This window comes from Gilliamella sp. B3783 (assembly GCF_026536125.1).
Classification (GTDB): Bacteria; Pseudomonadota; Gammaproteobacteria; order Enterobacterales; family Orbaceae; genus Gilliamella.
This window is the reverse complement of record NZ_JAFNOU010000002.1, coordinates 230687-280028: the sequence shown is the minus strand read 5'-3', so window position 1 is coordinate 280028 and position 49342 is coordinate 230687. Positions and strand designations below refer to the sequence as shown.

Annotated in this window: 38 protein-coding genes, 1 pseudogene and 1 CRISPR repeat array (1 of these 40 only partly in view); of the genes and pseudogenes, 22 read left to right on the top strand and 17 right to left on the bottom strand. The window is 36.0% G+C overall.

Going from position 1 to position 49342, the window contains the following annotated elements; all coding sequences use genetic code 11:
- Positions 1-1329: 1329 nt before the first annotated feature.
- On the bottom strand, positions 1330-2835 hold the full coding sequence (gene proP, locus J3U59_RS03610) for a glycine betaine/L-proline transporter ProP (protein WP_267333461.1): 1506 nt from the start codon (positions 2833-2835) through the stop codon (positions 1330-1332).
- Between the two features lie 849 nt (positions 2836-3684).
- Between proP and J3U59_RS03605 the strand changes: the two genes are divergently transcribed.
- Together J3U59_RS03605 and surE are read left to right on the top strand one after the other, a co-directional pair.
- The gene (locus J3U59_RS03605; RefSeq protein WP_267333460.1) at positions 3685-4542 is read left to right on the top strand and encodes a neutral zinc metallopeptidase; all 858 of its coding nucleotides are present in this window, start codon (positions 3685-3687) and stop codon (positions 4540-4542) included.
- 22 nt (positions 4543-4564) lie between these two features.
- On the top strand, positions 4565-5350 hold the full coding sequence (gene surE / locus J3U59_RS03600; RefSeq protein WP_267333459.1) for a 5'/3'-nucleotidase SurE: 786 nt from the start codon (positions 4565-4567) through the stop codon (positions 5348-5350).
- A gap of 63 nt (positions 5351-5413) precedes the next feature.
- Here the strand turns inward: surE and J3U59_RS03595 are convergent, their stop codons facing one another.
- Positions 5414-6607, bottom strand: a complete 1194-nt coding sequence (locus J3U59_RS03595) for an MFS transporter (RefSeq protein WP_267333458.1) — start codon at positions 6605-6607, stop codon at positions 5414-5416.
- A 256-nt stretch (positions 6608-6863) separates the two neighbouring features.
- Between J3U59_RS03595 and J3U59_RS03590 the strand changes: the two genes are divergently transcribed.
- Complete coding sequence (locus J3U59_RS03590; protein ID WP_267333457.1) at positions 6864-9182, top strand: zinc/cadmium/mercury/lead-transporting ATPase; 2319 nt, start codon at positions 6864-6866, stop codon at positions 9180-9182.
- Positions 9183-9255: 73 nt separating this feature from the next.
- Here J3U59_RS03590 and birA read toward each other — a convergent pair whose 3' ends face one another.
- Genes birA through murB form a run of 3 tightly spaced genes read right to left on the bottom strand, consistent with a single transcriptional unit; the run spans position 9256 to position 12350 of the window.
- A complete protein-coding gene (gene birA, locus J3U59_RS03585) occupies positions 9256-10212 on the bottom strand; it encodes a bifunctional biotin--[acetyl-CoA-carboxylase] ligase/biotin operon repressor BirA (protein ID WP_267333456.1) in 957 nt (318 codons plus the stop codon).
- Complete coding sequence (locus tag J3U59_RS03580; RefSeq protein WP_267333455.1) at positions 10205-11329, bottom strand: MFS transporter; 1125 nt, start codon at positions 11327-11329, stop codon at positions 10205-10207. The genes birA and J3U59_RS03580 overlap by 8 nt, the downstream gene beginning before the upstream one ends.
- A 10-nt stretch (positions 11330-11339) precedes the next feature.
- Positions 11340-12350, bottom strand: coding sequence for a UDP-N-acetylmuramate dehydrogenase (gene murB, locus J3U59_RS03575; protein ID WP_267333454.1), 1011 nt, complete (start codon positions 12348-12350; stop codon positions 11340-11342).
- 596 nt (positions 12351-12946) lie between these two features.
- Between murB and J3U59_RS03570 the strand changes: the two genes are divergently transcribed.
- The 10 genes from J3U59_RS03570 (at position 12947) to J3U59_RS03525 (ending at position 26096) form a co-directional block, all read left to right on the top strand.
- Entirely contained in the window at positions 12947-14176 is a 1230-nt protein-coding gene (locus J3U59_RS03570; RefSeq protein ID WP_267333453.1) for a phosphopentomutase, read from the top strand.
- 54 nt (positions 14177-14230) lie between these two features.
- Positions 14231-14947 carry a purine-nucleoside phosphorylase gene (deoD, locus tag J3U59_RS03565; protein ID WP_267333452.1) on the top strand — a complete coding sequence of 239 codons (717 nt, stop codon included), beginning with the start codon at positions 14231-14233 and terminating at the stop codon, positions 14945-14947.
- A gap of 224 nt (positions 14948-15171) precedes the next feature.
- Positions 15172-16425, top strand: a complete 1254-nt coding sequence (locus J3U59_RS03560) for a nucleoside permease (RefSeq protein WP_267333451.1) — start codon at positions 15172-15174, stop codon at positions 16423-16425.
- A gap of 360 nt (positions 16426-16785) precedes the next feature.
- Positions 16786-17949, top strand: coding sequence for an adenosine deaminase (gene add / locus J3U59_RS03555; RefSeq protein ID WP_267333450.1), 1164 nt, complete (start codon positions 16786-16788; stop codon positions 17947-17949).
- A gap of 33 nt (positions 17950-17982) precedes the next feature.
- Positions 17983-19983: a bifunctional 2',3'-cyclic-nucleotide 2'-phosphodiesterase/3'-nucleotidase gene (locus tag J3U59_RS03550; RefSeq protein ID WP_267333449.1), complete on the top strand. Its 2001-nt coding sequence runs from the start codon at positions 17983-17985 to the stop codon at positions 19981-19983.
- Between the two features lie 4 nt (positions 19984-19987).
- Complete coding sequence (locus tag J3U59_RS03545) at positions 19988-20383, top strand: cytidine deaminase (RefSeq protein ID WP_065568119.1); 396 nt, start codon at positions 19988-19990, stop codon at positions 20381-20383.
- 163 nt (positions 20384-20546) lie between these two features.
- Complete coding sequence (locus J3U59_RS03540) at positions 20547-21848, top strand: pyrimidine-nucleoside phosphorylase (RefSeq protein ID WP_267333448.1); 1302 nt, start codon at positions 20547-20549, stop codon at positions 21846-21848.
- A 29-nt stretch (positions 21849-21877) separates the two neighbouring features.
- The gene (ushA, locus tag J3U59_RS03535; protein ID WP_267333447.1) at positions 21878-23563 is read left to right on the top strand and encodes a bifunctional UDP-sugar hydrolase/5'-nucleotidase UshA; all 1686 of its coding nucleotides are present in this window, start codon (positions 21878-21880) and stop codon (positions 23561-23563) included.
- 144 nt (positions 23564-23707) lie between these two features.
- A complete protein-coding gene (locus J3U59_RS03530; RefSeq protein WP_416379570.1) occupies positions 23708-25255 on the top strand; it encodes a YjjI family glycine radical enzyme in 1548 nt (515 codons plus the stop codon).
- Positions 25230-26096 (top strand): YjjW family glycine radical enzyme activase, encoded by an 867-nt coding sequence (locus J3U59_RS03525; RefSeq protein WP_267333445.1) that lies wholly within the window; start codon positions 25230-25232, stop codon positions 26094-26096. The genes J3U59_RS03530 and J3U59_RS03525 overlap by 26 nt, the downstream gene beginning before the upstream one ends.
- Positions 26097-26502: 406 nt before the next feature.
- Here the strand turns inward: J3U59_RS03525 and J3U59_RS03520 are convergent, their stop codons facing one another.
- The 3 genes and pseudogenes from J3U59_RS03520 to J3U59_RS03510 all read right to left on the bottom strand — a co-directional run.
- Entirely contained in the window at positions 26503-26994 is a 492-nt protein-coding gene (locus tag J3U59_RS03520) for a hypothetical protein (protein ID WP_267333444.1), read from the bottom strand.
- Between the two features lie 62 nt (positions 26995-27056).
- Positions 27057-28502, bottom strand: a complete 1446-nt coding sequence (locus J3U59_RS03515) for a hypothetical protein (RefSeq protein WP_267333443.1) — start codon at positions 28500-28502, stop codon at positions 27057-27059.
- Positions 28503-29178: 676 nt separating this feature from the next.
- A pseudogene (locus tag J3U59_RS03510) lies at positions 29179-31344 on the bottom strand (Tex family protein); the annotation flags it as partial.
- 42 nt (positions 31345-31386) lie between these two features.
- Here J3U59_RS03510 and greB point away from each other — a divergent pair.
- Positions 31387-31872, top strand: a complete 486-nt coding sequence (greB, locus tag J3U59_RS03505) for a transcription elongation factor GreB (protein WP_267333441.1) — start codon at positions 31387-31389, stop codon at positions 31870-31872.
- 151 nt (positions 31873-32023) lie between these two features.
- Positions 32024-33127: a YcbX family protein gene (locus J3U59_RS03500; protein ID WP_267333440.1), complete on the top strand. Its 1104-nt coding sequence runs from the start codon at positions 32024-32026 to the stop codon at positions 33125-33127.
- Here the strand turns inward: J3U59_RS03500 and J3U59_RS03495 are convergent.
- Positions 33117-33689 (bottom strand): cell division protein ZapC, encoded by a 573-nt coding sequence (locus J3U59_RS03495; protein WP_267333439.1) that lies wholly within the window; start codon positions 33687-33689, stop codon positions 33117-33119. The two genes, J3U59_RS03500 and J3U59_RS03495, sit on opposite strands and share 11 nt — an antisense overlap.
- Before the next feature lie 385 nt (positions 33690-34074).
- A CRISPR array of direct repeats spans positions 34075-34642; the repeat unit is 28 nt; unit sequence TTTCTAAACTACCTACACGGCAGTGAAC.
- Positions 34643-35765: 1123 nt separating this feature from the next.
- The gene (gene ilvC, locus J3U59_RS03490) at positions 35766-37244 is read right to left on the bottom strand and encodes a ketol-acid reductoisomerase (protein WP_267333438.1); all 1479 of its coding nucleotides are present in this window, start codon (positions 37242-37244) and stop codon (positions 35766-35768) included.
- A 178-nt stretch (positions 37245-37422) separates the two neighbouring features.
- On the opposite strand from ilvC, the gene J3U59_RS03485 reads away from it, so the two are divergent.
- Genes J3U59_RS03485 through fis form a run of 5 tightly spaced genes read left to right on the top strand, consistent with a single transcriptional unit; the run spans position 37423 to position 41307 of the window.
- Entirely contained in the window at positions 37423-37659 is a 237-nt protein-coding gene (locus tag J3U59_RS03485; RefSeq protein WP_267333437.1) for a YhdT family protein, read from the top strand.
- Between the two features lie 8 nt (positions 37660-37667).
- A complete protein-coding gene (gene panF / locus J3U59_RS03480) occupies positions 37668-39119 on the top strand; it encodes a sodium/pantothenate symporter (RefSeq protein WP_416379578.1) in 1452 nt (483 codons plus the stop codon).
- The gene (gene prmA, locus J3U59_RS03475; protein WP_267333435.1) at positions 39094-39960 is read left to right on the top strand and encodes a 50S ribosomal protein L11 methyltransferase; all 867 of its coding nucleotides are present in this window, start codon (positions 39094-39096) and stop codon (positions 39958-39960) included. The genes panF and prmA overlap by 26 nt, the downstream gene beginning before the upstream one ends.
- 35 nt (positions 39961-39995) lie before the next feature.
- Complete coding sequence (dusB, locus tag J3U59_RS03470) at positions 39996-41003, top strand: tRNA dihydrouridine synthase DusB (protein ID WP_267333434.1); 1008 nt, start codon at positions 39996-39998, stop codon at positions 41001-41003.
- A 7-nt stretch (positions 41004-41010) separates the two neighbouring features.
- On the top strand, positions 41011-41307 hold the full coding sequence (gene fis / locus J3U59_RS03465) for a DNA-binding transcriptional regulator Fis (RefSeq protein ID WP_034883623.1): 297 nt from the start codon (positions 41011-41013) through the stop codon (positions 41305-41307).
- Positions 41308-41433: 126 nt separating this feature from the next.
- Here the strand turns inward: fis and rbsR are convergent, their stop codons facing one another.
- Genes rbsR through rbsD form a run of 6 tightly spaced genes read right to left on the bottom strand, consistent with a single transcriptional unit; the run spans position 41434 to position 47254 of the window.
- Positions 41434-42426, bottom strand: coding sequence for a ribose operon transcriptional repressor RbsR (gene rbsR, locus J3U59_RS03460; protein WP_416379569.1), 993 nt, complete (start codon positions 42424-42426; stop codon positions 41434-41436).
- 3 nt (positions 42427-42429) lie between these two features.
- Positions 42430-43371, bottom strand: coding sequence for a ribokinase (rbsK, locus tag J3U59_RS03455; RefSeq protein ID WP_267333432.1), 942 nt, complete (start codon positions 43369-43371; stop codon positions 42430-42432).
- A 55-nt stretch (positions 43372-43426) separates the two neighbouring features.
- Positions 43427-44314 (bottom strand): ribose ABC transporter substrate-binding protein RbsB, encoded by an 888-nt coding sequence (rbsB, locus tag J3U59_RS03450; RefSeq protein ID WP_267333431.1) that lies wholly within the window; start codon positions 44312-44314, stop codon positions 43427-43429.
- A gap of 36 nt (positions 44315-44350) precedes the next feature.
- Positions 44351-45301, bottom strand: coding sequence for a ribose ABC transporter permease (gene rbsC, locus J3U59_RS03445; RefSeq protein WP_267333430.1), 951 nt, complete (start codon positions 45299-45301; stop codon positions 44351-44353).
- Positions 45288-46802, bottom strand: a complete 1515-nt coding sequence (rbsA, locus tag J3U59_RS03440; RefSeq protein ID WP_267333429.1) for a ribose ABC transporter ATP-binding protein RbsA — start codon at positions 46800-46802, stop codon at positions 45288-45290. The genes rbsC and rbsA overlap by 14 nt, the downstream gene beginning before the upstream one ends.
- Positions 46803-46834: 32 nt before the next feature.
- Positions 46835-47254, bottom strand: coding sequence for a D-ribose pyranase (rbsD, locus tag J3U59_RS03435; RefSeq protein WP_267333428.1), 420 nt, complete (start codon positions 47252-47254; stop codon positions 46835-46837).
- Positions 47255-47595: 341 nt separating this feature from the next.
- On the opposite strand from rbsD, the gene J3U59_RS03430 reads away from it, so the two are divergent.
- Together J3U59_RS03430 and ruvC are read left to right on the top strand one after the other, a co-directional pair.
- On the top strand, positions 47596-48339 hold the full coding sequence (locus tag J3U59_RS03430; protein ID WP_267333427.1) for a YebC/PmpR family DNA-binding transcriptional regulator: 744 nt from the start codon (positions 47596-47598) through the stop codon (positions 48337-48339).
- On the top strand, positions 48339-48827 hold the full coding sequence (ruvC, locus tag J3U59_RS03425) for a crossover junction endodeoxyribonuclease RuvC (RefSeq protein WP_267333426.1): 489 nt from the start codon (positions 48339-48341) through the stop codon (positions 48825-48827). Before J3U59_RS03430 ends, ruvC begins: the two co-directional genes overlap by 1 nt.
- Positions 48828-49308: 481 nt before the next feature.
- Here the strand turns inward: ruvC and J3U59_RS03420 are convergent, their stop codons facing one another.
- A protein-coding gene (locus J3U59_RS03420) for an efflux RND transporter permease subunit (RefSeq protein ID WP_267333425.1) crosses the window boundary here: on the bottom strand, positions 49309-49342 show its end. The gene runs 3185 nt beyond the window's last position; the window shows 34 of its 3219 coding nt (coding positions 3186-3219); its start codon lies off the right edge, out of view; its stop codon occupies positions 49309-49311.

Here is a 49342-nt window from a genome sequence, read left to right as displayed (position 1 = left end):
TGCCCGATGCCCGATGCCCGATGCCCGATGCCCGATGCCCGATGCCCGATGCCCGATGCCCGATGCCCGATGCCCGATTAAGACCGTATTTTAACATATCTTTACCACTCCTTCCAGCTAATTTCATTAACTTTTTTCAGAAAATACAATATATTAGATTTTATATATAGATATCTAATGCAACTTTTTTGTGCGTGATAATGTCAATAATGCGGTTCAATCGTAAGATAGAATATAAAAATTGTAATGTGTATTTATGTTAATTTTTGTTAATAATCATCAATAGCAACGTTATAAATGCATCTTAAGCCTACAATTTAATGACGAATACCTACTAGTATTAACCATTAACTTAATCAATGAATCTTTTGCATAATTATCATAGTATTTTATGGTTACCGCGATGATTATCCACCAGTGAAAAGGTCATATGCTACCTTAATTTGTTGCGTAATATATTCTAATTAATTGATTATTTTTAAGTGGACGCGTAAGTTATAACTATTTTTGCAACAAAATTGATAAGTATCAGAAAAAGTACAATGTTGCCCACTATTTCTGCGTAAGAAACTCTCTTTATACTATGAATTGCTGATCATAGTATAAAGAAAGATAGACTAAATTATCTGACATTTATACAGCCTTAATCCAGACGTTAGCGTTTAGAGTTCGATGACAAATTTTATAAACCACCTATACGGCGTTAATCATTGTTGGCGCTGCGGCTTTGCTGGGTATTTTTTTATAAACCACCTATACGGCGTTAATCATGTTATGTTGCGCCCAATTCTAATGGTAATTTTTATAAACCACCTATACGGCGTTAATCTAGAACCAGACATACTATAACGCCTGTCTGATAAAAGACAAACTACATTTTTCTTGCTAAAAACCCTTTTTTTGAGCTTGCTTTTAATACATTGATTTTATTTAATTTAAATTTAAGGTAAAAAAAAGGGTTAAACATAACGATTTTTTTGCGTGTTAATTTAGTCAAAAAATACCAAGGATCGGTTCATTTTTATCGGTGATTTCAAGTTAGTTATTGAATTTGTGTATGAGCTTTTTAAAAAGAACAGATATGATCTCAAATCATCTGGATAATAGTTAAAACCGAGAGAGATCTTAATATAACAAAATTAAATATTACTCATATGTTACTGTGAAAATAGTTTTATCACTCTCTAAGTTTAGATAAGGGAATCATCGGATTCCCTTAATTAGACGGCTAACAGCATAATCAACATTACCGAATTAGCTACGTTTACGGTTCATTATAAAAATCAATTAATTAACAAATATTGGCTTTTTTATGATAAAGCCATAATATTAATCAAGTTTTGGATGTTGATCGACTAAATCTTGTCGTTGTTCTTGTAATGATTCAATTTGCTCATCAATATCTTCAACTTTTTGTTCAATTGAATCAAAATGTTCTGTTAGAATTTCGTTTGCTTCAGACTTGTCAGATGCCGCTGGGGTTGCACCTCTTAAAGGTTGGTTAGCAGTTTCATTCATTTTGAAACCAGTGATTAATCCTATTAATGCGACCACCATTAAATAGTAAGCTGGCATATATAAATTACCACTCTCTTCAACAAGCCAAGCGGCAGCAGTTGGTGTCGCACCAGCGATCAGTACCGAGATATTAAATGAAATAGCAAGGGCACTGTAGCGAATACTCGTTGGAAAAATAGCAGGTAAAATTGATGCCATAACACCCGTAAAACAATTAAGCAGTACGGCTAATATTAATAAACCTAAGAAGATAAGACCAATAACATCGCTATTGATCATCGCAAAAGCGGGGTAAGAAAGAACCAGTAATCCTAGACTACCACCAACAATAAAGGGTTTTCGACCAACTTTATCACTAATCAAACCAATCACAGGCTGCACAAATAACATGCCAATCATGATAGCAATAATAATTAAAACACCATGATCGGTAGGATAATTCAGATTATGTGATAAATAACTCGGCATATAAGTGAGTAACATGTAATAAGTGACATTGGTGACAATAACTAAGCCAACACAAACCAATAAGCTTTTCCAATATTTGCTGAAAATTTGTTTAAATGACAGAGTCGTTGAGGTATCACTATCGCTATTTTGCTGACTATTGGTTGAATCTGTATGCTGTTGAAATGCTGGGGTTTCTTCTAATGCATGCCGTAAATAAAGACCGATTATACCTAAGGGTAAAGCAAAGATGAATGGAATGCGCCATCCCCATTGATGAAATCTTGCTTCGCCAAGTAATGTAGAAAGAAGCACAACTAATCCAGCCCCAACTAAAAAGCCGGCAATCGAGCCAAAATCAAGCCAGCTTCCCATAAATCCACGTTTGCGGTCCGGTGAATACTCAGCAACAAAAATAGCAGCCCCTGAATACTCTCCCCCGATAGAAAATCCTTGGGCTAATTTGGCCACTAATAATAAAATGGGCGCAGCTATGCCGATAGAGGCATAAGAAGGAATTAATCCAATACAAAAGGTACTTAAAGACATGATAATAATGGTAACAGAAAGGATTTTTTGTCGACCCAATTTATCACCTAAAACACCAAATACTAATCCGCCTAATGGACGAACTAAAAACGGCACCGAAAAAGTTGCCAAAGCAGCAACAACTTGAATACTCGGTGATGCATCCGGAAAAAATACTTGACCTAAAACATAAGCCAAAAAGCCATAAACGCCAAAATCAAACCATTCCATCGCATTACCGAGTGCTGCTGCAATTATGGCTTTTTTTAACTTACTATCATCGATGATAGTAATATCGTTAATATTTAGAGGCTTACTTGTCGATTTTGATATTTGCTTCATAAAATACACCTATTGAATACTAATAAAATGATATTAAAAATGCAATTAAGCAAAGTGATTAATATCGATTTAATGACCAATTAAACTCAATTTCAAAATATGTATTGACTTAAATGTAGAACAAAATCTTGTAAAGACAAAAGAAGGTACTTGATAATAATTATAAAACGAATATTTTATTGATTACGCTAAAGCTAATTCACTGACAACAACATCCATCTATCTAGTGGAAATTGAAGACTAATTATAACAACATCATTAATTTTTGCAAAATCCACCATAAATCAAATTCGATTTTTAAGCAGTATATTCATCTTACACGCTAATTATTTATCCTGCAGATAATTAACAATTACTCAGCCAAATGATCTCGATCACTGCCATAAAATAAAAAGTGTGCCATGTTCAATGGTGAAATGATAATACTAAAACTGCTACATAAATCACTATTATGGCGTAATGATGTTGTGCTAAGCTAATTAACCAACTAATTATTCTAAATATTTTTAATGCTAACCCGTTGCGATAAATCACAGAATGAAATAATAAAATGGTAAATAATTCACTCATCGCTCTACCATCTTTTAATAAAACTGATGAGTGTTGTCAGTAATCTAAATAAAAGCTTGCTGAGAGAGTTGAGTGATGAATTGAGTTACCATGATCTAATATGCTCACAACGAAAAAGATGGGAAAAATATTAACTAGTGATTAAAGATAATAATAATCATTAGGTTATAATTAAGCAACGTTGAATTTTATCAATTTAAGATGATAATCATCACTGAACCTAGCATCCCAGTAAGTTATCCATTACAATAATCTAACTATAACTGATGAGGTACCCCTATGCGCTGGAGAGACCAAAGAGAGAGTGATAATATTGAAGATCGCCGCTCACAATCAGGAAGTGAATTGGGAACAAGGATCCCAATTAAAGGCAAAGGGAAAATTATTTTATTTTTAGTGGTATTAATTGCTGGCTATTATGGTGTGGATCTAACAAGTTTACTTAATAGTAATTTGATTGATTCAAGTAATACTGAGCAAACAATTACTCAATATAATGACGAAGATCCCGATGCAGCAAAATTTACCTCGGTTATTTTAGCCAGTACCGAGGATTACTGGAGCCAACAGTTTAAGGCTTTAGGTAAAACCTATATTCCCCCCAAATTGGTTCTTTATACCGGCTCAACTCAAACTTCATGCGGAACGGGTCAAACCTTTATGGGACCTTTTTACTGTAGCATAGATAAAACCGTCTATTTAGACACCTCCTTTTATCAAGAAATGAAGCAGCGCCTTGGTGGCGGCGGTGACTTTGCCCAAGGTTATGTCATTGCTCACGAAATAGGTCATCATGTACAAAATTTATTAGGTACGTTTAATAACATTGAGCAGCTCAAACAAACTCAACCAGATATTAGTAGCAACCAGTTATCGGTAAAATTAGAATTACAAGCAGATTGTTATGCCGGTTTATGGGGTAATGCTATGCAAAAACAAAATATTCTTGAAGTGGGTGATATCGAACAAGCCTTAAACACAACACAAGCCATAGGCGATGATCGCTTACAACGGCAAAGTAATGGTTATGTTATGCCTGATAGTTTTACCCACGGCACATCCAAACAACGTTATACTTGGTTTAAAAGAGGATTCGACAGTGGATCTATTAATCAATGTAATACCTTTGATCAATAAGTAAATAGCAAAAGGAAGTGATATGTTTGATAAATTAGTAAACCGCGTCTTATTAGTTAATGATGACGGCATCGATGCTCCCGGCATTAAAATATTAGAAAATGTTGCCCAAAAAATTGCACATGAAGTATGGGTCGTTGCACCAATTATCGATCAGAGTGGGGTTTCGTGTTCAGTTAGTTTAAAAACCCCTTTTCGCGTAACCCAGCGAGATGAAAAAAGATATGCTGTTTATGGCACCCCCGCTGATTGTATGTTATTTGCAATCAAACATTTAATGGTCGATAACTTACCTGATCTGGTTTTATCTGGAATAAATAGTGGTTCTAATGTGGGGTTTGAAACCATTTTGTCTGGAACCGTAGGTGCGGCAATAATGGCAATGACACTTGGTATACCAGCCATGGCTTTTAGTCAAGTGAACACAGAAGACATGCAGCCAACCAATTGGGATTGTGCAACTCATCATGCTCAAGAGGTTATAAAAAAACTCTATACATTAAATGTACCTGACAACATCTGCTTTAATATTAACTTTCCATGTTGCTCGGCCAAAGAAACTAAAGGAATGAGAGTAACCAAACAAGGAGAAAGTGATGCCAGCCAATTAGTCCTAACGCCAACTAAAGATCCTGAAGGACATGATTATTATTGGTTTAGAGCGAAACGTAATCAACAAATATTAGGAAAAGACAAAGAGCTTGATGCAGCTAACAACAATTACATAACCATTACACCTATGGGCTATGAAAGAACTCACTATGCAATTTATGAAAAATTAAAACAACAAATCAATACCGATGAATAAATAGCTATGTCTTCCTAATCTTAGGAAGACGCTCATTTTAATAAGCTATTATTAATGATTTTATTAGTCCTTTTTTACCAATGCACAAAACACTAATGAAATAAAAACCATCGCGAATGCAATCCAATAAATTATTTCGTGCCCATAAGATTCAGAAATGAAACCTTGAATCACGCCGGCTAAAATGATACTGCAAATAATGCCGTTATTAAATAAAGTTGATGCAACGCCCATTCTAGTCGGCAATAAATCTTGAAAATAGATAATACCAATATTAGCCACAATGCCAATAAAAAGGGCGTTAAACAACTGCAAAGCAAATAACGCAAATTGGCTGGTACACAAAATCATCCCAATATAAAATAGCAAACCACAAATTATAGCGATAAAAAATAAATTTCGTTTACCAATGGTAGGGACCAAAAATCCCGCTATCAACATAACTGGAATTTCGATGCCTGCCGCCAAGCCCATTAAATGACCGGGTAAAGATTCATATAAGTGTAATACAGAACTGACATACAATGGCATATCAATGATATACATCATATTGGCGGTCCACATGAATATCGTTGAAAGCAGTAAGAAAACCACATTTCGATTTTTATATATTGGTTGGTTAGCAGCCGCTAAATCAATAGTATTATCTGAATGTGAAATAGGATTTTTTTCCACAGAAGGTAAAAAGATTGCAACAAATAAGATCGCAACCATAAACATGCCTACTGCACATAAATACATCGAGGTAAAACCAAAACTAGTGGCTAAAGTAAAAGACAACGGTGGACCAATCACCCACGCTAAAGAGAGCTGGGCACGAATCAATGAATTAAATGCCACAACATTGCGCCCTGTCTTAACCGCATATTCCCGTGCTAAAGCAAAAATTTGTGGCATGGCTGCGGACGCTAACGCGGCGAAAAAAACACCCAATGTAATGAGAACATAATAGTGACGTGAAAAAGCGAAAATTAAACTATTGGCAACACCCATTAAACAACAAAATATGACAATATTACGTCTATCACCTTTTTTATCTGAATATTTAGCTAATAAAAAGCTACCAATAATACATCCAAATGCATTGATCGAGAAAAAAAGCCCAACTAAACTAGGTTCAACATTAACTTCTTTTGATAAAAATAGACTTAACGTTGGTGACTGTAAGGCTCCTGCAATACCAATAATAAAGGTATTGAATAAAAAAGCCGCAAAAATCACACTTGAACGTCGACGAAGCGAGTAAAAATTAGTCATATATGCTCTCAATCATTGAAATGAGCATGATTATATACTCAAAACTGTTGCTAATGTATAAAAAATCAAACTTTAATCTAGCTACCTAAAATAGATTCTTAGCGTTTTTTCTAATATTTAAGTTAGCTGGTAACACCACATTTTCAATATAATTTTATGAAAAACCTGATTAAGATCGGTCTGATTAAATAAAAAATGATTTATTTTTATTCAATTGAGAGTACAATCAGAATCATCAATAAAATGAGGTAACGTTATGTTATATAATAACAAATCTGAAAATAGTCACCCTATTCATCAAAATGATTGCCATGATGATTGTCAAAATATTGCGCACAACCATGATCATGATTCTCATCATTCACATGAAAATCATCAAGCTATTGACTGCTGCGAAAATCAAAATAGCTGCAAAACTCAAGCCAATGAATATGATGAACCGACAGACGATCCCGAGCGGCAAGGCGAACACATTAAGTTAACTTGGACAATTCAAGGAATGGACTGCGCACATTGTGCTCAAAAAATCGAAAATGGTGTTAAAACGTTACCTAATGTTAGTCAAACAAAAATTATCTTTTCCACAGAAAAACTTATTGTATTTGTACCTCAAAAAAATGAACAGATTGTAAAACTTATCGAAGATAAAGTGACTGAATTAGGCTATACACCCATTTTTGAATCCTCACCAGAACAATCAGTTCAACATCAACATTCAAGTATTTTGAATAAAAAAGAGTTAATCCCATTAGCACTATTAGGGACTTTAATTGTTGTCAGCTATATTTTACTGTTAGTAAATCATCAAGTCGGACAATATGCATTTATTATAACGGCCATTATTGGTTTACTACCGATTCTAAAAGAAGCCATCGTTTTAACACGTAGTGGAACACCATTTGCGATTGAGTCGTTAATGAGTATTTCGGCCATTGGCGCACTTTTTATCGGCGCAGCTGAAGAAGCAACCATGGTCATATTTCTGTTCATGATTGGTGAAATGCTTGAAGGCGTTGCAAGCAATAAAGCTAAAAAAGGCATTTCATCGCTAGTCCAACTTATGCCAGAAGAGACAATCATTATTATTGATGGAAAACGAAAAACAGTCGCAAGTCATACCCTAAAACCGAATGATATTATTGAAATATCATCGGGTGGAAGACTACCGGCTGATGTTATTTTGATTAGCGAACAAGCCAATATTGATGAAAGTGCACTAACCGGAGAATCAATACCCGTCAATTATCTTTGCGGCGATAAAATTTTAGCAGGATCATTGGTCGTCGATAATACCGTACAACTAAAAGTTATTTCTGAAACAGGACAAAATGCCGTTGATCGTATTTTACAATTAATAGAAGATGCTGAAGATCGCAAAGCATCAATCGAACGCTTTATTGACAAATTTAGCCGTTACTATACGCCATCTATCGCCTTATTCGCATTTTTAGTCATATTCATTCCACCATTGATGATGGGCGCCGACTGGTATACTTGGATCTACCGTGGACTTACACTATTGCTTATTGGTTGCCCTTGTGCCTTAGTGATATCAACCCCTGCCGTTATTACCTCGGCCCTTTCTTGTGCGGCTAAACAAGGCGTTTTAATCAAAGGCGGTGCAGCACTTGAACATATTGGATCAGTCAAAACGATTGCTTTTGATAAAACCGGAACCTTAACCCAAGGCAAACCGCAAGTTACAGATATTATTGATGGTGACAAATCTACCAACGATTTACTTGCTATCGCCGCAGCCATCGAAAGTGGTTCGCATCACCCACTGGCGAAAGCCATTGTTGAATATACTCAACAGCTGCAAATTCAATTCAAAGAAGCAGATAACCGTAAAGCGATCGCCGGTGTTGGTATTCAAGGTCAAATTGGTCAAGAACTGATTTATATTGTTTCGCCCAATAAAATGACGACAGTATCAAATGCTATCACTGATCAAAATAAGCAGATCATTAATCAATTAGAAAACGCCGGAAAAACGGTAGTTGCTGTAGTCACAAGTGATAAATTATTAGGTATTATTGCTTTACAAGATGTGTTACGTAATGATGCCATTTCTGCAATTAATGAATTACAACAATTGGGGTTAAAAACCTTAATGCTCACCGGTGATAATCAACGAGCAGCTAAAGCCATTGCAGGACAACTTAATATGGATTACTTAGCAGAATTATTACCTGCCGACAAATTAACTGAAATTGAAAAAATTGGTCAAGATTCTGCAATTGCCATGGTGGGAGACGGTATCAACGATTCACCAGCAATGAAGGCGGCAACAGTTGGCATTGCAATGGGCAGTGGCAGTGATGTTGCACTTGAAACGGCAGATGCAGCATTAACCAAAAATAGTTTATTAAGCTTACCTAAATTAATTCGCTTAACGCGTTTTGCTAACAAAAATATTAAACAAAATATTACCATTGCATTGGGTATAAAACTGATATTTTTGGTAACAAGTTTACTGGGTTATACAGGGCTTTGGTTAGCGGTATTAGCTGATTCAGGTACGACGGCAATTGTGACCGCTAATGCATTGCGAGTGTTAAGATTTAAAAAATAAGGATTAGGATTTAATTCTTAATCACATTAATTAAAAACCTATTGACTTAGATGCAATAGGTTTTAATTTTGTATTACATTTCATCACTTCTTAGCGATATTTCGCCGCCGATGTAAGTCATGATTTTGCCATCTTGTTCAAGTTTTAATGCCCCTTGATCAGTAATTCCTTTAGCAATACCGCGTATAATATTGTCACCGATCAATAATTTTACTGGACGGTTAGCAAAATTGTCGAGCCGATCCCAATCTTTTATAAACGGCGCTAACCCTTGCTGCTCAAACTGAATCAATTTAGTTTTTAACGTTTTCGCAATTTGAGCAACCAATAAATTACGATCAAAATTACCTAAATTAGCCCATTTTTGATTAACAATGTTAGCATCGGGATTGGTCATATTTAAATTAACACCCACACCAATAACCACATGCGCACTATCGCCGGTTTTACTCGCAAGCTCAACTAAAATGCCTGCTAATTTTTGATCTTTAAGATAAAGATCGTTTGGCCACTTTACTCTCACATCTTGCCCAGATATTGATCTTAATGTATCGGCAATAACAATCCCAACAACTAAACTTAATCCCATAGCAGCAGCAATACCTTGCTCCAATCTCCAATACATTGAAAAATAGAGATTTGTTCCAAAAGGCGCAAACCATTTACGCCCCCGCCGCCCTCTTGCTTGAGTTTGAAATTCAGCGGCACAACCATCACCTGATTTTAACGTTGTAATACGATCAAGGAGGTATTGATTAGTTGAATCAATGATAGGTAAAACTTCAACAGCACTATCTGCTCCATAATACTTATCGATTTTCTCTTTTTTCAAAAGTTCGATAGGTGCAGCCAAGCAATAACCTTTTCCTTGAACAGAAAATAGCTCAATTCCCCATTCGCGCAGAATTTTAATATATTTGTTAATCCCTGCTCGGGTGATACCAAAATACGAAGCTAATTCTTCTCCCGAATGAAACTCACCATCAGCTAATATTTCGATCAATTTAAGCGGATTTTGGTTATTACGCATTAGTGCCTCGCTTGATTAATAATAAAATAAAAAAATAGATTGAAACTACTGTAAAACTCACAAATAGATAACTATTACTTGTTTTATCCATAATAAATGCTATTACAGCAGGTGCAACAAGACTACCTAACGTATTGGTCAATAGCATAGCTTGATTCATAGCAACAATGTCTTGCTTTCTTACACACGAGCAAGCCCATGCCATTGAAATCGGGTAAATGGTATAAATTGTTGCACCTAATAAAATAATGGCAACAATATCAAATAAATTAAATACCAACATTAGGCAAGCTATTATCATTAGAAACGATTCAACCAGTAAAACAAGACGACGACCATATTTATCAGCACACCAGTTAGCCGGCATTTGTGCAACAACGCCAGATAAAATAAGAAGAATCATCCAATTGGCAACTTCATTATCACTGTAACCTAAATGGGAATAATAAGCTGGCATCAGTGAATATAAAGAACCAATTAACATACCGGCAATAACGCACCCCACTAACCCGAGTCGAGAGGGTTTATTTACAATCATAGGTACAATATTAAAACTACTGTTTTTTCGTTTAGGCAGTTTATAGTGGGTCAGTAATATAAATAAACTCGCTAGTCCCATCAAGACTGCCACTACAAGGCCAAAATACAGCACATTTTGTGGAAAATACTGTAATAGTGCTTGCCCTAAAACGGTGCCTAAATAGTAGGTTGTTAAATAAACCGCTAGCATTTTACCCCGTGTTCTAACGGTGCCTGTGACAAGTATACAACTTTCAATAACCACCCAAGTTACAGCACAAGCAATACCAATTAAAAATCGCCAAATTGCCCAGCTATAAAAATCTATTGAAAAACTCAAACCTATGGTTGCAATGGCAAAAATAATACAACTATAGGTATAGGTATACCTAGCGTTAAATCGGTTAATAAACCAATTCGCCATAATCGTCCCAATTAAGTTGCCAGTAAAATAACTTGAGCCCACTAAGCCGATTTGACCAAGTGAAAACTGGTGCCCAACTAACCACAGCGGCACTTGTGTATTTAACGCCGACAACGAAATAGTCACAAATAACAAACTTGTTAATAAAATAGGAAAAGAATAAGAGTGTTTCATGAATAATTAATTATAAAAATTTATCTACATTAATTTCACCAGTACGGCCAATAAAACGAATTTCAGGTGATAAAGTCACTGAAAATTTTTCCAATACTGCATTTTTGACATAACGCGCCAACGCCACAACATCTTGCGCTGTTGCATTATTTTTATTGACCAATACTAATGCCTGTTGTTGATGTACTGCTGCTCCACCAATTTGAAAACCTTTAAGACCACATTGATCGATTAACCATCCAGCGGCTAATTTGACTTGATTGTCAACTTGTGGATATATAGGCATTGCTGGGTAAATTTCAAGTAATTTATCGGCAACAATTTTATCGACAACGGGATTTTTAAAAAAGCTTCCACCATTACCTAAAATTTTAGGATCGGGTAATTTACTGCGTCGAATCTCACAAACTTTATCAAAAATTATTTTGGAGGTGACCGTTTGGGGATCAAAGTTTTTTAATTCACCATACGTTAATACTGGTTGCCACTGTTTTGATAATCTAATGCCTACATATATAACAGCATAGCCATTGCTATAACGGCGCTTAAAAATACTTTCACGATATCCATATTGACCATCAGTAACAGTAATAATTTTACCTGTCGCAAGTTCAAGTAACTGCACATAATCAGCCACTTTTTGAAACTCAATGCCATAAGCACCAATATTTTGGATTGGCGCCGATCCAACACACCCAGGAATTAACGCAAGATTTTCTAATCCTGCTAACTGTTTTTCTACTGTCGTTGACACCAAATCATGCCAGATTTCACCAGCGCCAACGTTTAAAAGCCAAGACTCTTGTGTTTCAGTAATCGTGATGCCTTTAATACGATTGACAACCACAATACCGTCATAATCAGCGGTAAACAGTGTATTGCTCCCTTCACCGATGATCATAATGGGCTGATTTTCTTGATTTTGATCCCAAACTTGTTGTAATTGCTCAACGGTTGAAACGGTAACGACACTTCGAGCATAAACCGTCAGCCCAAAGGTATTTGGAATTTTTTGTTTCATCACTCACTACCTTTAATCTCTTTATAGAGATGTGCTAATTAAAATTAACCTGCATCATAATTGAATTAAGAGCGTTTTTATTATTTGATTAATTAACTTTAAGATTTTTAGTCTATATACGCTTTTTATTCGAAATAAGCTCAGCATTTAAATATCGGCAAAGCATTGTGTAATGCATTATATTTTGCATAAAAATGATTATTTTACCACAACGATAAATGATGTTTTATTAATTATTCAAACACTGATAAATAAGCGAATTAAAGTAAAATACATTCAATAGGTTATAGTGCATTTAAAACGCGTTGTGCTAAGTTACCTGTCGACTAAAAAAATAAGAATAACTGACCAATTTTGAATAAATAATCGACTAAACTGATGGTTTGATCTTTTTTGTTTTCATTTATCATGTATCATAACGAGCTAGCGATCTTTTTATAAATCGTAGTAAAATTCTAGCTTGAACGATTGAAACATAGCTATAATGATTTAAATCATATTTATATACTTAATAAATGAGCACATGATCACGGTTTTAGGGACTGTTATTCCTTATATTGTAGTGAAGTTAAGTTTATTAGAAGTCAGAGGAAATTATGAAAAGAGTTTTTATTATGATCCTTGATTCCTTCGGAATCGGCGGTGCAGAGGATGCAAAAAAATACGGGGATGAAGGTGCTAATACACTAGGTCATATTGCCGAAGCTTGTGCATTAGGTAAAGCAGATCACGGTCGCAAAGGTCCACTAAAATTACCAAACTTAGCTAAACTAGGGTTAATTGAAGCTGCATACGAATCATCGGGAAGTTATCCGAAAGGCATGAAGACTGAAGGTAACATCATTGGTGCTTATGGTTATGCTAGCGAAATTTCTTCCGGTAAAGATACCCCGTCAGGACATTGGGAAATTGCCGGTGTGCCTGTATTATTTGATTGGGGCTATTTTACTAACACCACAAATAGTTTCCCCCAAGAATTGTTAGATAAAATTGTTGCACGTGCTAAACTCCCAGGTTATTTGGGTAATTGTCACTCATCAGGTACGGTCATTCTTGATGAACTAGGTGAAAAGCACATGGCTAGCGGAAAACCAATTTTTTATACCTCAGCTGATTCAGTCTTTCAAATAGCTTGTCATGAAGAGACCTTTGGTTTAGATAGACTTTATGAAATATGTGAAATCGCACGTGATGAACTTAATAAAGGTGATTACAACATTGGGCGTGTTATAGCTCGCCCATTTATTGGTAAAAAAGCGGGTGAATTTGTTCGCACAGGTAACCGCCATGACTTAGCCGTTGAACCACCATCACCAACAATGATCAAAAAACTGGTTGATGAAAAACAGGGTACTGTAGTATCCATCGGTAAAATTGCCGATATTTATGCAGAGGTTGGCATCACTAAAAAAGTTAAAGCAACAGGCATTGAAGCATTATTTAATGCATCGTTAGAAGAGATCAAACAAGCCAAAGATAACACTATCGTGTTTACAAACTTTGTTGACTTCGATTCGTCATACGGTCATCGCCGAGATATTGCTGGTTACGCCGCAGCACTTGAATATTTTGATAGTCGACTACCTGAAATGCTAGCTTTAATTCAACCGGGAGACCTACTTATTATTAGTGCCGACCATGGTTGCGATCCAACTTGGGCAGGAACAGATCATACTCGTGAGCACATACCTGTTTTAGTGTATGGTGATAGTGTTCCAGTTGGTTCATTAGGTCATCGTAAAACCTTTGCAGACATCGGGCAAAGTGTTGCGGACTATTTTGATTTATCACCAATGGATTATGGTCAATCATTTATTAAAAAGTAACCATTTTATTTAAAGTAGGACAATTTTTTAGAAAAAGATATTCAGGAGATTTTGATGTCTACCCCACATATAAATGCTGATGATAATGCTTTTGCCGAAACAGTTTTAATGCCAGGCGATCCGCTTCGAGCAAAATTCATTGCAGAAACATTTTTAGAAAATGCAAAAGAAGTGACGAATGTCAGATCTATGCTAGGCTTTACCGGCGACTATAAAGGTAAAAAAGTTTCGGTTATGGGGCATGGAATGGGTATTCCATCATGTTCAATTTACGCAACAGAACTCATTAAGTTTTATGGTGTAAAAAATATTATCCGAATCGGTTCATGCGGTGCAATTAGCCCTAATGTGAATGTTGGTGATGTCATTGTAGGGATGGGAGCGTGTACTGATTCAAAAGTAAATCGTCAACGTTTTAAAGACAATGATTTTGCAGCCATTGCTGATTTCGATCTGACTTGTCATGCGGTTAATGCAGCAAAAAAATTAGGTGTCAATGTTAAAATTGGCAACTTATTTTCAGCAGATTTATTTTACAGCGTTGATGCTGAAATGTTTGATGTAATGGAAAAATACAACATTTTAGGTGTTGAAATGGAAGCGGCAGGTATTTACGGTGTCGCAGCTGAATATGGCGCCAAAGCCTTAGCTATTTGTACTGTATCAGATCATATTCGTAAAGGTGAAGCTATGTCGGCAGAACAACGACAGCTCGGCTTTAAAGAGATGATCACTGTTGCTTTAGAGTCGGTATTACTGAATTCAAATTAAATTAATGGCAGAATTTCTGCCATTTTTTTTGATCAATAATTTATGTAATAAACAGTGTTGGCATTGAAATAACTCAGTAACATTTCATTACTAACCTGTTTTAAGTTACCAAACTGCATAAGTTAATTGTCTGAAAGTTGAATACTTATCAGACGTAATAGTTAAAATTTGTTCATTAGTTTTAACAATAGGGTATAAAAGATCTCGCTTAATAAGGAATCGAAATGAATATCAAGGTACAACTTAAAGTCATATTTTTCTTACAATTCTTCATCTGGGGTAGTTGGCTTATTACTCTGGGTTCTTATATGATGGAGACACTAAAATTTAGTGGCACAACTGTAGGTTCAGTCTACGGCACAATGGGGATCGCTTCTCTATTTATGCCGGGCTTACTTGGTGTAGTAGCAGACAGATGGATACCGGCTAATCGCCTATTTATGCTTTGTCATTTAATTGGCGCAATTACACTATTTATTGCCGCATCAATCACATCTCCATTTATGATGGTGGCAGTCATGCTAATTCATTGCCTAGCGTTTATGCCTACAATAGCAATCTCAAACTCAATTTCGTACTCTTGTTTAGAATCAAAAAACCTTGATGTTATCAGCCAATTTCCTAGTATCCGAATCTTCGGCACCATTGGTTTTATTGTGGCAATGTGGTTAGTGAGTTTTTTAAAATTAGAACTGAGCAACATGCAACTTTATATAGCAGCAGCAAGTTCTATCTTACTTAGCCTGTATTCACTAAGCTTACCTGTCAGCGCAACAACTAAAAATGACAGTCAAGAAAAATCCTTGGTCAGTTCGTTAGGATTAGATGCATTTGTACTATTTAAACAACCAAGAATGGCAATATTTTTCATATTTGCTGTATTACTCGGTGGTATTTTACAAATCACCAATACGTTTGGTAACCCTTTCTTACGTTCATTTGCCGAGATTCCACAATATTCCGATAGCTTAGTGGTGCAATACCCATCAGTATTACTTTCCATTTCGCAAATTTCAGAAGTTGTATTTATCCTATTTGTCCCATTTTTTATGAAACGTTTAGGTATTAAATATGTCATGTTAATTAGTATGTTGGCATGGGTATTACGCTTTGGCTTATTTGCCTATGGTGATCCTTCTCCAGTTGGTTTTGTACTATTGCTATTATCAATGATTGTTTATGGTTGTGCATTTGATTTTTATAATATTTCAGGATCAATGTATGTTGAAAAATCAGTTTCACCAGCGATTCGTAATAGTGCACAAGGTCTATTTATGATTATGACTAATGGTCTTGGTGCTTATTTAGGTTCAACTATCAGCGGCATTGTTGTTGATCATTACACGACTGCTGGCATTATTGATTGGCGTACCATTTGGCTTATTTTTGCTGGTTACTCATTAATTCTTGCTATTATCTTTTTACTGATATTTAAAAACGATACAAGTAAATTAACCACAGCTAAAACAGTAAGTTAAATTACTATACCAACAATTAAGTTATCATTTTGTTAATGATTAATGGTAATACCTAGTAGAAATACTAAATATTACCTTTATTCAATTAAAAAACAGCTTAATGATAACTTGATTGTGAAAATTCTATTTACACTATATTAAGGCAACAAATCAATTCGTTGCCTGTTTATGACTCATAAATGGTTAGCCACCTCACAAAATTACTAAGAAGTCACATAAAATGTATGGAAATGTTGATCCTTATCAAGGTAGAATAAAGCAAACAATGTAGATAACTTAAGATTCACGAAAATGTTTTAAAAAACTGATTAATCATGATTCCAGCGCTCAATACGCTTAGTTAACAAGATAAAAGACTCGATGAATAAGCTAATAGTTCCAAAAGTAATATTACATGAACACGTAGAAGGTAGCATAACGCCTTTAATGGCTAAAACGTTAGCCGATAAAAATCATATGCCATTTTCCCCATCATTATGTTATTCATCTGGCGAATATGATAAAGATGCTTACCCTTACGGACGATACCGCTATGACGAAACTGATTTTGTTCAGTTTATTCAGACTTATGATACTGTTTCCAATTTTGTAAAAACGCCCGAAGATTATTACCTGATTACCTATGATTTTTTGTATCGAAACGCCAAACAGGGATTAATTTATTGCGAACTCTTTCTTTCGCCTTATCATATCTGCGCAACAGAAAGTGAGGGTGAAATCATTTGGGATCAAGATAAATTTCATCAAACATTACAACAAATGGATAACGCCATTATTGATGTACAAAAACAATTTAATATCACGGTAAGATACCATGTTATTGGTGTAAGACATCTTGGCGCTAAACTAGTTTACGATACGTTGCGATTTATTGAAAGGAATCCTCATCCATTTATCACCGGATTTAATATTGCTGGTAATGAAAAGTCAGGGCATTTTGATGATTTTGAAAAAGCTCATCAGCTCGCATCAAAATTAAACTTAAAAAAATCTTATCACGCTGGCGAAATTGAATCGGCTGAAAGTATCATTAATGCACTTAAACATGGAGCTAGCCGCATTGGGCACGGTATTCGCGCCATTGAAGATCAAAATTTAATTCATCAATTAGTGACTCAAAACGTCACGTTAGAAATAGCACTAACCAGTAATCGTATTTTAGTCAATGAATTACAAGGTGACCTTCACAATCACCCAATACGACAACTGTACGAAAATGGCGTTCGTATAACCCTTAATACCGATGATGCCGGCATTTTTGGTACAGATATTGAGAAGGAATATCAACTTGCCCAATCAATGTTTCATTTTTCAAGATTAGAATTACTCGATATCACCCTGTGTGGTATTGATGCCGCTTTTATTGAAGATTCAATCAAAACACAATTAACTGATTATGTTTTGTCATGCTTTACACTAGCCGATAAACAGGACCTGAAACAGGCCATTGCGGGTACAAACTATCATCCTGCAATTGTTGCAAGATTTACTCAGTACCAAAAATTATTATTCAAAACAAGTTAATGGATAACAAAGCCAGAGCAATAGGAGATCTACATGAAACAATACAAAATCACATTACCCCTTTTAACTCTATTAATTTCTGGCTCACTACAAGCAGCAACAGTTGATTTAAGAATTATCGAAACAAGTGATCTTCACGGCAATATGATGAATTATGATTACTTTAAAGATCAATATATTGATACTTTTGGGTTAGTAAAAACCGCTAACTTAATTCATCAAGCAAGACAAGAAGTCAAAAATAGCGTTTTGGTTGACAATGGTGACCTTATTCAAGGTAGCCCAATGGCCGATTATGCTAAAAATAAAGGGCTCAAACACGGTGAAATCCATCCAGTATATAAAGCATTAAACACCCTTAATTACACAGTTGGTAATATCGGCAATCACGAGTTTAATTTTGGTTTAGACTTTTTACAAAAAAGCTTATCGGGTGCTAAATTTCCTTATGTTAATGCTAATGTATATGATGCAAAAACCAATAAGCCTTTTTTCAAACCCTACATTATTGTTGATACCCCAGTAATGGATACTGATGGGCATAAACATACAATCAAAATTGGTTATATCGGCTTTGTCCCACCGCAAATCATGCAATGGGACAAACTAAATTTAGAAGGTAAAGTGGTTGTAAAAGATATTACCGAAACGGCTAAACACTTTGTGCCAGAGATGAAACAGCAAGGTGCAAAAGTGATTATAGCTATTGCACATTCTGGTGTATCAGCAGACCCGTATAAAGCCTTAGCCGAAAATTCTGTTTATTATTTAAGTCAAGTCGATGGTATCAATGCTATTATGTTTGGTCATTCGCATGGTGTTTTCCCGAGTGACGATTTTAAATCCTTACCTAATACCGATATTAAAACAGGCAATATCAATCATGTTCCTGCGGTCATGCCAGGCCAATGGGGTAGCCATTTAGGCATTGTTGATTTAGTACTCGATGGCAATAAGGATCATTGGCAAGTCACTTCAGGAAAATCCGAAGCTAGACCAATTTATGACATCAAAAATAAAAAAGCACTGGTTGAGGCCGACCAAAATATTGCTAACGTATTGAAACAAGATCACCAAGCTACCCGTGAATTTGTCAGCAAACCAATTGGTAAAGTATCAACCGATATCAATAGTTATTTAGCATTGGTGGAAGATACCCCCGCTTTACAAATCATTAGTGATGCACAAATAGCTTACGTAAAACAGTTTGTTCAAGGCGATCCTGATCTGGATGGATTACCTATTTTATCAGCAATTGCACCCTTTAAAGCCGGTGGTCGAAAAAATGATCCTTCAGCTTATGTGGATGTAAAACAAGGTGATCTCACGTTTAGAAACGCAGCCGATATTTACTTGTATCCAAATATCTTATCTGCGGTAAAAATTACAGGTCAAGATGTCAAAGAGTGGCTGGAATGTTCAGCAGGAGTCTATAATCAAATTGACATACAGTCTGATAAACCGCAATACTTAATCAATTGGGAGCACTTTAGAACTTATAATTTTGATACCATTGATGGTGTGGATTATCAAATAGATGTAACACAACCCGCACGTTACGATGGCAATTGCCAATTGATCAACGCCAATGCTGAACGTATTAAAAATCTCACTTATCAGCAAAAACCAATCGATGTTAAACAGCCATTTTTAATAGCAACTAATAATTATCGAGCTTATACCGGTAATTTTCCTGGCACGGGCGGTAAAAATGTTAAATTCAATTCGCCTGATGATTTGAGAGTCATTCTTTCGGCATATATTACAAATACCACAAAAGAAAAAGGCGTGGTAAATGTTAACGCCGATAATAATTGGCAAATAGCGCCAATATCGAGTCAAACCAAATTAGATATCCGCTTTGAGTCTTCACCAAGTAACGAAGCAAAAGCGTATATTGAACACAATTCGCTTTATCCAATAAAATTTATCGATAAAGACAATTTAGGCTTTGGTGTATATCAACTAGACCTACAATCACCGGCAAAAAATCAATCCCAAATAACTAGTACAATTGAAACTAAAAAGGACTAACACCATGAAAATTGAAAAATTGATTGAACTTGCTAAAACTGCCCGTTCAAAAGCCTATGTTCCTTATTCTAAATTTCAGGTGGGTGCAGTACTTATCACCGAAGATGACGAAGCGATTTTAGGTTGTAATGTTGAAAACGCCTCTTATGGATTAGCTAACTGCGCAGAACGCACCGCCATTTTTAAGGCCGTGTCGGAAGGTAAACGAAAATTTAAAAAATTAGTGGTTATTGGTGATACAGATGGCCCTATTTCACCTTGTGGTGCTTGCCGCCAAGTGATTAGCGAATTTTGTGCTAAAGATATGCCCGTTATATTAACTAATATGCAGGGAAAAATTCAAGAAACCACAGTAGGTGAATTATTACCTTGGTCTTTTTCACCGAGTGATTTAGATTAAATCTTATTTAGTGAATAAGATTGATAATAAAATAATTTTAATAACCTAGCTATTATTAAAGTTATGTTAATTATGTCGACACTATTCGACAAATATAAAGTGACTCACTTTATATAAATTTAAACATACTAACTTAATTTATTGATATTAAGAGAGAAATTTAATGAGATTTGTAGATATTATTGAAAAAAAGCGTGACGGTCATCCCCTTACAACCGAAGAAATCCAATTTTTTATCACCAACTATACTAATGGCACCATTCCTGACTATCAAGTTAGTGCACTATTAATGGCGATCTATTTTCAAGGAATGACATCAAAAGAGTGTGCCGATTTAACTAGCGCAATGATGCACTCAGGTGATACGGTTGATCTATCCTCGATTAAAGGTATAAAAGTCGACAAACACTCAACTGGCGGTGTGGGTGACACGACAACTTTAGTTTTAGCACCTTTAGTTGCGGCATTAGATATCCCTGTTGCCAAAATGTCAGGACGTGGCCTTGGTCACACAGGTGGAACCAATGACAAATTCGAATCCATTCCAGGATTTAAAATTGAATTAGGTAAGCAAGAATTCATTGATCAAGTTAATGAAAAAGGCGTTGCGGTAATTGGGCAATCAGGCAACCTAACACCAGCAGATAAAAAATTGTATTCACTACGCGATGTAACAGGAACAGTCGGTTCTATTCCGTTGATTGCTAGTTCCATTATGAGTAAAAAACTAGCCGCCGGCGCCGATGCCATTGTGCTTGATGTCAAAACCGGTGATGGTGCATTAATGAAAACCATGGAAGACTCTGAAAAACTAGCACACGAAATGGTGAATATTGGTAATCAGATTGGGCGTAGAACCATGGCGATTATCTCGGATATGTCACAGCCACTAGGTTTTGCTATTGGTAATGCCCTTGAAGTCAAAGAAGCCATTGATACCTTAAAAGGTCATGGTCCAGCTGATTTAACCGAACTGGTCTTAACGCTTGGTAGCCAAATGGTTGTGCTTGCTAATAAAGCTAAAACATTAGAAGAAGCACGAGAAAAACTGCAAGAGGTCATCAAAAATGGCAAAGCTATCCAAAAATTCAAAGATTTGATTGAAGCACAAGGCGGCGATAGCTCGGTTGTTGATCACCCAGAAAAACTCGCTAGCGCGCCTTATCAAATCGCCCTACCAGCATTAAAATCGGGTTATGTTTCAAGAATTATTGCAGATCAAATTGGGATTATTGCTATGCAATTAGGCGCAGGTCGTGCAACTAAAGAGGATATTATCGATCCAGCTGTAGGCATTGTATTACATAAAAAAGTAGGCGATAAAGTCACCGAAGGTGAAGCGCTACTCACTATTCATGCTAATACAGACAAGTTAGATGCCATTAAGCAAAAGCTTTATGACAATATCACTATTAGTGATAGTGCTAAGCAACCTCAGCTTATTTTTAAAGTAATAACTGAATAGGCGTTTTGCATTAGGATTTAGGAGACACCATGAAGTATTTAAAATTAAATAAAAAACTATCACTGCTGATTATTTTAGGCTTATTTTCGGTTAATGCAATTGCTGTTGTGGCAACTAAACAGCCAATTGGACCTAACTGGGAAAAAAATAAAACTTATCAATTTACTATTTTACATACCAACGATCATCATGGCCGATTTTGGCAAAATGATATTGGCGAATATGGACTTGCAGCCCAAAAAACGGTGGTGGATGAAATTCGTAAAGAAGTAGCAGATAAAGGGGGTAAATTACTGCTACTATCTGGTGGTGATATTAATACAGGTGTTCCTGAATCTGATGTACTACAAGCTAAGCCCGATTTTATTGGTATGAACGAGATTGGTTACGATGCAATGGCTGTTGGTAATCATGAATTTGATCACCCGCTAACGATTATTCGTGAACAGCAAAAACTAGCGCACTTCCCTTTTCTATCTGCCAATACTTATTTTAAAGATACTGATAACCGAGTCTTTGACGCCTATAAAATGTTTGATTTGAACGGCATTAAAATAGCCGTTTTTGGCTTAACAACTGACGATACTATCACGCTTGCTTCACCTAAGAATACCGATGGTATCGAATTTCGTAAAACATTACCCGAAGCGCAAAAAGTTATTTCTCAAATAAAGCAAACTGAACGCCCCGATATGATAATAGCCGTCACACACATGGGGCATTACGAAAATGGTGAACATGGTTCAATGGCGCCCGGCGATGTTGAATTAGCCAGAGGTTTACCAACCGGTGAATTGAATATGATTGTCGGTGGGCACTCTCAAAACCCTGTTTGCATGGCAAGCCCTAATAAACGTATTACTGAGTATGTACCCGGCACGCCTTGTGCACCAGATCAACAAAATGGTACTTGGATTGTTCAAGCTCATGAATGGGGCAAATACGTTGGTCGTGCGGATTTTATCTTTTTAAATGGCAAAATAACCTTACAAAATTACCAACTGATTCCAATCAATCTTAAAAAAGAAGTGGATAATGGTAATGATACTAAACGACTTGAATATTACACTAAAGAGATACCACAAGATAAAAAATTATTAGAAACCTTACAACCTTATCAAGAACAAGGTAAACAACAATTATTGATTAAAACAGGTGAGCTCACCGGCCGATTAGAAGGTGACCGTAGTGTAGTGAGATATCAACAAAGTAATATGGGACAACTCTTATTAAGTGCATTTATTGAAAAAACCAATGCTGATATCGGCATCATGTCTGGTGGTATGATTCGTGACTCACTCATTGAAGGCGATATTACTTATCGTGATATTTTAAAAGTTGAACCATTTGGCAATAGCGTTGTTTATTTTGAATTAACCGGCAAACAATTACTTGATTATTTGAAAGTCGCATTAAGTAAAAAACCGGGTTCAGGTGGCTTTACTCATTTAAAAAATATTAGTTTAACGCGTACTGGGGACAGTATCGATAATGTAAAAATTAAAGATGAACCCATTGATTTACAAAAAACTTATCGAATTACCACACTTGACTTTTTAGCTGCGGGTGGGGATGGCTATCCGATAACCAATACCTTACCAACTTATGTTGATACTGGATATCGAGATGCCGACGCAGTAAAACAATATTTTGAGGCACATTCGCCTATTAATGCATCCGATTATGAGCCTAAACCATTCATTACGGATAAATAAACAAGAATTGATACGATGAAAATTTTGTTGTTAAGTTTAGTAAAAAATCATTAAGCATAAAAATATTAATATTTTTAACTAGTTAGCAACAAAATTTAATATTAACCTAAGTTTGCTCTACTTAATGTAAGTATCGAGGTAATAATGGACATGACTGAATTTCAACAAAATTGTTATAACATAGTGACAGATCCCAATTTGTCGCCAAAACAAAAATCTAACTTACTCGCTTTAGCTGCCGAAAATAATTTACCTTATGTTGACTTGGATAGTGAGACTAAGCAAGCTTTAGAAGAGCGTGTAATTTGTGATATGTATGAAGGTCATGCCCCTTACAAGCCGCGATATGTATTACCTGATTATGCAAAATTTCTTAAGCAAGGATCAGACTATCTAGAACTTGAGCCGGCAAAAAGTTTTGATGATGCATTAAATATGCTGACAATTGCTTATCATCATGTTCCATCTGTCACCGGCATGCCCGTTTATTTAGGTTGTTTAGACCAAGTGCTCCTTCCTTATGTTGGTAATTTAACACAAGCCGATCTTTACCCGCGATTAAAACGTTTTTGGATTATGCTTGATCGCAATTTACCTGATGCGTTTATGCATGCCAACATTGGGCCGACCGACAATGTTATTAGTCGAACAATTTTACGCGTCGATCGCGAACTTAAACAAGTTGCCCCTAATTTAACGTTTATTTATGACGAAAGTATCACACCCGAATCTTTACTAAATACCGCCATTGAAAATATTTGCCAAACAGCCAAACCACATATTGCCAATAATATGATGATAAAAAACGATTTTGATGAAGAAGGCTATGGGGTGGTAAGCTGTTATAATTCGTTACCCGTTGCCGGAGGTGGCAGTACCCTTTCAAGAATTAATTTAAAGGAAGTGGCACTACGCAGTAAAAATATTGTCGATTTTTTGCAAAATACCTTACCTTTCTACTGTCAATTACAGCTGAATTTAATTAAAGCCCGCTCTGCATTTTTATATGAAAAATCCAATTTCTTTCAAAATAGCTTTTTGGTAAAAGAAGGGTTGATTGATGCCAATCGTTTTGCGCCTATGTTTGGGGTCTATGCCATGGCTGAAGCGGTGAATATTTTACAAGAGAAATCTCACTTAACCGGTCGCTACGGTGTCGATGAAGATGCCAATGAGCTGGCTGCCACTATTTCTAAACAACTCGCTGACTTTGTTGATAGTCATGAAATTAAGCATGCATGGCAGGGTAAAGCCATGTTACATGCACAGTCAGGCATTAGTACTGATAGAGGAGCAACACCGGGATTACGTATCCCTTATGGGCATGAACCGGATCCGGTTACCCACATTATGGCACTGTTTAAACACCATAAATATTATGCGTCTGGTATCAGCGATATTTTAACGATTGATGAGACCATTAAAACTAATCCATTAGCCTTAGTACAAATTTGTAAAGCGGCATTCAAATTTGGTTTTAGAGAATTTACCGCGAATATAAGTGGTAATGATTTAGTTCGAGTAACCGGTTATATGGTGAGATTATCGGATATCAAAAAGTATAAACAAGAAGGCTCACGGATTAATACCACATTTTTAGGTAGTGAAGCGGCCGAAGATACTGAAAACAATAGCTATCTATGCCGTACACCTCGGGTAATTAGTCATGAACAAGTCATGGGCAATCGTTAATAAACTGTTACCTTTTTCTTGTGTTGATGGACCAGGCAATCGCTTGGTCATCTTTTTGCAAGGCTGTAATTTTAGATGCTTAAATTGCCACAATCCTTACACCATATCGTTGTGTAGTAATTGTGGTAGTTGCGTCGATGCCTGCCCACATCAAGCATTAACTTTTGATAATCACAACGTCATTTGGCAAGCGTCGACTTGCCAGCAATGTGATACCTGCATAAATACCTGTAGCCATAGTTCAACGCCCATGACTTACCGTTACAGTGTTGAAGATATTTTGCAAACAATTCGAAAATACCTACCTTTTTTGACAGGAATTACCTTTAGTGGTGGTGAAGCCACGATACAACTCCCTTTCATTACAGAACTTTTTAGTGCTATTAAACAAGACCAAGATTTAAAGCACTTAACCTGTTTTATAGACAGTAATGGTTATTTGTCACAATCTGGCTGGCAAAAAGTACAACCTGTACTTGATGGTGCAATGATTGATCTGAAAGCTTGGGATAGCCAAATACATAAAAAACTAACCGGTCGAGATAATTATCGAGTAAAGCAAACTATCGCCTACCTGGCGAAAATCAACAAACTCTACGAAGTGAGATTTTTAATCATTCCTGAGCATACTGACTTACAACACAATGCCACACATCTTGCACAATTTTTAATAGATATCGATCCGAATATCAAAATTAGAATAAATGCCTTTCATAATCATGGGGTACACGGCATAGCCAAAACTTGGAAACCCGCCACGCAAGATCAAGTCGAACTTTTTGCCATGCAATTAAAAAATAATGGCTTACATAACATTACGCTCCCAAGCGTCTATTTGTAAGATTGATAAGGAGTAACATAACGATAAAATTCCTAAAATTAAAACGTCCCCAATCTGTTTCAGTCATTCTTCACGGCCCAAAAGATCGACAAAATACTCAATCGATACCACAAGCTTTACGTTATACATCGGGAGAATGGCAGAATATTGGCAGAGCTCAAATTGTTCAGATAAAGTTATTATTCGTCAGCATTGGTAAGGTAAATTCGCAACTGGATCACAGGATCTTTTACCCGCCTTATTACAATAAATTCAATGTTAAGTAACCATGAATTGAGCAATAATCAAACTTTTCATATTTTTTAAGAAAATAATCTGCATTTTATCAGTGACAATTATCAACTTAAGGTTGAATATTGTATCTGATAATTGTGATAACTTTTCTTATATAACTCAAATATGGTATTTAATGAAGGTTTACAGTGGTGTGTAAACGGCACATACGGTTGAGATCAAAATGATTGAGTTCAAACATCCTTGTTTGATACCTCTGTCCTTGTTCTGTTATTGTTTCTGATTTGGTAAAAAATGTGATTGGCTCAGATAAATAACAACAAATATAGTATTCATTATCGAAGTGAGTATTTTTAACGATATCACCTTCATCACTGTCTACTTGTTTGAATGTTGTTTTTTGAGTTTCGGATAAAGGCAAATAGAGTATATCCGAATAAAAACAACCTATATTCATCACTTGTTGGGAATAAGTGATGCTTTTCTTAATCGCATTAACCTCGGCTGAAGATAATGCTTTAACATCTTGCGTATTAAAAAAAAGATGAAATACGAATATCGTAAAAAGTAATGTAAAAAACATTTGTTTTTTTTGGGTAGTATTGGAATCAAACTTGAATATATTTTTATTAATAAAATACATTATCGATCTCTTTTTTATCATAAAAATACCTTCTCATGTCTAATATAAACTTTCTGATTTGATAAATTATAAATTTCATCAGATTAATATTTAACACATGCAGTATAGGCCACATCAGGTTCAACAATAACATTACCCTCGACTATCCCTACACTATAATATTTGTTATTACCCATTACATCTTTTACTGATGATTGTTCATTTGTGAAATAGAATTCATAATAGATTAAATTTTTCAAATTTAGCAATCCAGACATCATATCTCGACCAATAATATCTAAAGGTGCATAGAAGTAGACTTTCCCCCATTCTGGTGTTAACCCTTCACCGATTGCTCTTTTATACCCATTACCTTTTATATAATAGTTATCGTTAGTTGTGGGTATGTATGATAAAGGAGAATTGGAGATCTCAGCTCGTGTTGGCAATCTATCATTATTTTGTTGACATAATTTATTTGAGTTTGCCCAATTACCAGGGGGATTATTTAAGAAATATAACCAATGATTAATTGAAAAAGTATAATAAAATTGTGCTGAAGTGCGGTTATTTGTGACTAAAATTACAAATTCATCACCTTGATTAGGTACATTATTGGTAAATTTAAATTCACTTTTAGAATCAGCGTTTGAAGCACGAGCAGTATTCACTAAGGAATTATTAGGATTTTTGACCAAGGTATAACTATAATCCGATATTGGATTGACGGGTACAATTCTGAAACGAGCCTCTGGAAAACCATAAGTTGGAAAATGATTTCCATTTGAATCTGTTGCTGTTGCCTTGAAGCCTTGATGAAAGGCAAATTGATCACTGTTATAAGGAGGATCAACACTTATTGTATCAGCGCCATAAGGAGCATAGTTATCCCCTTCATTCCAACCATTGTTTGTAATCAATGCCAGTACGCCCGGTCTGATATAACAGATACCATCATCAGCACTGACTTCAAATGTTTTAGACACTTCTCTTGGTTTTGAGGTGTCAGGCATACCGTATTGGGTTTTAGCAATAAATGTAATGGTTACCTTCACCGATAAATTTGCATTAGTCGTCGATGAAGTGCACACATCACGACCAAGGGGTGCAGTGGAATCAGAAGCAATAATGTTATTGTTTTGGTCAAGCCATTGAGCATTAATCGATTGAATAATGAAACTATCGGTACTCGACAATTTATCACCATCCACATCATGAATATCACTGTCATTTAAACTCGAAATATCGACACCAAATGAATAAAGGCTAGGTGAAGTATTGTAAGCAACAGAAATCTTATTTGCGCTACCTGGCGAAATAACGACTGGATCGAGATCATCTAATTTAAATTTGATTTGAATTCCGTTTAACACTTTAGTTTCAGCGCTTGCAAGAATATCTGGTTGATTACCATGAATAGAGTTCACTGTTACAACACCGTTACTCGCTATTGTTGTATGATTAAAAAATAATAATATAAATAAAACTAGAATTTTTATGTTAAATCGAACAAAACACACTTTTTTTGTATAATATATAATGTTATTCATTTCTTAGCCTCTATTCATTAACTTATCCAAAGTGTTGAGCAAGATTATTGAGTTGAAGTTTGAACGAACAAATTAATCATCATTTGATAAAAAATTGTGAAGTTTTAACAGTTATCGATTATTGCTTTTTGTTAATGTTTAACGCTATGCATCTAAGTATAAATAGATGTTGTTTTGAAATTACTGCTAGATGCAAAAATAGTTACTATTTTTTTAAAAATCCAATCTTATGTTTCATTTAAAACTAAAATAATGACATTAAAAAAATACAAAAGAAAAGCTAACTAAAGAAAAGAATATGTTGGTTATACTAGAGTATAAAATTAATCTTCTATTTGGCGCAAAAAATTTAAACCGATTAAACTTATTCACCCAAAATAGAATATAATTTGTACAATTATATTCTAAAAAAAGTAGATTTCAAAGTTATTTCTACAAACGATAAAAATGTAAAAAATATCAAATAGATTGAATAAAAGGATGATAAATCATCATCCTTTTAATACGCTAGAATAAGTTAAAGCAGATAGAAAAGTCATTATTTTCCTTTTTTAAAAGCAGCAGCAAATGCATTGCCCATTGCACTATTGGTGCTTGAAGGTGCATTGTGATTTTTTAGCGTTTGATTGCTACGATGCTGGCTTTTATTTGCTTCGGCTTTAGTGGTCACCGCATCATCTAAACGCATGGTTAATGCAATGCGTTTACGTGGTATGTCGACTTCAACCACTTTAACTTTTACAATATCGCCAGCTTTGACAACCGATCGCGGATCTTCTACAAATTTATCTGAGAGAGCTGAAATATGCACTAAACCATCTTGATGAACACCAATATCAACAAATGCACCAAAATTAGTCACGTTAGTAACAGCACCCTCCATTATCATACCCACTTTAAGATCATCTATTGTCTCGATATTATCGGCAAATTGTGCTGTTTTAAATTCTGGTCTTGGATCGCGACCCGGTTTATCAAGCTCTTTAATAATATCTGTGACTGTTGGCACACCAAAATGATCATCGACATAATCAACCGCTTTTAATGATTTAAGATAACTGCTATCACCCAAAATCTCTTTTAAGGATTTATGATTTTTTTCTAAAATCCGTTCAACTACCGGATAAGCTTCAGGATGCACAGCTGATGCATCGAGTGGATTTTTACCGTCCATGATCCGTAAAAAACCTGCACACTGTTCAAAAGCTTTTGGTCCTAATCTTGCAACTTTGAGTAATTGTTTACGGTCAGAAAATTGACCATTGTCATTACGCCAATCAACAATATTTTGGGCAATGACTTTGTTAAGCCCAGCAATGCGCGCGAGTAACATTACAGAAGCCGTATTTAAATTAACCCCAACCGCATTTACCCCATCTTCGACCACTGCATCAAGCTTTTTAGCTAATTGTGTTTGACTTACATCATGCTGATATTGTCCCACACCAATTGATTTAGGATCGATTTTCACCAGTTCAGCTAATGGATCTTGTAACCGGCGCGCAATCGAAACTGCGCCGCGTAATGATACATCAAGATCCGGAAACTCTTGCGCGGCCAGTTCCGAGGCAGAATATACCGATGCCCCCGCTTCGCTAACAATCACTTTTTGTGCTTTCACTTCTGGATATTTTTTTTGCACATCAAGATAAAAACGCTCGGTTTCACGCGATGCCGTGCCATTACCAATCGCCACTAATTCGACTTGATACTTAATGCAAAGGGCTGCAATCATCATGGCAGCTTTATCTGCCTGTCCTGTATGCGGATAGATTGTTTCGGTCGCAACAAGTTTACCAGTAGCATCAACCACCGCGATTTTAACGCCGGTACGTAAGCCGGGATCCATCCCCATCGTGACTTTCATACCAGCAGGCGCAGCCATGAGCATATCATGTAAGTTAGCGGCAAAAACATTAATTGCTTCTTCTTCAGCTCGCTCACGTAAGGTAGTCATCAGTTCAGTTTCCATATGCATTAAAATTTTAATGCGCCATGTCCAATTAATTACTGCCTTTCGCCATTTATCAGCAGGTTGCTCATTAAAATGAACACCCAAATGCTCGGTAATAATCTGTTCACAATAACTTTCTTTTGGCGGCTCTTCAAATTGGGGATCTGCATTTAATGACAGTTGTAAAAAACCTTCATTGCGGCCACGGAACATCGCTAACGCGCGATGAGAAGGCACTTTAGAAATAAGTTCACTTTGCGCAAAATAATCACGAAATTTAGCGCCGTCTTCTTCCTTACCCGCTACAACTTGCGACACCAAATGAGCATTATTCCATAAGTAATGACGGACTTTGGCAAGAAGCCCAGCATCTTCAGCAAATCGTTCCATTAAAATATAGCGTGCACCATCCAGCGCTGATTTGCTATCAGCAATACCTTTATCATTGTTGATATATTTTTCAGCTTCGGATTCTGGATTAAGGTGTGGGTTTTGCCATAAATCATCAGCAAGCGGCTCAAGCCCTGCTTCAATAGCGATTTGCCCACGTGTACGACGCTTAGGTTTATAAGGTAAATAAAGATCCTCAAGCTCAGTTTTGCTAAGCGTTTGTGTGATTTTGTCACTCAATTCTGTTGTTAATTTACCTTGTTCTTCGATTGATTTTAATATTGTTTGTTTACGATCTTCAAGTTCTCGCAAATAACTTAAACGACTGTCTAGCGTGCGTAGTTGGGTATCGTCTAATCCGCCCGTTACTTCTTTACGATAGCGGGCAATAAAAGGGACGGTACTTCCTTCATCTAATAATTGAATAGCCGCTAAAACTTGTTCTGGTTTTACCGTCAGTTCACCGGCTATAATATGGCTAATTTGATTATTTATCATGGTATCTCTGTATATCGTCGATTAACGGAATAGAATTTTATTATGCAAAAAGCTAATTATATAACAAGAGAAGGCTATTTGGCACTCGATCGTGAACTGAAATATTTATGGAAAATAGAAAGACCTCAAGTAACACAAGCTGTTTCGGATGCCGCAGCGCTTGGCGATCGCAGTGAAAATGCAGAATATATTTATGGCAAGCGGAGATTACGTGAAATCGATAGACGCGTGCGCTTTTTGACTAAACGTTTAGAAACGCTGACAATTGTTGATCCCGATCCTAAGCAGGAAGGTAAAGTATTTTTTGGGGCTTGGGTTAAGCTAGAAGATGAATCTGGTCGCATACATGTTTATCGAATTGTTGGAACCGATGAATTCGATCCGAAAAAAAATTGGATCTCAATAAACAGCCCTGTTGCCCGCGCATTAATTGGTCATAAGGTCGATGATGAAATATCGGTTATGACCCCTAATGGTACAAATTACCTCTATATCGTGGCGATTAGCTATCAAGAATTAACCCTTTAACCTATTTAATTGACTAAAATAACACTTTAAAAAATCGAACAATTTGTTATGTTCAATGAGATGTTATTAAATATTGTTTGACGAATAATTTTCTTAAACTTGCAGGCAAATAAAGCTATAATTTATTAATTGCTTCTAAATTACAATCATTATGATGTTAGTTGATCAGTTATATATTTATCCCTGTAAGTCCATGAAAGGTATTCCACTAAAAAAAGCCACCACCACCGAAGGCGGCTTTCAATACGATCGTGTTTTAATGATAAGTGAACCCGATGGGACTTTTATTACAGCAAGACAATATCCACAGTTATTAAAAATCGAAACCACACTGGTAGATAATAAGATCCATCTACTATTACCCTCTAAGCAAGCGATAACGATTAATTTAGATGATTTTTCCCAAGATGTTGAACCCACTCAAGTATGGGGAAATCATTTTACTTCGCATATTGCGCCAATTAGTGTCAATCAATTTATCAGTCAATTCTTGCAAAAAGATGTACAAGTACGTTGGGTAGGTAACCATTTATCACGACGTACAAAACGCTATTGTGATGTAGCGGTAAGCTTTGCTGATGGATACCCCTATTTATTACTTAATCAATCCTCTTTTAATTATTTACAACAACAATGCCCGGAAAAACTCGATATTCGCCAATTTCGCGGCAATATTATTATTAAAGATGCTTTACCCTTTGCTGAAGATGGTTGGAAAACAATTAAAATTGGCCAAGTTATATTTGATATTGTCAAACCCTGTACACGATGTGTTGTAACAACCATGAATGTTGAAACCAGTAAGTTATCAACCGATAATGAGCCATTGAAAACGTTACGCTATTTCAGATCTGATAGTGAGGGTAAAATTGATTTTGGTATGAATATGATTGCTCGTAATCATGGTACCGTCTGTTTAGATGATCCTATAGAAGTACTGGAGCGACAACCGGCTAAAAATTATATTAAATCATTCCCAGCTGAAATTAAGCAAAATCAACAACCTTGCACAATCGCACTTAATGAACAAATAATTCAAGGCAATAATCAGCAAACTATTTTAGAACAATTAGAACAGCATCAAATAGCTGTGCCCTATTCTTGTCGTGCCGGAGTTTGTGGACGTTGTCAGATACTGTTGAAAAGTGGTGAAGTAACCGCGATGACTAAAGCTGCTATTAAAAGAGGAAATCGAATTTTAGCTTGTAGTTGTATACCCAAAAGTAATATTGAAATTGAATTAGTTAAGAAATAGCTTCTAACTCAAGTGGATGTTTGCTAAGACTATCCTCAATTGAACAAGTTGAAATTGGCATTAATCTATCGTTCATGACTTTAATCGCTTCTGAAAAATAGAAAGTTTTATTCATAGCACCAAAAGTAGGTTGAGCAATAATACACAACGATGCGTTTTCGCCGGCTTCAACGACCATCAAAAACACTGATTGACCACCTTCTTGCATATTTACTACAACAATATCGGCCATTTTAGGTCGATATGCCGTTATTTGCTGCGAAAAATACCAACTTTTTGGCATTTGTGGCTTTAAAAAATTGGCAGCAACAATCGCATTTATCGACAATTCAATTTTTTGCGAATCGTTAAGATTCAATAATTGACAGCTATCAAAAAATTGATAATAAGCAGTTGCATCACTGACAGAAAAAGGAAACTCGCCAAACACATCGGGAATCAACATTTTGCTAGGATAGCATGAACGAAATAGCATTTCAGGCGATACTTCTAGCATTAAGCTATCATAATCACTATCAAAATACCAACGCCAACTATCAGTTGGTCGAAAAGCTAATTTCATTGATATATTACCCTTTTTAAAGTTGAACTAAATTTGCACAAAAAGATAACATAACTTAGATAAAAAATAAATAATAAATTAAAATAAAAACTTTTTAATTGCTTAATTTTTAAAAAATTTATCAGTAATAGGTAAAGATCAAAACGATCTAACTTCGATCCTTTTTAAGGATCATTGATCCCATTCGATCCATCTTTTTTTATATTATAAAATACAGCTTTAATTAAACTTCTTTACAGAACATCAATACGAGATAGGGTTATTATGGATTTAGATAATTTTAAATTGTGATGAGATAATTAATAGGAAGAAGATTACCTTGGTTTATCCAAGGTATAAAATGGTTGTAAACCAGATATTAATCACAACTAAATTTTTGTAGAATTTTAAACTCTGCCTACACGGCAGTGAACCGTTAGAGAGCATAAAGAGGCATCACGCTATCTTTCTAAACTACCTACACGGTAGTGAACCTACATGAATTCAGAGCTTTACTAGACTTGTGTTTCTAAACTACCTACACGGTAGTGAACTTCAATAAAGCAACTAGTTGAAAAAAGGGCTATTTCTAAACTACCTACACGGTAGTGAACAATCGAATTAACTAAAGCTGAAAAATGGGATGTTTCTAAACTACCTACACGGCAGTGAACTTTCTTTTAAATCATAAAAAATAACACCGTCTTTTCTAAACTACCTACACGGCAGTGAACATTGGTGCAATGCTCGCAACATTTCGACGTCCTTTCTAAACTACCTACACGGCAGTGAACACGCCAAATAAATAAAGAAAGAAAAGCTCATATTTCTAAACTACCTACACGGCAGTGAACTTTCCATGACTTGCGTCATACTTGGGCAAGTTTTTCTAAACTACCTACACGGCAGTGAACTCAATCTAAATCAGAAAATAGAGCTGGTAAATTTTCTAAACTACCTACACGGCAGTGAACTAGAGTTCGACCTACTATAATCGTTGTTCAGATAAAGGTAAATGATATTTTTACTTTTAAAAACCCTTTTTTTGTAGCTATTTTTAATCTATTGATTTTATTAGTTTTTAAAATAAGCTAAAAAAAAGGGTTAAAACAAGGGTAATTTTTTGGTTTATTTATTCAGCTGTAATAAAGCTAAAATTTATTTATAACCTTATAACCCTTAGCAGCAAATTAATCAATTAATCAGGTTACAGTAAGAAAATAAAATTAATAATATCAATATATTGCCGATAACTTGTGACTAACGTAATAAATAAGTTTCACTTTTTAACATTGAGTTTATTCACACCCAAGATAGGACAATTCATTAAAACCAAGTAATTTTTACTATTAGTCAGTATTTTTATTCACTACTCTGTAGGGGGCAAAAAAGAAGCGGAGGAGCTTAGTGGTAGATTAACGTGTATAGGTAGTTTAGAAAGATTCGACGATTGGGATTTGCTAACCAAGTTCACTGCCGTATAGGTAGTTTATAAAGCCTGTAAATAGCGCCGAGCCTTTGCCATCGAGTTCACTAACATATATAGTGTAGATAAATATAGCTCAGTTGAGTAAAAATAGTTTGAATTCACAACGATGTCAGCAGTTATGGGTAACGCGATCAATGCATTGTTTAGCTGTATGGTGGGTTTTGATAAAATTATTATGCTTTTTTATTTGCATAGCGTTCGACAAACTTTTAAATAGCTTTCTAACTCACTACAGCGTCTTGCAAAAACTTAAACGTTTTTTTAAATAAAAAGAGTATTAAGACTCAAATTTCAGTAAGAAATGCGCTATGCCATAGCGTTATTGGCTGCCAAAAAATTCTAAAACATGCCTATAACCAAATAAGTTAAGTCACTATTATCCAATCAAACGTTACCGCATATTAACTAGCGTTTGTTAAAGTTGAAGTTAGTTGTAAGTAAAAATTCGTATTACTTATTACTGTTATCATCAATCCTGTAACAGGATTTTGATATACACGATTAATATTAGTCGATATAACGTCAACGTTTATTCAAACAATAGAGGATACTTACTTCAAAATAATAAAAGGTGTCATTAGACACCTTTTATTAGTTGGGATAGCTAATTAACTTGCTACATTTATACGCTTCATGTCAGTCATATAGCTACGTAATTTACGACCAATAATTTCAATTGGATGATTACGAATTTCTTCGTTTACATCACGTAATTGTGCATTGTCAACGCTACCTTCTGGAATAGCTTTGCCAAGATCGCCCGATTGTAACATTGGCATAAATTTTTCTTTTAATAAAGGTATTGCGGCATTAGCAAATAAGTAGTTACCATATTCTGCTGTATCTGAAATAACCACATTCATTTCATACAGGCGTTTACGCGCAATAGTATTAGCTATAAGTGGTAATTCGTGCAATGACTCATAATAAGCTGATTCAGCTAAAATACCTGATTCGAGCATGGTTTCAAATGCAAGTTCAACGCCTGCTTTGACCATCGCAATCATGACAACACCTTGATCAAAGTAAGCTTGTTCATCAATCTTTCCTTGATATTCAGCCGCTTTTTCAAATGCTGTTTCGCCGGTTTCTTTACGCCATTTTAATAAGTTAGCATCATCATTTGCCCAGTCTTTCATCATCGTTGCAGAAAATTCACCAGAAATAATATCATCCATGTGTTTACGATAAAGATCAGTCATGATAACTTTTAACTCTTTTGCTAGAGCATTAGCGCGTAATTTAGCTGGGTTAGATAAACGATCCATCATTAACGTTATGCCACCTTGTTTTAACGCTTCTGTAATGGTTTCCCAACCGAATTGCAATAATTTACAAGCATAAGCAGGATCAACGCCATCAGCAACAAGTTTATCAAAGCAAAGTAGTGATCCCGTTTGTAACATACCACAAAGAATTGTTTGTTCACCCATTAAGTCTGATTTTACTTCGGCTACAAATGAAGATTGTAAAACACCAGCACGATGACCGCCAGTTGCAGCAGCCCACGCTTTAGCAATGGCTAAACCTTCACCTTTTGGATCGTTTTCTGGATGAACAGCGATAAGCGTTGGCACGCCAAAGCCACGTTTATACTCTTCACGTACTTCGGTACCTGGGCATTTAGGGGCAACCATAACAACAGTAATATCCGAACGAATCTTTTCGCCGACTTCAACAATGTTAAACCCATGAGAATAACCCAGTGCAGCGCCTTGTTTCATCAGTGGTTGCACAGCTTTGACAACAGCTGAATGTTGTTTGTCTGGCGTTAAATTAATAACAAGATCAGCTGTCGGAATTAAGTCTTCGTAGGTGCCGACTTTAAAACCATTTTCAGTCGCTTTTTTCCAAGATGCGCGTTTTTCAGCAATCGCCTCTTTACGTAGAGCGTAGGCAATATCTAAACCAGAATCGCGCATATTAAGGCCTTGGTTAAGGCCTTGCGCACCACAACCAACTATAACAATTTTTTTACCTTTCAAAAAATTGGCTTCAGATGCAAACTCGTCACGCGCCATAAAGCGACATTGACCAAGTTGATGTAACTTTTCACGTAAATTTAGAGTATTGAAGTAATTTGACATTGTTCTCTCCATGAGTTGAGTAATTCATAATTGATATGCCCTACACTATATAGTAAATTTTTTATTGCTAAAATTGATATATTTAAAATATTATATTGCATAAATTGCAATATACTTGCTAAGTTTTACGGTTTCTTTTACTCTAAGCCACCTTTTATTTATCGGCAATTTGTATAATATGGATACTCGCTTTAAGCAAGCTAAAAAAGAAGCTAAGTTATCATTGCTGTTAACGGCTATTTACCTCATTGCTTGGATTATTTGCGCTTATTGCGTGGGCAACAAAATAGGCTTTTGGGGTTTACCATTGTGGTTTGAACTATCTTGCATAATGACACCTTTAGCTTTTCTTTTGTTATGTATTATTGTTGTAAAATCTCAATTCAAAGATATCTCTTTAGAACAGACTAAGTGATTCAAACCATGCATTTCGATATTATTTTACCACTGGTTATCTACCTGATTTTTGTATTTGCATTATCGCTTTATGCTTATATAAAGCGAAAAAAGGTCAATCAATTTACCGATTATTTTATTGGTAATCGAACGATGGGTGGCTTTTTACTCGCCATGACACTTGCAGCAACTTATATTAGCGCAAGTTCGTTTATTGGTGGGCCTGGCGCTGCTTATAAGTATGGTTTAGGCTGGGTGTTATTATCCATGATTCAAGTTCCTACTGTTCTGTTATCATTAGGTATTTTAGGTAAAAAATTTGCTATTCTAGCTCGTCAATATAATGCTATTACCTTAAGCGATATGCTTTATGCGCATTACAAAAGTAAAACGATTGTTTGGTTTGCAAGTATCGCGTTAATAGTGGCTTTTATTGGCGCTATGACTGTCCAATTTGTCGGCGGCGCACGTCTACTTGAATCATCAGTAGGTATTCCCTACCATAGCGGATTACTAATATTTGGTATTGGTACCGTTATTTATACGGCTTTTGGTGGTTTTAGAGCAAGTATATTAAATGATGCATTCCAAGGTTTAGTTATGATCATTGGTGCCGTTTTATTGCTTGGCGCGATTATTTATGCAGGCGGCGGCATGACAACGATTATTCATCGACTACAAGAAATTGATCCAGCACTGCTTACACCACAAGGCCCAAACCATTTTATGGATTTTCCGTTTATGGCTTCATTTTGGGTGTTAGTCTGCTTTGGCGTGGTGGGGTTACCTCATACCGCGGTGCGTTGCATGGCGTATAAAGATAGTAAAGCAGTGCATCAGGGAATTATTATTGGTACAATTGTTGTTACAATCATCATGTTAACGATGCATTTATCTGGTAGCTTGGGACGAGCAATCATTGATGATTTAACAATACCAGATCAAATTGTACCAACATTAATTATTAATGTATTACCACCTTTTGCTGCGGGGATCTTTTTAGCTGCGCCACTAGCTGCGATCATGTCAACAATCAATGCGCAGTTATTGCAAGTATCATCCGTTCTGATTAAAGATCTTTTTTTAAGTATTAAAAGCAATAGCAATTTAAGTGATAAATTATTAACGCGTATTTCAGTTACCATTACCTTTATTTTTGGTGGTTTACTCATTTTTGCCGCTTGGAATCCACCTAATATGATAATCTGGCTAAATTTACTTGCTTTTGGTGGGCTTGAAGCGGTGTTTTTATGGCCTTTAGTACTCGGATTATATTGGAAAAAAGCCAATGCGACAGGAGCACTCTGCTCAATGCTGGCTGGTGCAATAAGTTATACACTATTAGCCAGTTATGATATTAAGTTATTGTCATTCCACCCAATTGTGCCTTCTTTAATTATTGGATTAGTGGTTTTTATTATAGCCAATATGTTTGGCAACAAAGGAAAAAATTATGCCTTGGATTCAACTCAGAATTAATACGACTAATGAATTAGCTGAACAAATCAGCGAACAACTAGAAGAATCGGGAGCTGTATCAGTCACTTTTCAAGATACTTATGACAATCCTGTTTTTGAACCTTTACCTGGTGAAACTAAACTTTGGGGAAACACCGATGTAATCGGGCTTTATGATGCTCAAACAGAGATTAATGAGTTAAAATCGATACTAAATTTAGACCAATATTCTTATAAAATTGAACAATTAGAAGACAAAGATTGGGAACGAGAATGGATGGATAACTTTCATCCTATGCAGTTTGGAAAAAGACTTTGGATCTGCCCAAGTTGGCGAGACGTGCCCGATCCTAATGCGGTTAATGTGATGTTAGATCCCGGTCTAGCATTTGGAACCGGAACCCACCCAACTACAGCATTATGCTTAACTTGGTTAGACGGTCTAGATCTCAACAATAAAATTGTGATTGATTACGGTTGTGGTTCTGGTATTTTGGCCATTGCCGCATTAAAATTAGGCGCAAAACAGGTTATTGGTATCGATATCGATCCACAAGCTATCGAAGCTAGTCGTGACAATGCTGAGCGTAATAATGTTAGCAATAATTTACAGCTTTATCTTGCCAACGATATACCCAATAATTTACAGGCAGATGTTATTGTTGCCAATATTTTAGCCGGACCATTAAAAGAACTCGAACCAAACATAAATAAGCTGGTTAAACCAAGTGGGCTATTGGGATTATCCGGTATTTTGGCATCGCAGGCACAAAGTGTTTGCTTAGCTTATCAAGCACATTTTGAGTTAGATCCAGTTATTGAGCAAGATGAATGGTGCCGTATAACTGGCAAAAAAAAGTAAAAATTTGACATTACCCCTTTTAACTTCGAGAAAAAATGCGTAATATAGCCGGCCTCAATTTGCTTAGCATTGGTGAGGTCAAATTAAAAAACAATTTAATTGCTGCACCAATGGCTGGAATTAGCGATAAACCATTTCGTCATCTATGCTATCAATATGGCGCTGGAATGACAGTATCAGAAATGTTCTTAGCAAATTCAGATGTTTGGCATACAGATAAATCGGCATTACGTATGGTGTCAACAGATGATATTGGTGTGCGAGCTGTTCAAATCGTGGGGTCAGATCCCGACGAAATGGCAAAAGCAGCCGAATTTAATGTCAAACATGGCGCTGAGTTAATCGATATTAATATGGGGTGTCCAGCAAAAAAAGTGAATAAAAAATTAGCGGGATCGGCTTTAATGCAGCATCCGGAGCTAATTAGAAAGATTTTGCAAAAAGTTGTTGGTGCTGTTGATGTACCGGTAACTTTGAAAACGCGGACTGGATGGGATAAAAATCATAGAAATTGCATTGAAATCGCACAAATTGCACAGGATTGTGGTATTAAGGCAATAACCATACACGGAAGAACACGTGCTTGCTTATTCAAAGGTGAAGCTGAATATGAGTCGATTAGAGCAGTAAAACAAAATGTGACAATTCCTGTCATTGCTAATGGCGATATTTGTACACCGGAACAAGCAAAAGATGTTTTTCAATATACGCAAGCTGATGCTATAATGATCGGCCGAGCGGCACAAGGGCAACCTTGGATATTTGAAGAAATTGCATTCTATTTAACACATGGACAGTTAAAAAAAAGAAAAACAATTGATGAAGTGGAGCAAATCGTGTTAACACACCTTGATGACCTTTATCAATTTTATGGAGAATACAAAGGATTACGGATTGCCAGAAAGCATGTAAATTGGTATACCAACTATTATGCTGATAGCGATCAATTTAGGCGCTTATTTAGTGTACTTAGCAATACAAGTGAGCAAGTTAAAACACTAAAAGCATTTTTTAGTCAAATTAGAAACAACCAAAAGAGTTAAAAATACTATGTCAGAACAACGCGTTACAGCTGCAGCACTTAAATTTACAACTGTAAACTCACAAGACCAAATAACACAAAAACCATTGCGAGATTCAGTAAAGCAGGCTTTAAAAAACTATTTATCACAACTAAATGGTGAAGATCCTACTGATTTATATGAATTAGTGTTAGCTGAAGTTGAACACCCATTCCTTGATATGGTTATGCAATACACCCGTGGCAATCAAACCAGAGCTGCCAATATGCTTGGTATTAATCGTGGTACTTTACGCAAAAAATTAAAACAATATGGAATGAGTTAATCAACTCTTTATTGATATCTTGTTTTATAATCCAAAAGCGCCGAATCAGGCGCTTTTTTACTATCATGTATCAATCATTATTCAATTGAACTTAACGTTTTTTAGAACAACTTGCTTAAATAAAAATTAGGCAGATAAACGCTTAACTAACGTTGGTGTTAACGTTAAAGTATGCAGTTTATCATTAGGATGATGTAATCGATTTAATAAGGTTTCAACTGCTAATTGTCCTAACTCTTCTTTGGGTTGATGGATTGTTGTCAACGGTGGGGCAATATATTGTGCAATTTCTATATCATCATAACCCATAATAGCAATATCTTCTCCCGCCTTTAAACCATTACGATATAGAGCCTGATAAGCACCAATAGCCATAGCATCATTAGAGCAAAAAACCGCTTGTGGCGGAATTGGCAACTGTAATAAATGCTGCATTGCCACAATGCCGGAAGCGAATCGAAAATCGCCCTGCGCTTCGTAATCTGGCAAAATGGTTAATTGCGCGTCCTGCATCGTTTGACGATAACCTTGAAGGCGCGATTGCGCCTGAGTATTGTTCAATGGTCCGGTAATACAAGCAATACGTTGATAATTCTGTTCAATCAGATACTGGGTCGCTAATGTTGCGCCATAAAATGAATTATCTTGAATCGTATCACACACGCCTTTAAAAGGTGTCCAGTCCATCATGACCATAGGTAACTTAGGATAACGGTCAAAAATTTGTTCCGGAAAAGAGTACGTTTCCGTGCACATAGCTAATAGACCATCAACACGTTTTTGTAACAAATGTTCAATATTGTTGAGCATTCGTTGCTGATCGCCCTCAGTATTACATAAAATTAAATTATAACCAAGTTCATAACAGCTACGCTCGACACCTTGCACTACCTCAGCGTAAAAAGGGTTATTACTTGTGGTGACTAACATGCCAATAGTAAAGGTTTTATTACTTTTTAAACTACGTGCAATTGCTGATGGCGTGTAGTTTAGCTGTTTTATTGCAGACTCAACCTTACTGCGAATAGCTGGACTTACATAGCGATCGTTATTAATAACATGAGAAACGGTTGAAGTAGATACTTTCGCATAATTTGCGATATCTTTCATGGTAGCCAAGTGTTAATTTCTCATTGATAAATGTTGTGATTGAATAAAATTATCGACGTCTTTTCGTGTTGGTACGGATGTTTGTGCACCTGCTTTAGTTACAGATAGTGCCCCAGCTGCATGTGCATAATAAACCGCTTGTTTTAGATCTTTGCCCTCTAGCAACGCGGTAACCAACATTCCATTAAAGGTATCACCAGCACCAATTGTATCAACAGCGTTAACACGAAACCCTGGTACTATTACGCCGTTTTGTGCATGACTCACCCAAGCGCCTTTACTTCCCAAAGTGATAATCACAGTATGGATCCCTTTATCATGTAATAATTGTGCTGCTTGCTGTGCATCTTGCTCGGTAATAATTTTTATACCAGTTAAAAACTCTGCTTCTGTTTCATTTGGCGTAATGATATCAACATGGGCGAGTAATTCATCAGATAATTTTTGTGCGGGTGCAGGATTTAAAATGACTTGTGTATTATTTTGTTTAGCCAACTTGGCAGCTTGCTCAACGGTTGCTAATGGCGTTTCAAGTTGCATTAAAATTGCATCAGCTTTTGTGATATCGTCAGCAAATTGATCTAAATACTCTGGTGTGACAGCAGCATTCGCTCCAGCATATATTGCAATTTGGTTTTCACCTTCTTGATTGACCAAAATAAGCGCAACACCAGTATTTTCTTGGTCGATTACGGCAACAGAACGGGTATCAATATGATCGCTTTGTAGCTGCTTTTTAAAGTTTTTGCCTAAATCATCGTTACCAACAGCCGCAATAAATTGCACATTCGCACCGAGGCGTCCAGCGGCTACGGCTTGATTGGCTCCTTTGCCGCCATACGCGATCTTATAATGTGTACCTGTTAATGTTTCACCTGGTTTGGGAAACTCATTGACATTTAAGATATGATCGATATTGACACTACCAAGTACAATTAATTTTTTACTATTCATATATTTTGTTCCTAATCAACTAGAAATTGGACGCACTCATGCGTCCTTGATAATTTTATTGAGTTATCAGTTTTAATTCTACAGGAATTTTTGCATCAACCTTTTCACCTTTTATTACTTTATCAGCAATTTCAATACCTATTGAGCCGATTTTGTCGGGTTGCTGAGCGACAGTTGCGGCCATTTTTCCGCGTTGTACTGATTTAACACCATCATCAGTACCGTCAAAACCAACTACGATAATATCATTACGACCTGCAGTTTGTATGGCGCGCACAGCACCTAATGCCATTTCATCATTTTCTGCAAATACGGCTTGCACAGCCGGATAAGCAGTTAAAAGATTTTGCATTACGTTCATCCCTTTAGCGCGATCAAAGTCTGCCGGTTGTGCTGTTAAAATAGCCAATTGATTTGCTTGCACAGATTTGACAAAACCCTCACCTCGTTCACGAGAAGCAGATGTCCCAACAATACCTTGCAATTGTATCACTTTGGCATTAGCCCCCAATTTTTCAAAAATAAAGTCACCGGCCATTTTGCCACCAGCAACATTGTCAGAGGCAACATGACTCACTACATCGCCTTTGACTGAAGCACGATCAAGTGTAATAACCGCAATACCGGCTTTATTAGCCGCCAGTACGGCGTTACCAACCGCTTCAGAATCAGTAGGGTTAATCAAAATGATTTTAGCGCCTTTAACAATGGTGTCTTCAACGTTAGCGAGTTCTTTAGCTGGGTTATTTTGTGAATCTAAGACTACTAAGTCGTAACCCAATTCTTTCGCTTTATTTACGGCACCATCTTTTAAGGTAACAAAAAAAGGATTATTCAACGTTGAAACAACTAAAGCGATGCGCTCTTTCGCTGAGGCTTGAAAAGCAATACAAACACTTAGTGCAGAAGCAATCACAGCTGCCATCATTTTTCTAAATTTCATAACTTTCTCCCAAAATAAAATCTCGATTTAATACCCTTATTTATTGGTTTTTTTATCAACTAATACGGCTAATAAAATAACCACTCCTTTTACGATCATTTGGTAGTAGGCATCAACGCCTAGCATATTTAATCCATTATTTAAAAACCCTAAAATTAAAGCCCCCACCAAAGTACCTAAAATTTTTCCTCGTCCACCTGACATACTAGTACCGCCAAGTACCACTGCTGCGATTGCATCCATTTCATAACCTGTCCCTGCTGTAGGTTGTGCTGAAGACAATCGAGCAACCTCAATAGTGCTAGCTAATGCACAAAGTAAACCACTAATTGCATAAACAAGGATTTTAACGCGATCAACATTAATACCTGATAGACGGGTTGCCGCTTCATTCCCACCTAATGCATAAATGTAACGACCCAGACGTGTGTATTTAAGTAAGTACCAAGCTACGATAAAAACAACTGCCATGATAAAAATTGGTACAGGAATCCCCAGTACACGCCCAAATGCAAACCATTCAAATAATTCCGAATTATCATTGGTACCTGTCGAAATTGGGCTACCTTTAGTATAAACTTGCGTTACACCACGTAAAATAAGCATCATAACTAAGGTTGCAATAAATGCTTGTAATTTACCTTTGGCGATAATAAATCCTGAAAAAGTTCCCAATATCCACCCTAAAACTAAGGAAGCAAAAATCGCAATAAATGGCGATATATCCGCCCCAATCAACGAAGCAGTAATGGCGCCAGATAATGCAAAGATTGACCCCACACTCAGATCAATACCCGAAGTTAAAATGACCAAGGTCATGCCCACTGCAATAATGGCATTGATTGAAGTTTGTTGTAAGATGTTAAAAAAGTTGTTTAAGGTAAAAAAGTTATCGCTTAAACAAGAAACAATAATGATTAAAACCAATAAAGTAATTAAGGATTTTTGTTCAATTAATAAATTTTTAAGTTTTTTATTTTGCAACATCAGCGCTCTCCTCTGCTTTGCCAACGGCTGCTGCCATAAGTTTTTCTTGTGTTGCCTGGTTAATTGAAAAATCCCCAGTCACTTTTCCTTCATAGATAACTAAAATACGATCACTCATGCCGAGTACTTCTGGCATATCAGATGAGACTAAAATGACACTTAACCCCTGTTGCTTAAACTGATTAATAAGTTGATAAATCTCTTTTTTAGCGCCAACATCAACGCCACGAGTGGGTTCATCTAAAATTAATATCATCGGTTTAGTCATTAATCCTTTGGCTATAGCAACTTTCTGTTGATTACCGCCCGATAAAAAACCAATGATCTGATTGATAGAAGGGGTTTTTATATTAAACAAGCCGACAAAATCCTCAACGGCTTGTTGTTCTTCGGCTAACTGTAGCTTTCTGAACTTATTGGTAAAATAATTGAGTGCGTTCAGTGACATATTATCTTTAACTGACATGCCTAAAATCAGGCCATCTTTTTTGCGATCTTCCGAAATATAGACAATTCCCTGATTCAAACCATCACGCGGGGAAGCAATTTTCACCGATTTTCCTTGTAATAGTATTTTTCCTGATTCGGCCGGATTAGCACCATAAATCATTTTCATTAATTCTGTTCGTCCCGCCCCCATTAAACCTGAAATTCCCAGTATTTCACCTTCGTGAAGAGAAAAGCTGACATCATTAACGCCTGGACCAACCAAGTTTTTTACTTCTAATGTAACATTACCTTTAGCAACATTAATTCTGGGATATTGCTCTTCAAGCTTACGCCCGACCATCATCTCAATGAGTGTATCTTCATTTAATTCAGCTATTTTTTTTTCGCCAACAAATTGGCCATCACGTAAAACGGTTACTTCATCACAAATTTCAAAAATCTCTTGTAAACGATGTGAAATATAGACAACACCACAATTTTGTTGCTTAAGTTTTTTGATTACGGTAAAGAGTGAAGTTGTTTCGGTATCGGTTAAAGCATCGGTTGGTTCATCCATAATAATGACTTTAGAATTAAAGCTCAGCACTTTAGCAATCTCTACCATTTGCTGTTCACCAATAGATAGATCACTAATTAACCGTCGACTATCATAATCAAGATGAAGTTCGGCTAATAACTTGTCAGCTTCGCTATACGTTTTATGCCAATCTATGCAACCCAATTTATTAGTAAATTCACGACCTAAAAATATATTTTCGGCGATACTCAGTTGTGGTATTAAATTCAATTCTTGGTGAACAATTCCTATGCCCGCTTCTTGTGAGGATTTTGGTCCATGAAAGTTTACTTTGCTACCTAAATAAATAATTTCGCCTTCATCTTTTTGGTATATACCCGTCAACACTTTCATTAAAGTAGATTTACCCGCACCATTTTCTCCAATCAATGCCATGACTTGACCTGCACGCACATTTAAATTAACGCCAGCAAGTGCTTTTACGCCTGGGAAGGATTTATGGATGTTGATAAGCTGTAAAAGATTTTCATTCATAAATTACTCTTTTGTTTGTTTTACAAACGAAGTTAAAAAATCACGCCTGACTGTAAAATGATATTGGCAAAAGGTGTACATTCACCTGTTCGAATAACAGCTTTACAATGATGAGTTTGTTGTTTTAACTGCGCATGACTGACATATAAAATGTCGATACAGTTATGTTGAACCTGCTCTATTTCTTTTATTTGTTCAATGATTTGTTGATGGATGTGGGGATTATGAGCAAGGATTTCTTCCGCTAATATCACCCTTTCGATTTGCATATCATGTGAAACGGTTTGAAAAACTTGCATAAACGTTGGCACACCATAAGTCAATGCTAAATCAATGCGTGGGGTTTCATTAGCAATTGGCAAGCCTGCATCACCTATTGCAATTTGATCGGTATGCCCCATTCTAGCTAAAATTTTAACAATTTCAGAATTAAATAATTGACCTTTACGCATAGTTAAATCCCTGTATTAGTTTAATTATGACGACTATCGAAACGTTTCGATAATGCATCATCTACTTAATAAATGCTGCTGGCAATAGCTAAAATGCAAAGTTGTGATCTTGATCAATGTGAAATGATTCAGCTTTTAATATAGTTTTTTAAATAGTTATAAAAAAAAGAGGAATATGGCCACTTTAACAATAATGGGTTTTGTACTGCATCGAATAGCTTTTTCACTCTTACAATAATAAATCCAACACAGGACAAAACTTATCAATATATAGGTAATGAATTTTTGATAAAAGTTTGCTAGAATAGTGCGATTTTTAAATTATTAATCTGGAGAATTTTATGGCAGGTCATAGTAAATGGGCCAATACCAAACACCGTAAAGCAGCGCAAGATGCGAAACGCGGAAAAATCTTTACCAAAATTATTCGTGAACTCGTAACAGCAGCAAAACTTGGTGGTGGCGATCCAGCGTCTAACCCACGTCTACGTGCTGCTATGGACAAAGCATTATCGAATAATATGACACGTGATACCATGAACAGAGCAATTGCCCGTGGTGTTGGTGGTGAAGATGATACTAATATGGAAACTATCATCTATGAAGGTTATGGGCCTGCTGGTACTGCGGTAATGGTAGAATGCTTAAGTGATAATCGTAACCGTACTGTATCAGAAGTTCGCCACGCTTTTACTAAAACTGGCGGCAACCTAGGTACTGATGGTTCAGTTTCTTACTTATTTACCAAAAAAGGCGTAATTTCATACCCGACTGGAACTGATGAAGATCAAGTCATGGATGCCGCACTTGAAGCGGGTGCTGATGATGTGGTGACTTATGATGATGGTGCAATTGATGTATTTACAACACCTGAATCATTTGGTGAAGTTAAAGATGCACTTGATGCGGCTGGCTTAGTTGCCGAATCGGCTGAAGTTTCAATGATTCCAGCGACAAAAGTTGATCTTGATATTGAATCTGCACCTAAATTATTACGCCTTATCGATATGCTTGAAGATTGCGACGATGTGCAAGAAGTTTATCATAATGGTGAAGTTTCTGACGAGGTTGCAGCAACACTCTAATGGCCATCATTCTTGGCATCGATCCTGGTTCTCGTTTGACGGGTTACGGCGTAATCCAACAAACGGGACGCCATTTAACCTATCTTGGTAGCGGTTGTATTCGAACAGCAGTTGAAGATTTACCTACTCGTCTAAAACGTATTTATGCTGGCGTGAGTGAAATCATACTGCAATTTCAACCTGATATGTTTGCAATAGAACAGGTTTTTATGGCTCGTAACGCTGATTCTGCTTTAAAATTAGGCCAAGCAAGAGGTGCCGCTATTGTTTCGGCTGTTAATAATGATTTACCCGTTTTTGAATACGCTGCGCGTTTAGTTAAACAAAGTGTCGTTGGGACTGGTGCAGCCGACAAAAAGCAAGTCCAACATATGGTGAAATTATTATTAAAGTTACCCGCCAGTCCGCAAGCTGATGCTGCCGATGCGTTAGCTATTGCAATCACGCATGCTCACATTGGGCAACAGCTGATAAAAACCTGTAAATAAAATGATTACACAATCCTGCTTAACAAATACTTATTCCCCAAAAACATGATCAATGTTTTAATCATCTAAATTAAGATTGCCCTTTTTCCTCTCTAAAAATTCTACTTCTAATTATTATTAACTTAACTCATTAGTTTTTAAGCAAGCTTCGTTATCAAATAAAATATACATACCATGCGAATATAAAAAATGGTTATAAAAATAATCTAATAACTGTTGAAATTGTTGATTCGACCTATGGTTATATTTTTGGTATATCTACTAAAAATGCTATTGCGAAATTAGTAAATTTAATGTGTTAGCAAACTTTTTATTAAGCCAAATAAATGCAATATGGTAAATATAAAAAATGCGCTAACTAAAGTAGCGCATTTTTGTTCACTTAAAATAGATAGTTGTAAAAAACCAAATAACTTTTTAAATCTTTTCATTCAACCTATACCTAGCAACAGTTAGTTAGGTATAGGCAATTTAATTACAGCTATTTGTTATCATTGCTCATATTGTGTTCAGTT

Coding starts and splice junctions, on each gene's coding strand:
- proP (WP_267333461.1), bottom strand. CDS start 2,835: ATGAAGCAAATATCAAAATCGACAAGTAAGCCTCTAAATATTAACGAT.
- J3U59_RS03605 (WP_267333460.1), top strand. CDS start 3,685: ATGCGCTGGAGAGACCAAAGAGAGAGTGATAATATTGAAGATCGCCGC.
- surE (WP_267333459.1), top strand. CDS start 4,565: ATGTTTGATAAATTAGTAAACCGCGTCTTATTAGTTAATGATGACGGC.
- J3U59_RS03595 (WP_267333458.1), bottom strand. CDS start 6,607: ATGACTAATTTTTACTCGCTTCGTCGACGTTCAAGTGTGATTTTTGCG.
- J3U59_RS03590 (WP_267333457.1), top strand. CDS start 6,864: ATGTTATATAATAACAAATCTGAAAATAGTCACCCTATTCATCAAAAT.
- birA (WP_267333456.1), bottom strand. CDS start 10,212: ATGCGTAATAACCAAAATCCGCTTAAATTGATCGAAATATTAGCTGAT.
- J3U59_RS03580 (WP_267333455.1), bottom strand. CDS start 11,329: ATGAAACACTCTTATTCTTTTCCTATTTTATTAACAAGTTTGTTATTT.
- murB (WP_267333454.1), bottom strand. CDS start 12,350: ATGAAACAAAAAATTCCAAATACCTTTGGGCTGACGGTTTATGCTCGA.
- J3U59_RS03570 (WP_267333453.1), top strand. CDS start 12,947: ATGAAAAGAGTTTTTATTATGATCCTTGATTCCTTCGGAATCGGCGGT.
- deoD (WP_267333452.1), top strand. CDS start 14,231: ATGTCTACCCCACATATAAATGCTGATGATAATGCTTTTGCCGAAACA.
- J3U59_RS03560 (WP_267333451.1), top strand. CDS start 15,172: ATGAATATCAAGGTACAACTTAAAGTCATATTTTTCTTACAATTCTTC.
- add (WP_267333450.1), top strand. CDS start 16,786: ATGAATAAGCTAATAGTTCCAAAAGTAATATTACATGAACACGTAGAA.
- J3U59_RS03550 (WP_267333449.1), top strand. CDS start 17,983: ATGAAACAATACAAAATCACATTACCCCTTTTAACTCTATTAATTTCT.
- J3U59_RS03545 (WP_065568119.1), top strand. CDS start 19,988: ATGAAAATTGAAAAATTGATTGAACTTGCTAAAACTGCCCGTTCAAAA.
- J3U59_RS03540 (WP_267333448.1), top strand. CDS start 20,547: ATGAGATTTGTAGATATTATTGAAAAAAAGCGTGACGGTCATCCCCTT.
- ushA (WP_267333447.1), top strand. CDS start 21,878: ATGAAGTATTTAAAATTAAATAAAAAACTATCACTGCTGATTATTTTA.
- J3U59_RS03530 (WP_416379570.1), top strand. CDS start 23,708: ATGGACATGACTGAATTTCAACAAAATTGTTATAACATAGTGACAGAT.
- J3U59_RS03525 (WP_267333445.1), top strand. CDS start 25,230: ATGAACAAGTCATGGGCAATCGTTAATAAACTGTTACCTTTTTCTTGT.
- J3U59_RS03520 (WP_267333444.1), bottom strand. CDS start 26,994: ATGATAAAAAAGAGATCGATAATGTATTTTATTAATAAAAATATATTC.
- J3U59_RS03515 (WP_267333443.1), bottom strand. CDS start 28,502: ATGAATAACATTATATATTATACAAAAAAAGTGTGTTTTGTTCGATTT.
- greB (WP_267333441.1), top strand. CDS start 31,387: ATGCAAAAAGCTAATTATATAACAAGAGAAGGCTATTTGGCACTCGAT.
- J3U59_RS03500 (WP_267333440.1), top strand. CDS start 32,024: ATGATGTTAGTTGATCAGTTATATATTTATCCCTGTAAGTCCATGAAA.
- J3U59_RS03495 (WP_267333439.1), bottom strand. CDS start 33,689: ATGAAATTAGCTTTTCGACCAACTGATAGTTGGCGTTGGTATTTTGAT.
- ilvC (WP_267333438.1), bottom strand. CDS start 37,244: ATGTCAAATTACTTCAATACTCTAAATTTACGTGAAAAGTTACATCAA.
- J3U59_RS03485 (WP_267333437.1), top strand. CDS start 37,423: ATGGATACTCGCTTTAAGCAAGCTAAAAAAGAAGCTAAGTTATCATTG.
- panF (WP_416379578.1), top strand. CDS start 37,668: ATGCATTTCGATATTATTTTACCACTGGTTATCTACCTGATTTTTGTA.
- prmA (WP_267333435.1), top strand. CDS start 39,094: ATGCCTTGGATTCAACTCAGAATTAATACGACTAATGAATTAGCTGAA.
- dusB (WP_267333434.1), top strand. CDS start 39,996: ATGCGTAATATAGCCGGCCTCAATTTGCTTAGCATTGGTGAGGTCAAA.
- fis (WP_034883623.1), top strand. CDS start 41,011: ATGTCAGAACAACGCGTTACAGCTGCAGCACTTAAATTTACAACTGTA.
- rbsK (WP_267333432.1), bottom strand. CDS start 43,371: ATGAATAGTAAAAAATTAATTGTACTTGGTAGTGTCAATATCGATCAT.
- rbsB (WP_267333431.1), bottom strand. CDS start 44,314: ATGAAATTTAGAAAAATGATGGCAGCTGTGATTGCTTCTGCACTAAGT.
- rbsC (WP_267333430.1), bottom strand. CDS start 45,301: ATGTTGCAAAATAAAAAACTTAAAAATTTATTAATTGAACAAAAATCC.
- rbsA (WP_267333429.1), bottom strand. CDS start 46,802: ATGAATGAAAATCTTTTACAGCTTATCAACATCCATAAATCCTTCCCA.
- rbsD (WP_267333428.1), bottom strand. CDS start 47,254: ATGCGTAAAGGTCAATTATTTAATTCTGAAATTGTTAAAATTTTAGCT.
- J3U59_RS03430 (WP_267333427.1), top strand. CDS start 47,596: ATGGCAGGTCATAGTAAATGGGCCAATACCAAACACCGTAAAGCAGCG.
- ruvC (WP_267333426.1), top strand. CDS start 48,339: ATGGCCATCATTCTTGGCATCGATCCTGGTTCTCGTTTGACGGGTTAC.